This window comes from Galbitalea sp. SE-J8 (assembly GCF_030345695.1).
Lineage (GTDB): Bacteria > Actinomycetota > Actinomycetes > Actinomycetales > Microbacteriaceae > JAUASV01.
Genome location: NZ_JAUASV010000004.1, coordinates 1 through 57,671 on the forward strand (window position 1 = coordinate 1; position 57,671 = coordinate 57,671).

Below are 57,671 nucleotides of genomic sequence, written 5' to 3' on the forward strand. Positions count from 1 at the left end.
ATCCGCCTCGTCGGAGCCGTGCTCGCCGAACAGACCGACGAGTGGGCCGAAGGCCGCCGCTACCTCGGCCTCGAGATGCTCGCGAAGTCCCGGCTGACCCTCGACACCGACACCGACACCGACACCGACGCCAAGGAGGTCTCCACCGACAGCGCCCTCGAACTCACCGCCTGAACCATCAACAGTTCGAAGGAACCCGAGCTACACCACTACCTGGGGCTTGACCCTTTTGCGTGCGGTCGGCGCTGAGCCACTTCGGCGTGCGGTGGGCGCTGCAGGCGATTGCGCGCGCAGTGGGCGCTGCGCGCCGGCGCGCGGATGCGGCCCCCGCGTCGTGCGGGAACCGCATCCGTTCAGCCGGCCGGGTTGTCGACCGGAACGCCGTTCTCGTCGGTGCCGTCGTCGGGGTTGACCTTCTCAGGCGGCGTCGGGCGGGCGGGCGAGGTGCCGTCAGCGGATCGGTCGGGCTCGGCGGGCGCCCCGCCGGAGGCGGTGTCGGCGTTGTCGTTGTCGGTCATGCGGGTGACGGTACGCGGACGCATCCGTCGCCGCGGTTCGCCGTCGTGGGGTCGGCGGTCCCGTCCAGGTTGGCGCGCTCTCGCGTCGACGCGGCCGAACACGACGGGGGCGCGGATCGATGCTGCGGAGATCGTCGCGGTGCGGGCGGGGAGGCCCGGACGGCCGGTGACGCCGCGGAGCCCCTACTCCGCGCCGCCCTCCGCGAGGTGGGCGAGGCGGCGGAGGCTCTCCCGGTTGCGCGGCACGAGCCCGATGTCGAGCAGCGCCCCCGGCACGAACGCCCCCGGACCCTTCGCCGCGTGCTCCTCCAGGCGCGCGACGCATCCGTCGCCGCGGGGCTTCACGTCGAGCTGCACGCGGGCTTCGCCGACCGGCCAGCCCTTCGCCTGGAAGATCGCGCGGCGCGGCGGATGCCACTCGAGCGTCGTCGTCACGTCGTCGATGACGAACGGCCAGGAGCCGAACGAGTGGTGCAGCTCGGAGCCGACGGCGGGCCAGGCGTCGTCGACGTTCCGCATCCGTGACGCGCCGACGACCCAGGTCGTGAACAGCCAGCCGTTCTGGAGCACGCGGAAGATCCGCTCCGGGGGACACGCGATCTCACGCACGACGACGGCCATGCGCCCAGGCTGGTCGGGCCGCGCCGCTCCCCGTGCCCCCACAACGGATTTCACGGAGATTCCGGATGTTCGTCACACGTCGGGCGGGCACCCGGGGCGACCAACGACAGATCTCCGTGAAATCCGTTGTAGGCGGATGCGCGCGGGCGCCCTCGGCCCAGCGACCGCGACGCGAGCGGTGCGAGACTGAGGCGATGCCCGAGCGTTCACCCGCCGCCGCCCCCGCGCCTTCCGCGCTCGCCGCACCCGCCCCCGCCACGCCGGGTTCCGCCGCCCCCGCGCCTTCCGCGCTCGCCGCACCCGCCCTCGCCACACCCGCCGCGCGCACGATCGCCGACGTGCTCGCCGACGCGGCGCGCGGCATCGCGCTCGACACGGATGACGCGGAGCTGCTGCTCGGCGCGCAGGGCGCTGACCTCGAGGCCCTGCTCGACGCGGCATCCGCCCGGCGTGACGCCGCGCTCGCCGCCGGGGGCCGCGCCGGCGTCATCACGTTCTCGAAGAAGGTGTTCATCCCGGTCACGACGCTGTGCCGCGACCGCTGCCACTACTGCATCTTCGTGGACACCCCGGGCAAGCTCGAGCGCAAGCACAAGCCGGTGTACATGTCGCCCGAGCAGATCCTGAGCGTGGCGACGCAGGGCGCGGCGCTCGGCGTCAAGGAGGCGCTGTTCACCCTCGGCGACCGCCCCGAGGAACGCTGGCCCGAGGCTCGAGCCTGGCTCGACGAGCACGGCTACGCCTCGACGATCGACTACCTGCGGGCGATGGGCGAGCTCGTGCTCGAGCGCACCGGGCTGCTGCCGCACATGAACCCGGGCGTCATGTCGCGCGCCGAGCTCGAGACGCTGCGCGAGGTCGCGCCGAGCATGGGCATGATGCTCGAGACCACGTCGCGTCGCCTGTTCGAGGAGCCCGGCCAGGTGCACTACGGCTCCCCGGACAAGGACCCGGACGTGCGGATGCGCGTGATCGACGACGCGGGAGCGGCGCGCATCCCGTTCACCACCGGCATCCTCGTGGGGATCGGCGAGACGCTGCGCGACCGCGCCGAGTCCCTCGTCGCGATCCGCTCCGCGCACGCCCGGCACGGCCAGGTGCAGGAGGTCATCGTGCAGAACTTCCGCGCGAAGGACGCCACCGCGATGCAGGGCGCCGCCGACCTCGGCACTCTCGAGTACGTCGCGGCGATCGCGACCGCGCGCCTCGTCATGCCGCTCGACGTGACGGTGCAGGCTCCGCCGAACCTCGCCGATCCGGCCGAGCTCGGCCTGCTCGTGCGCGCGGGCATCGACGACTGGGGCGGCGTGAGCCCGCTCACCGCCGACCACGTCAACCCCGAGCGTCCCTGGCCGCAGATCGGCGAGCTCGCGCGCCACACCGCGGCGAGCGGCTACGCGCTGCGCGAGCGGCTCACCGCGCATCCGTCGTACGTCGCGGATGCCGACACCTGGATCGACGCCGGCCTGCGCGAGCGCGTGCGCGCCCTCGCCGACACCGAGTCGTCGCTCGCCGACGAACGCGCTGGAGCGGGAAGCGACGCACCGGTGTCGCCGCGACGCCAGCGCCGAGCGACCCTGCGACCGGGGGACTCGGAACTGGGTATCGCGCGGCTGTCGGGCACGGCATCCGTCTCCCGCGCGCTCTCGCTCGCGCGCACGAGCGCGGACGACCTCACCGAGTCGGATGTCGCGGCGCTGCTGACCGCGCGCGGCGACGAGCTCGACGAGCTCGTCGCGCTGGCCTCCGACCAGCGCCGCTACACGGTCGGCGAGGCGGTCAGCGTCGTCGTCAATCGCAACCTGTCGCCCGCGCATCCGGGCCTCACGCTCGGCGACGTCGCCGCGGTCGCCGCGGATGCGCTCGAGCTCGGCGCGACCGAGCTGTGCGTGCAGGGCACGGGCGCGCTCGATCCGCTCGCGATCGCCCTCACGGTGACGGATGCGGCTCCCGGGCTGCACCTGCACGCGTTCCGCCCGTACGACGTCGACGTCGCCGCGGGGCTCGCCGACCTCGAACCGGAGCGGTACTACGCGCTGCTCGCGGAGGCCGGGGTCGGCAGCGTTCCGGGCACGGGCGTGCAGCCGGGGGACCGCTCCATGCGCGCCGGCATCGACGTGCCGGGCGAGCGCTGGGAGGAGCTGCTCACGGCCGCGCACGGCGCCGGGCTCTCGTCGACGACCGTCATGTTCTACGGCGGCGGCGAGACGACGCGGGAGCTCGCCGCGCACGTGCTGCGCGTGCGACGCCTCGCGCTCGCGACGGGCGGCGTGACCGAGCTCGTGCCGATGCCCGCACGCGACGACCTCGACCTCGATGTGCACCGCGCGGCGACCGCGGTCGCGCGCGTCGCCCTGCACGGGGCCGTGCGGCACATCCAGGTCGCGTGGCCGCGGCTCGGCGAGGCGGGCGTGCGCGCGGCGCTGCAGTCGGGGGCCGACGACCTCGGCGGTGTGCTGCTCGCCGGGCGGGTGCTGCCCGAGGCATCGCCGACGGCGGGCCGTTCGCTGCCGCTGGCGGATGCCGCGCGGATCGCCCGGCGCCTGTCCCGCACGCTGCGCGAGCGCTCGACGCTCTACGGCCCGGTCTCGCGCCCGTCACCGGTTGAGGAGCCCGCGCATCCGCTGGTTGAGGAGCCCGCCCCGCCGCCGCTGGTTGAGGAGCCCGCGAGCGCAGCGAGCCGGCGTCTCGAAACCACCACGGATCTAACCCCGACCGAATGGTCTCGAGACGCGGCCTCGCTGCGCTCGGGCGCCCCTCGACCAACGAGAAGCGGCGCCCCTCGACCAACGAGAAGCGGCGCCCCATCCGATGGCGGCACCGGGCAGCCCGCCCCGCCGCTGGTTGAGGAGCCCGCGAGCGCAGCGAGCCAGCGTCTCGAAACCACCACCGATCTAACCCCGACCGAATGGTCTCGAGACGCGGCCTCGCTGCGCTCGGGCGCTCCTCGACCAACGAGAAGCGGCGCCCCTCGACCAACGAGCAGCGGCGCCCCTCGACTGGCGGGTGGCGGCCCCGAGGAGGGCGCCGCGTGAGCCGCGTCGTGCTCGTCGGCGGCCTGGGCGGCGTCGCCGACCTCGGCTTCCTCGCCCTCGCGCTGGGCCGGTTCCACGAGGTCGTGCTCGCCGACCCGCGCGACCGCCTCGCCGAGCTGACGGATGCCGACACCATCCTGGTCGGTTACAGCCTGGGCGCGACGGTCGCCGCCGTGCACGCGGCCGGCCACGACGTCGCCGCCCTGGTGCTCGTGTCGGGCTGGCTCGACCCGACGCCGGGGCTCGTGCACTGGACCGAGCACGCCGCCGATCCCGATTTCGCGGCCCGCACGCTGCTCTCCCCGGCCGGGTGGGCGGCCGCACGCGAGAGCGCGCCCGCCGCACGCCGGAGCGCGCCGCACCACGGGAACGCGGCGAGCGCGGTGCACCGCGGGAACCCGAACCCGGGCCGCCCGCACCACGGGAACGCCCGAGAGCCCGCGCTCGACCCGAAGCTCGTGGCGCTCGCCGCGCGCACCGGCGTGGGCGACGCGGCCCTCGGCATCCGTGCTCCCGCGCTCGTCGTCGGCGCGTCGCTCGACACGGTCGCACCGCTCGAGCAGACCCGGCTGCTCGCGGCGGCGGTCCCCGACGCGCGCTACACCGAGCTGCCGACCGGCCACGCGGCGCTCTCGGAGCGCCCGGCGCAGGTGCACGCCGTCGTCGACGCGTTCCTGCGGGCGCCGCAGCGGCATCCGGCCGGAGCGGAGGTCGCCGCGTGGCGCCCGTGAGCTCGAGGCACGACGAGGTCCTCATCGTCGGCGCCGGATTCGCCGGCCTCGGCGCGGCCGTGCGGCTGAGCGCCGACCACGACGTCGCCGTCATCGAGCGCGCGCACGACGTCGGCGGCACCTGGCGCGACAACACCTACCCGGGCGTCGCGTGCGACATCCCGGCGCCGCTCTACTCGTTCTCGTTCCACCAGAGTCCCGCGTGGACGCGCGTGTTCGCCGCCGGCGCCGAGATCCAGGCCTACCTGCGCTCGCTCGCCGCGCGCGTCGCCCCACTCATCGAGCTCGACACCGCACTGCTCGGCGCCGACTGGGATGCGACCGCCGGTCTCTGGCGCGTCGAGACGAGCCGCGGCGAACGCACGGCCGACGCGCTCGTGCTCGCCTGCGGACGCCTCGCCGAACCGGCCATCCCCCGCGTGCCCGGCCTCGAGACGTTCCCCGGGCCGATCTTCCACTCCGCGCGCTGGGACCACGGAGTCGAGCTCGCGGGCAGCCGCGTCGCCGTCGTCGGGTCGGGCGCGAGTGCCGTGCAGCTCATGCCGTCCGTCGTCGAGGGGGCGGCATCCGTCGTGCAGTTCCAGCGCAGCGCGCCCTACATCATGCCGCGTCCCGACCACGTGTTCTCCGACGCCGAGCGTCGCCTGCACGCCGACCCGGCCGCCCTCGACGAGCTGCGCGACCGGATGTTCTGGGCCGCCGAGGAGGGCTTCGCCGAGCGGATCGGCGACGAGGCCCGCGTCGCCGCCGCCCGCGACCGCGCGCTCGCCCACCTCGCGTCCCAGGTGACGGATGCCGCCCTCCGCGCCCTGCTCACCCCGGACTATGCGATCGGCTGCAAGCGCGTGCTGCTCTCCGACGACTACTACCCGGCGGTCTCCCGGCCGCACGTGACGCTCGAGCCGTCGGCCGTGGCATCCGTCGACGGCGCCGTCGTGACGGGTGCGAACGGGGTCGGGCACGAGGTCGACGTGCTCGTGTTCGCGACCGGGTTCCGCACCGCCGAGCAGCCCTACGCGCCGCTCGTGCGCGCCGGCGGCCGCTCGCTCGCCGAGCACTGGAGCGGCGGGATGCGCGCCTACGCGTCGACGCTCGTCGCGGGCTTCCCGAACCTGTTCGTGCTCGACGGCCCGAACGCCGGGCTGGGCCACAACTCCGCGATCACGATGATCGAGGCGCAGATCGAGCTCACGCGCCGCCTGCTCGCGACCGCGGGCGTCGTCGAGGTCGACGCCTCGCGCGAGGACGCCTGGACCGCCGAGATCGACCACCGCTCGGCGGGTACCGTGTGGACCACGGGCGGATGCGAGAGCTGGTACGTCGATCGCCGCACCGGCCGGCTCACCCTGCTCTGGCCCGGATTCGCCCACGAGTTCGTCGCCGCCCTCGACGACGCCGCCTGCGACCTACTCACGACGGGAGTCACCCCATGACCGTTCCGATCCGCTTCGGATACAAGGCGAGCGCGGAGCAGTTCGACCCCCGCGACCTGCTGCGCTTCAGCGTGCAGGCCGAGCGGGTCGGCTTCGACAGCGTCTTCACGAGCGACCACCTGCAGCCGTGGCAGCACGTCGGCGGGCACGCCCCCGCCGCGATGCCCTGGCTCGGCGCGCTCGGCGCCTCGACCGAGCGGGTGCTCATCGGCACGAGCGTGCTCACGCCGACGCTGCGGTACCACCCGGGTGTCGTCGCGCAGGTGTTCGGCACGCTCGGCTCGCTCTTCCCGGGTCGGGTCGTGCTCGGCGTCGGCACCGGGGAGGCGCTCAACGAGGTGACCCTCGGCATCCCGTGGCCCGAGCAGAAGGAGCGCTTCGCGCGCCTCAAGGAGTCGATCCAGCTCATCGAGGCGCTGTGGGCGGATGAGCGGGTCACCTTCGACGGGCAGTTCTACTCGGTGAAGGACGCCACGATCTACGACCGGCCGGCCGAGCGCGTGCCGATCTACATCGGCGCGTCGGGACCGGCCGCGACCCGCCTCGCCGGACGCATCGCCGACGGATGGATCACCACCTCCGGCAAGTCGCCGTCGCTGTACACCGACACGCTCATCCCGTCGCTCGACGAGGGGCTGTCGAAGCGCGATCCGGGGCTCGGGGCGGATGTCGACCGCATGATTGAGGTCAAGGTCTCGTTCGATCACGATCACGAGCAGGCCCTGCAGGACACCCGGTTCTGGGCGCCGCTCGCGCTCACCCCGGAGCAGAAGACGAGCGTGCACGACCCGATCGAGATGCAGCGGCTCGGCGACGAGCTGCCGATCGAGCAGGCGGCGTCGCGCTTCATCGTGTCGACCGATCCCGACGAGCACGTCGCGCGCATCCGCGAGTACCTCGACCTCGGGTTCACGCATCTCGTGTTCCACGGCCCGGGGCACGACCAGGACCGCTTCCTGCGGCTTTACGGCGAGGAGATCCTGCCCCGCCTGCGCGCCCCCGTCGCCAGCTGACCGGGCCCGTCGAGGAGCGCGCGCCTCCCGCTGGTCGAGGAGCGCGCGACCCAGTCGCCCGCGTCTCGCGACCACCACACCCCCCGCACGCGAGTGGTCTCGAGACGCCGACTCGCTGCGCTCGCGGGCTCCTCGACCAGCGGAAGCGGAAGCGACACCCCACGCTCCTCGACCAGCGAAGCGGCAGCGACACGCGCAGCTTGAGCGACCCGGCCAGCTCCAACCGCTGGTCGAGGAGCGCGCGCCTCCCGCTGGTCGAGGAGCGCGCGCCTCCCGCTGGTCGAGGAGCGCGCGACGCAGTCGCCCGCGTCTCGAGACCACACCCCCCGCACACGAGTGGTCTCGAGACGCCGACTCGCTGCGCTCGCGGGCTCCTCGACCAGCGAAGCGGAAGCGACACCCCCACGCTCCTCGACCAGCGGAGCAGCAGTGCGCTCGCAGGCTCCTCGACCAGCGGAAGCGGAGGGGCGCTACGAGCCCTGGGGCACGATGAAGCCGCCCAGGCCCGGGATGAGATCGGCGAGCCCGGTGGTGTCGTCGCTGTCCGGGGCCGTGATGAGCCAGTTCGCGCCGACGAGGAACACCTGCGTCGAGCCCTCGTCGGCGAGCGCGGCGTTCACGATCGAGTCCCGGTCCGCGGCCGTCGCGTACACCGTGAGGGTCAGGTCGCCGCACGTCACCGCGCTCAGCGCGGGCGCCACGGCCTTCGTGTCGGGAGCGTCGTCGCAGTCGAGCCCGGCCGCGACGGCCGCGGCCTGCAAGTCCGTCGCAGTCGGGTAGCTCGCGCTGTCGGGCGTGGGCGTCACCTCGGGCACCTCGATGTCATCCGTCGGTGTCGTCGAGGGCTCGACGACCGACGTCGATCCCGGCGTCGACGTCGACCGGGCCGGGTCGTCGCCGCCCGTGCATCCGGAGAGCAGGAGCACCGCGGCGAGGGCCGCGGGTGCGAGGAGGGCGGTGCGCATCATGCGGGCACCCTAACCCGGCCACATCGCGCCACGGACGCGACCCGCGGGCGTCCCGGTCGCGGCTCAGCGCGGTTCGATGCCGAACGCGGTCGCGAGGCGGTCGATCTTCCTCGCCCGGCCGAGGCGAGGCAGTGTCGAGCCGTCCTTGATGACGCCGCCGGATGCCTCGAAGTCCGCGAGGAAGGCCCGCGCCCACGCGACATCCGACGAGGTCGGCGAGATCACCTCGTTGATCACCGGCACCTGCTCGACGTCGAGGCAGATCTTCCCCGTCAGTCCGAGCGTGACGGTCATCTCGGAGTTCTCCCGCAGCGCGCGGTGCGCGCTGCCGACCGTGGGACCGTCGATCGGTCCCGGCAGGCCGCCGATGCGGGATGCCACCACGAGTCGCGAGCGCGGGTACGCCATCGCGAGGTCGTCGGCGCTCGTGCCCGTGTCGCGGCGGTAGTCCCCCGAGCCGAACGCGAGCCGGAACGCCCCGCGCGCCCGGGCGATCGACACGGCCTCCTCGATCCCGAGCGCGGACTCGACGAGCGGCAGCACCCGGATCGACCCGCCGAGCCGGTCGAACGTCTCGGTGACGTGCTCGCCCGCCTCGGTCTTCGCGAGCATCACCCCGGCGAGCCCCGGCAGTCCCGTGAGACGGTCGACGTCGTCCGACCAGAACGACGTCGAGTGATCGTTGATGCGCACCCAGGCGCTCCGGCCGTCGTCGTGGGAGAGCCACTCCGCGACGTCGTCGCGAGCCCGGCCCTTGAGCGCCGGGTCGACGGCGTCCTCGATGTCGAGCACGATCTGGTCCGCTCGCGACGCGTGCGCGACATCGAACTCGGCCGGGTGTGTCGCGTTCACGAGCAGCCACGACCGCGCGATCTCCGCATCGACGTTCCTCGGCACCCTCACTCCTTCGCGTTCCCGACCAGCAGCGGCAGCATGTGGTCGACGAGCAGCGGCGCCGCCTCGATCGAGCCGAGATCGTCGGGGTGCACCCAGCGCAGCTCCTCGATCTCCGCGTGCGGGGCGACATCCGCGGGCAGACGCACGGCGTAGCACTCGGCGTCGACGGTGTGGCCGGCCTCGTTCGCGGCGGGCGCGTCGAAGCGTCCGAGGTGCACGAGCTCCGCCTCGTCGACGCGCACGCCGAGCTCCTCCTCGAGCTCGCGCACGAGCGCCGCGCCGGGCGACTCGCCGCGCTCGGGCTTGCCGCCGGGCTGCATGAACGCGGTCGTGCCGCGCTTGCGCACCACGAGCACGCGGCCCGCATCATCGACCGCGAGCGCGGCGACGATGCGGATGACGGGCACGCTCCGACGCTACCGCGGTCGGGCGGCTTCCCGTGACGGTCGCCTACTTCGTGGCGATGGCGATCGCGATCCCGGTGATCTTCTCGATCCCGTCCGGGTGGAACACGCTGTTGCCGTCGCGCGGGTCGGTCACGAAGAAGGGCTCGAACGCGTCGGACGACCAACTGACCCGGATGCGGTAGTTGCCGACGCGGGAGACGTCCTCGAAGAAGGTTCCCGTCGCCAGCAGACTGCCGACCTTCTTCCCCGCGGTGGTGAGCAGGTCGACGCCGACGCCGTCCTTGCCGCGCGCGCTGTGATCATCGATCGTGACGGGACCGCTCAGGCCTGGTTCACGGTGCCCCGGGTGCTCTTCGCCTGCACGGTCGCACCCTTCACCGGCTCTCCACCGTTCGTGAGCACGCGACATGTTCCTTCCACGTTGCCTATCAGGGATACGAACGTCGCTGATCCGAATCCAAACCGCGAAGTGCTTTGGTCAAGACACTGATGCCCTTCGAGATGTCAAAATGCGGGCGCCTGTTCAGGCAACTCGTCCAGCAAGTCGGCGTCTTCGCTCCACCCAAACTCGGCCAGCCAATAGCCGTTACCGAACGCGTAGCCACCGAAATAGCCGAGCGGGTCGGAGTATCTCACGTAAGGATCGCCGGAAACCTGCTTTCCACCCGCCTTCTCGAGCACCTGCTGCTCAACGCGCGTTTGCTCTTCGGTGATCGGACCGTAGGCAAACAAGATTCCACCCACCTCATCCTCCAGGCCCCACGCGCACGCGATTCCCCCGAGCCGCACAAAGCGAGCGAGACTAGGCTCATCGCCTTCCGGCGCGTAGCTTTTTTCAAGCTGCTCCGAGTAATGGGCACTGGTATTGGAGTAGCCCGCTCGCTCCAGGACTGCCTTCTGGTCGTCGGTGAGGAGACTGTCGCAGAGCGACTCGTCGAACGTGAAAGCACTCGGCGAGGCGCCCCGGGCGAGAGTGTTCCCTCAGCGCCGCCTCCCGCTCCTGGTGGTGAGTCGCTTTGTGCACAGCCGGTCAGAGCGAAGGCCAGGAGCGTGCCGGCCGCAATTAGGATGGGCAGTTTGTTCATTTCATTTACCACCCTATGGGAAATACGGATCTTCCGATTCTGTGAAGGGCTTGGTGCAACCCGAGGTGCTCGGATCGGCGGAGGCCGCTGACCTATTAATGCATGCGGATGCTGTACCGGCCGGCGCTGACGCCGCTCTGCATCCTCCTCCCAGGCCCCTACTGCACGCGCCAGCTCGAGGCCTGGTTGTTCATTCCCGTGCCGAGGTTCGAGGAGCTCGTGTAGTAGCCGTACTGCGTGCCGCCGTAGTTCGTGTTCGAGAACACGGCGGTGACGCATCCGTTGTAGCTGCGGAACGACTCGGCCCGGTTGTCCCAGCCGTACGGAGAAAGCGACGTGTACCCGTACGCGGTCGTCGAGCAGTTGCCTCCCGACACGGACATGATGAACGTCGCGCCGCCGTACCCGGTGTCGTCGTAGAGCGCGCTCAACACGACCTCCGCGTTCGTCCCCCGGCCGGCGGTGTCGCCGAAGTCCAGGTCGACGCCGTCCTCCTCGACGGCGCCGACCAGGTCTTCGCCCGCGTCGACGCACAGGCTCTGCCCGGTGTCGACGCTCACCCAGCAGGACTGGAGCGGTTCGTCGGCCGCGGCGGGCGCCGCGACCGCGAAAGGGAGGGCCAGCGCGACGAGGGAAGACACGATCGCGAGCAGACGCCGTGTCCCCATGGTGACCCTCCCCCTTGCCCGTCGGTGGCCCCGACTCCGAGGAAAGCCGCGATCGGTGGCGCCGTCAAACCCGCCGAGCGCGACACGCCGCGCTCGAACGCGGAGTGAGACGCATCCGTGAAACGTGACATCTGGGCCAGCGAGGACGCGAAGTGCGCATCGAGGAGTTCGCCCCGCTCGCCGGTCCCGATCTGCGGACGACGGGATCGGCGTCCGGGCCCGCCACGGAGATCGTCATGGCCGGCGAACGCCGCCGCGCGACGGTATGGACGGAGCTGCTGCGCGCGGTCGACGCCGAGGTCGTCGCCGAGTTCACCGAGGGCCTCGTCGCCGGCTCTCTCGCGATCACGCGCCGGTCGGTGCCGGCGATCGAGGGGTCTGGCGCTGCCTGGTGAGTCGGCGGCGAGGAGGTCACGGTGCCGGCGTTCGACCTCGTGACGCTGCCGCTCGGCTGAGAGCGAGTCAAGGACCCGGAACCGAGAACGTGTCGCACGCGGTCCAACCGCTCGACATGCCCGTGCGGAACCACGTCTGCCGCGAAGCGCTCGCGCCGTAGGTCGTGCGCAGATCGTCGTAGAACCCCGTGTCGATGTACACCTGCTCGTCGGGCGGGCAGTGCAACGGTCCGACCGCGCTCGACGCGGCGCCGCATCCGGCCTGGTTCGTGCCAGGTCAGGGTTTCGTCCTCTCCGCCTCCGCCTCCGCCGGTGCCGCCGCTCCCGGCGATCCCCGACAGATCGACCCCCGTGAACTGCGCGATGAGGAACACGACGATCGCGACGACCGCCGCGCCGCCACCTCCCATCGCCACCCCGCGCCCGGTGCGGCGCCGCACGTGGCTCGAGTCGATCCGGGAGTTGTCGTCGAACGTCATGCCCGAACGATAGCGAGCGGATCCGGCCCGCGGCGCCTGTGCGCCGCAGACGGCACCATCCCGTCAGCTCGCAGAGGCGGCGATCTTTATTCCCGTGATCTTCTCGATTCCGTCCAGATGGAAAACGGAATTCCCGTCCCTCGGATCGGTGACATAGAACGGTGCGAACGCATCAGTTCTGGAACTAACCCGAATTCGATAGTTTCCTGGCTTGGTGACGTCCTCGAAGAATGTCTTGCTCGCGAAAAGGCTGCCGATCGTCTTGCCGGCCTTGGTCTCCAAGGTCACCACGACCCCGTCTTTCGCAGTCGCCGATCGGCCGTTGACGAGCACCGGGCCACTGAGTCGGGCGTAATGGTCGAATAGTTCACGCACGCCTGTGTGCTTGTCCCCAGCCCGGATCGTGATCTTCGTGGATCCTGCGAATGTGGCGGAATCCCCCAGCCACTCCGTCGTGAAGTAGGGACTTAAGCCCTTCTTACAGGGAGTCGTCTCGCACGGATTCAGCCCGACATGATCACTGAACTTGAGACCGTAGGTGCCGGGCTTCAATCCCGTGAGGTAGAACCGCCCTTTGCTATCAGTGTGCGTCGTCGTCACGGCTCCATGGGACCTCCTCGCCTGCACAGTCGCTCCCTTGACCACCGCGCCGCCGTTCGTCAGCACCCTTCCGGTGATTGCTGCGCTCGTCGGTGCAGCCTCAGCGCTGAGCGGCGAGACGACCGTCGCTCCGACCACAGCGACCAGCGCCACCGCCATGAGAATCCTCGCGCGTCCATCACACATTCCGCGACTCCTTTTGTATCAATGTTGATCCCGACACCAGGCGAAGAGTGCCTCTTAGAACGCGGGCGCGTTGCTGACTATCTCGTCCAGCAAAGCACCGCCATCGTCAACCGATCCGATCACTTGCTCTGCCCCCAGTTCCTGAACGTAAGCCCAGTAGCCGTTACCAAACGCGTACCCGCCTGGAAATCCTTCGTTGTCCGTGTAGCGGTCCTCCGAGATTTGCTTTGCGCCCGCGGAAACGAGTGCCGCCTTTTCGGACGGGATTTCGCAGTCACTAATCGGGCCGTAGCCAAATATGAGCGCTAGGTCGCCGATGGCGCCAGGATTCGGGCCCCATGCGCATAGCACTCCGCCGCGGTCGGCAAACCGCGCTTGCGAGAGACCACCGTACTTCACGCTGACCGGTTCGTCAGCGATCGCCTTCTCTTCCCAGCTGGAACCCGACGAGTAGAGGCCCGCGCTCGTCAGTGCGTCCCTCGTCGAAGCGGACAGTAGCGATTCGCACAATTCGTAATTCCCGGCGATTTCGGGCGCCGCGGCGGTCGTCTCGGATGCCGTGCCTTCGTTCCCGGGCCGCGCACTAAGCGGAGCGGGACCTCGACACCCCACGAGTGTTCCGATCAGCGCCGCAATGGCAACGGATGCGGCGATCGGACGGGCATATGCCCGCATATTCATGTGCTTCATGTCTACTCCGTAGGTGCCCAATCAACTCCGTGGTCATCCAGGAAGGTTCGCACGTTGTAAAAGTGTGTATCTGACCATGACCAGCCGCCCCAATGCGCAGAGCCGGACAGATGAAGATGCACGCCGTCCGCGTCACCGGTGTCCCCGGCAGCTGCCAGAACTTGCGTGCGAGTGACAGGATCGCCCATAGCCCAGGCCCTCGAAAGGTGATCCAGATGGGCAAATTCCTCGTAATTCGTGTCTGAGAATTTGATCACCATGTACAGCCCGTATGAGCCACCCGACCCGATCGCCTTCACAACGCCATCATTCGGCGCCAGTACTTGGAACTTCCCGCCTCCCGCCCAATCCCATCCCGTGTGTACATTCACCGATTTGGTCTGGTCGCAGAAGTCCCTCGTCATAACCTTGACGTCCGCGTTGGCCCACGGCTTATGGTAATTTGTGTCGGCCGGGTATGTGCCGCTTCCCACCGTCACTGACGACGGACAGGTCGACGCGTCGGCAGACGTCGCACCAAGCGCCGTAAGGCCTGCTGCGACGACCAGAGTCACGGCCGCCATCGCAACGGGCCTCATGGAACGTCGAGCTCGTTTCCTAGGCGGTTCTTGCCTTCTTAGACGTAGGGCCATTACGCCCGGACGAGCACGTAAATGCTGCCGGTATCGGATCGAGCCGTTGGTTGTCGACATGCACCCTCTCCTTACGCTGGTTGAACTGCGCTCTACTGCACGCGCCAACTCGACGCCTGGTTGTTCATCGCCGTGCCGAGGTTCGACGAACTCGAGTAGTAGCCGTACTGCGTGCCCCCATAGTTGGTGTTCTTGAATACCACGGTGGTGCATCGGTTGGAGCTCTTGAACGATTGGGCGCGGTTGTCCCAGCCGTACGGGGACAGCGATGTGTATCCGTATGCACCGGTCGAGCAGTCGCTACCCGAGGCCGACATGATGAGCTTGGCGCCGCCGAAACCCGTGTCCGAGTACAGCGTGCTGAGCGCGATCTCGCCGTCGGTGGCGCGAGCTGCCGCGTTATCGAAGAGCAGGTCCACGCCGGCGACCTCGACGGCGTCGACCAAGTCTTCGGCGGCGGCGACGCACAGGCTGGCTCCCGAGTCGACGCTCAGCCAGCACGAGCGGAGCGTGTCGGCCGCCGAAGCCGGTTCCGCGACGGTGGATGGGAGAACCAGCGCGACGAGAAAGAGCACGATCGCGAGCAGGCGCCGTGCGCTCATCTGACCCTCCAGGTGCTCTCATCGGCGGTCCTGATCACGAGGAAAGCCCGTCCGCTGCGTCTCGTCAAACGGTTCGAGCCCGACACGCCGCGTTTCGAACGGATCTGAGACGCATTCCTCGCCCGCGACACTGTGAGCAGCGGGTACCTTTCCAGCACGACCTGCGAGCGCGGACAGGGGGTGAGACGAGTAGATGCCGACGCGACACTCCCCGAACGAGAACGACGGACCGGAGGAGGTCGCAATGCTCGCGTCGCTGTCCCTCCCGATCCCCGCGGTCTCCGGGCCCCGCGCAGCCGCTTCGTCCACGGCGGCACGCACCGCCGCGCGCTCCGAGCTCGCCGACAGCGCCGAGCGCGCGCTCTTCGAGCGCCTGCGCGATGGCGACCGTGAGGCGCTCGGCGAGCTGTACCGGCGCCACAGTCGGGCGGTGTACGCGGCCGCGATCGGTGTGCTGCGCGCGCGACAGGAGGCCGAGGAGATCCTGCAGGATACGTTCGTCACGATGTGGCACCGCCGGGGCGCGATCAGCCTGGTCGGCGAGTCGACCCTGCCGTGGCTCGTGACGACGTCCCGCTTTCTCGCGCTCAACCGGGCCCGCTCGATCTCGCGGCGTCGCACAGACAGCGTCAATGACCCCGACGCCATCGAGTCGCGCCGACGCTCACCCGACGACGAGGCCGCGCTCTCCGAGCTGCGCGCACGACTCGAGAGCGCGATCGCCGGCCTGCCCGAGCTCGACCGCTCGATCGTCGCCCTCTGTCTCTCAGAGGACTACACCTACAAGGAGGCGGCGGTGCGACTGGGGGTGAGCCAGGCGACGGTACGCAACCGGCTCGGGCGGCTGCGCGTGCGCTTGCGCGCCGCTCTCGGATCGGCGAGAGAGGGCGAGCGATGAGCGACCTTCTACCCGACGACGCCGACTTCGCCGCCCTCGGCGAACGGATGCTGACCCGAACCCGACGCGACGACCGTCGCCGTCGGCGCGCGATGATCGCGGGCGCCGGTGCCGCGGCCGTGATCGCGGTGGGCGCGGCCACAGGGTGGGCCGTGCTCGCCTCAACCGAGGCCCGGCGCGACCTCACCTACTGCTACGGCGCGGCCGATCTGCAGGCGGAGCGTGTCGAGGTCGGCACACCCGAAGGCGCGCCGCACGACCCGGATGTGGCGGCTCAGGCCATCGCGAAGTGCGAGGCGGCGTGGCGAGTCGGAGCGCTCTCCTCGGACGGCGTCACGCCGCAAGATCCGCCAGCCCTCCAGCCGTGCGTCGCGCCCGACGGCGTGATCGCGGTGTTCCCCCGCGTTGCCGGCGACGCGTGCAAGGAAGTCGGGCTCGACGCCGCCGGGTGAGGTGCGGGGGCGCGGGTGGTCTCGAGACGCGTACTCGTTGCGCTCCTGCGCTCCTCGACCAGCGGACGGAGCGTCAGCGGCGCGGGGCTTTCCCGGCGCTTGTCTTCTCCGGGATCGGGGCCGTGCCCTCGGCGCGCTGCTTCGCGTAGAAGGCGCGCGCCTCATCCTGGCGCTGCTGCTCGGCGCCCGACGCGATCTCGGCGCGCACCAGCTCCGGGCTGAGCTGGAACGCGGCGACCAGGTCGAGGGCGTGCGGGCGCAGGCGGGGCAGCAGACGGTCGTCGATGTAGTCGGTGATCGCCTGCGCGCGGTGCGCCGAGAGACGCCCGTTGATGAGGTACCAGGCGGCGTGCTGCTCGATGAGGCCGAGCCCGAACAGGTCGCGCAGCCAGGTGAGCACCTTCTTGGTTCCCGGATGCTCGATCACCTCGATGGCAGCCGTGAACGCCTCCCACTGCAGCAGCTCGCCGTGCGCCCGGGCGGCCTCGAGCAGCTCGTTCTGGTTGCTGTTGAACAGGTCGTTCGCGGCGGTCGCGTCCATCTTCCCGGCCGCCCGCAGGCGAGAGCCGAGCGCCGCGACCATGGTCTCCACCCGGTCCGTGAGCAGCTGGCGCTGCGCGGCCGCGTCGCGCACGAAGCCCACCGAGCGCGCCGTCGAGCCGAAGTCCGCGACGCGCTGTCCGACCTGGCGCAGGCCGGATCGGTTGACGGCGTTCTCACCCACCTGGTCGGCGACGAAGCGGGCGATGGTCGCGGCATCCGCCCGCTTGAACCGCTTCGCGTAGTCGCTGAGCAGGCGCTTCGCCACGAGCTGCAGCAGCACGTTGTTGTCGCCCTCGAAGGTCACGTAGACGTCGAGGTCGGCGCGCAGCTGGGTGAGGCGGTTCGCCTGCAGGAAGCCCGCGCCTCCGCACGCCTCCCGCGCCTCCTGGAGGATGTCGAGGGCCGCCCACGTCGACAGCGGCTTGAGCGCCGCGGCGATCGTCTCCAGGTCCTGGCGGTCGTCATCCGTGTCGGTCCGACCCGAGAACACGCCGTCGAACGCGGTGAGGAAGGTCTCGTGCGCGAAGCTCATGGCGTAGGTCTGGGCGAGGCGCGGCAGCAGCCGGCGCTGGTGGCGCTGGTAGTCCAGCAGCACGACCTCGTCATCCGTCGCCCCGGAGAACTGGCGTCGCTGCGTCGCGTACGTGATAGCGATGTGCAGGGCGACCTTCGAGGCCAGCACCGCCGACCCGTCGAGCGAGACGCGGCCCTGCACGAGCGTGCCGAGCATCGTGAAGAAGCGGCGGCCCGGGCTCGCGATCGGCGACGAGTAGCTGCCGTCCTCGGCGACGTCGCCGTAACGGTTGAGCAGGTTCTCGCGGGGGATGCGCACGTGATCGAAGTGCAGGCGGCCGTTGTCGATGCCGTTGAGACCGCCCTTGAGGCCGTCGTCCTCGCCGCCCACGCCGGGCAGGAACGCGGCCGAGCCGTCGCGGATCGGCACGTAGAACGCGTGCACGCCGTGGTTAACTCCCCGCGTGATGAGCTGCGCGAACACGACCGCCGCGGTGCCGTGCAGCGCGGCGTTGCCGAGGTAGTCCTTCCAGGCAGCGCGGAACGGCGTGTGGATCACGAACTCGGCCGTCTCGGGATCGTACGTCGCGGTCGTGCCGACGGATGCCACATCCGATCCGTGACCCGTCTCGGTCATCGCGAACGCGCCCGGCACCCTCAGGCTCATGATGTCGGGCAGGAACCGTTCGTGGTGCGTTCGCGTGCCGAGGTGCATGACGGCCGCGCCGAACAGTCCCCACTGCACGCCCGACTTGATCTGCAGGCTGGGGTCGGCGAGCAGCAGCTCCTCGAAGCTCGCGATGTTGCCACCGTGGTTCTCGCCGCCGCCGACGCTCTTCGGGAACGCGCGGTGCACGACGCCCTCGTCGACGAGGATGCCGAGCTGGTGCAGCACGCGCGCCCGATGCTCGTCGAGACCGAGACCGTCGACGCGGTGCAGATCGGGGCGGCTCGCGATGAGCGCGCGCGAGTGGTGGCGCTCGTCGGCCCAGGCGCCGAGCAGGTAGTCGCCGAGCCAGGCCACGTCGATCGACACGGCCTCGGGCGCGGTGGAGGTGGCCACGGCCTGAGCGGTCGCGGTCGGGCGGGGAGCGGTTTGCGTCATGACGTCACCTTCGTCGCATCACGGGATGCCTCCACGCTACGTCGGCGGCGCCGGGAGCGCCGGGCGGTCGTCGGTCTCCACGAACCGTCCGGATGCCGTCGCGCCGACGCTTGTCGGGTGCCGACAGCGCGACCTTCGCCTGCTGGCAGAGAAGGCCCGTCAGCATCGCCTCGAATCCGCGTCGATGCCCGTCCGTTCGGCGCGGGAGCGCTCAGCGCGGGTCAGCTCAGCACGGGTCAGCGCGCGTCCGCTCAGCGCGGGTCAGCGCGCGTCCGCTCAGCGCGGGTCAGCGCGCGTCCGCTCAGCGCCCGTCCGCTCAGCACGGGTCAGCTCAGCACGGGTCGGCGCGCGTCCGCTCAGCGCGGGAGATCCCTACCAGGGGCGCCCGGAGAGCGGGGCGACGATCGCGACGAGGTGCACGCGGAACGCCTCGGGGTTCTCGACGGCGGGAAGGGCATCCGCTTCGATCGCGCGCGCCAGTGCCCACGCGATCCCGGCCCCGTAGCTCGAGCCGCCCGCAACGGATCTCACGGAGATTCGGTGCCTACGCCCCACGGTTGGCCGCTTCCAGCGCGTGACCGACCGGAATCTCCGTGAGATCCGTTGTTCGGGGGACGGGGCGCGGTGTTCTCGAGCCGGGACCGCGCCGAGCGTGACGCACGCGCTCGGCGCGCGCGCCCGGATCGTCAGCCAGGGCGAGAAGTGTCGCTCGACACGAGCAGGTCGAACCCGATCCGCTCGTCCGCGACGGCGGCGTCGTGAGCCCGCGCGGTCCGCTCTGCTCGGTCACGAGGGTGCAGCCGAATCGCGTCATGGTCCGACGCCAGGAAGTACCGGATGCCGCCCCGCCCGGCCGGGTCGACGCCCAGCAGCCACAGAGCGACCCAGCGCACACAGAACGACCCAGCGCGACCCAGCGCACACGGCATCCGTCGCCCTACGCTGGAGGCATGGCCATCGTGAACCTCACGACCGACGACTTCGAGAAGACCGTGCTCGACGGCGGCAACGACATCGTGCTCGTCGACTGGTGGGCCGACTGGTGCGGTCCGTGCAAGGCGTTCGCGCCGATCTACGACGCGGCGAGCCTGAAGAACCCGGACATCACGTTCGGCAAGATCGACACGGAAGCCGAGCGCGAGCTCTCGGGAGCGGCCGGCATCCGCAGCATCCCGACCCTGATGGCGTTCCGCGAGGGCGTTCTGGTGTTCTCGCAGGCTGGCGCGCTGCCCGCACCCGCCCTCGACCAGGTGATCGAAGCCGTGCGCGGGCTGGACATGCGCGAGGTGCACGAGAAGGTCGCGGCGCAGCGCGCAGCGGCCGACACCGCGGAGGGCGTCGAGGCGGACCGGGTCGGCTGAGCTCGCTGCGCGGATCGCGCGAGGGCCGGCTCAGGCCCCTGCGCAGCCGCGCACGGCGGGCAGAATGACGCCGTCGATGATCGACAGCAGGAACGCGCGGTCGACCGGCTCGCGCAGCATGAGCGTGCGGTAGCTCACCATCGAGACCGAGACGAGCGAGAGCAGGTCGACGTCGATGTCGGCGGGGACCTCGCCGCGATCGATGGCGCGCTGGAACAGGATGCGGTTGGCCGCCACGCGCGGCAGCACGACGGCCTGCTGCGCGGCCTCCGCGAGCCCCGGCTCGTCGTTGATGAGCGAGATGAGCCCGCCCATGATCCGTGCCTTGCGTTGCGCGTCGTGCACGGCCGGCGCCTTGATCATGGCGACGAGGTCGCCACGAAGCGTGCCCGTGTCGGGCAGGGCGTTGAGGTCGACGCCCGCCTTCATGCACGCGACCGCGTCGATGACGAGGTCCGCCTTCGACGTCCAGCGCCGGTAGACCGTGGCCTTTCCGGCCTTCGCCCGGGCGGCGACCATGTCGATCGTCATGCCCTCGTAGCCGGTCTCGGCGAGCACCTCGAGGGTCGCATCGAGGATGTCGGTGTCACGGCTGGGGTCGCGCTTGCGGCCGAGGCGCGGCGCTGCCTCGTCGACCTGCGTCATCGTGGCCTCCTCTTGTTCGTGCGCAGTTATGGTAACGCGAAGTTCAGGAACTCGTCTGTTTCGGAACTGTCAAGTTCCGTATATGCTTCCCGTCATGTCAGAGATCACCCCCGCGCCGGCCGCTTCGCGCCGGTGGCTGACGCTCGTCGTCGTCGGCCTGGCCCAGCTCATGGTCGTGCTCGATGCGACCGTCGTGAACATCGCCCTCCCCTCCGCGCAGACCGACCTCGGCTTCAGCGACGGAGACCGCCAGTGGATCGTCACGGCCTACTCCCTCGCGTTCGGCAGCCTGCTGCTGCTCGGCGGACGCGTGTCCGACCTCGTCGGGCGCAAACGCACCTTCCTCATCGGCCTCGTCGGCTTCGCCGGCGCATCCGCTCTCGGCGGCGCCGCGGCCACGTTCGGTCTGCTCGTGGCGGCGCGGGCGCTGCAGGGCGCGTTCGGGGCGCTCCTCGCACCGACCGCGCTCGCCGTGCTCACGACGACGTTCACCATCCCGAAGGAGCGCTCGCGCGCGTTCGGCGTCTTCGGCGCGATCGCCGGCGCCGGTGGCGCGGTCGGCCTGCTGCTCGGCGGCGTGCTGACCGAGAACCTCGACTGGCGCTGGAACCTCTACGTCAACGTGCCGATCGCCGTCGTCGCGTTCATCGGCGCGGCGATCCTCGTGCCCGCCATCACCCGGGAGGGCGCGCGCCCGCGCCTCGACGTGCCCGGCACCGTGCTCGTGTCGGGCGGCCTGTTCGGCATCGTGTTCGGCTTCTCGCACGCCGAGACGGACGGATGGGATGCCCCGCTCACCTGGATCTCGCTCGCCGCGGCGGTCGTGCTCCTCGTCGCGTTCGTGTTCTGGCAGCGGCGCGCGTCGCATCCGTTGCTCCCGCTCGGCATCGTGCTCGACCGCAACCGCGGCGCCGCGTTCCTCACGGTGCTCATCGCGGGAGCCGGCATGTTCGGCATCTTCCTGTTCGTCACCTACTTCCTGCAGGTGCAGCTCGGGTACTCGCCGATCCAGACCGGTCTCGGCTTCCTGCCGATGATCCTCATGCTGGTGCTCGCCGCGCAGCTCGGAAACAACATCTTCCTGCCGCGGTTCGGCCCGAAGGTCATGGTGCCGATCGGCCTGACGCTGCTCACGATCGGCATGGTCTACCTCACGCACCTCTCGCTCGACAGCGTCTACGTCGCCGACATCATGCCGCCGCTCCTGATCCTCGGCTTCGGCATGGGCTCGACGATGCCGGGCGCATTCCAGTCGGCGACGCTCGGCGTCGACCGCTCGTTCGCGGGGGTCGCCTCGGCGATGGTGAACACGTCGCAGCAGGTCGGCGGCTCGATCGGCACCGCGCTGCTCAACACGATCGCGGCGAGCGCCGCGACGGCGTGGGTCGATGCGCACGCGAAGACCGCGACCCTCGCAGCGGATGCCGCCATCCACTCCTACACGACGGTGTTCTGGTGCAGCGCGGGGCTGTTCGCGTTCGGCGCCGTGCTCACGGCGCTGCTGTTCCGCCGCCGCTCACAGGGACTCTCCCTCTCGCACGCGGCACCGCCCACGGGCGAGCTCGCCGTCGCCCACTGAGCCGCTCCCGCTGAGGGGACGCATTCGGCGGGTATGGGCGTACCCATTCCCACCGAATGCGTCCCCTCACGCGCGCGCGTGCGCGCTGAGTGCGCTGAGCGCGCGACAGCGCGCGCGGAGGGTGCGCGCGAGCGCGCGAGCGAGGGCGGGGTCAGCGGCCGCCGCCGCCCCCGCCGCCGAACCCGCCGCCCGAGAAGCCGCCGCCACTGAAGCCGCTGAACGAGCTGCCTCCGCCGGAGCCCGACCACGACGAGCCCGACGAGCCCGACGCCACCGTCGTCGCGAAGGCGGTCGACGCGAATGCCCGCCCGAACGACGCCGCTCCGAGCGTCGAGAACGCCGGCTCGATGTCGGTCGGCGTCGTCGCGTACTGGCGGCCGAGCACCTCGCGCCATCGGTCCTCGATGTCGAACAGGATCGCGTAGGGCAGCAGCTTCTCGTAGAGCACCACGAGCTGCTCGCCCGTCGGCGCCGCCCGAGTCTCGACGCCCTCCGGGCTCTGCAGCACGCGGATGCGGTCCGCCTCCGCGAGCGCGAGGTAGTCCCGGATGCCGAGCAGGTGCTCGTAGGCCGGCACGGCCTTCTCGGTCGGACGCTCCGGCGGCGCGAGCACGATCACCGTCGCGACGCCGAGGACGAGCGCGAGCGCGCACAGCAGGTAGAAGAGTCCCGCGCCCCAGTCGCCGACCAGGAGCACGGCGCCGAGCACGACCGCGAGCCCCGCCACGGCGGCGCCCGCCGCTCGCAACGCCGTGCTCGTCCGGGTGTGCCGCCGGGCGACGAGCCCCTGATCGCGCACCGAGTCCCGCGCGTCGCCGAGCAGCTTCGTCACGCGGTCGCCGATCTTCGTGTCCCCGTGGTCGAGCGTGACCGTCGTGCCCGGCTTGATCGAGCCGAACAGGGTGCGCGCGGCCGCACTGTCCTCGTCGTCGAGCGCCGTGGCATCCGTCAACCGCAGCGTGTAGTCGTCGCCGTCCCGCGCGAGCGTCGCCGCGCGCGCGACCACGAGCTCGGTCACGAGCGCGGGCAGGGCGCGGTCGCGCTCGTCGAGCAGCTCGGCCGCCTCCATGACGCCGATGCCCGGGAACGCTGCGTACTGCGGCACGATGATGCCCGTCCCGCGCGGCGGGCCGAGTCGACGGATGCGCACCACGATCCCGGCGATGAGCACGAGGAGTGCGAGCGCCGCGAGGATCCACACGAGCAGCCGCGGCACCGAGATCGGCACGTCGAACGTGCCGGGCGCGAACCCGACCACCACTGTCACGTTCTCGTGCTCGGCGAGATCGGTGACGTCGACCGAGTAGCTGTCGCCTTCGCGCGTGATGTCGCAGGGGTCGTTCGACCCCTGCTCGCCGACGAAGCACGCGGTCCGCCCGTCGACCGAGCGGGCGAGCGCCGGATCCACGTGCAGCGTCGCGGACACCTCGCCGAACGGCTGGTTCCAGCCGGTGCCGTTGACGTCGAATGTGAACTCCTGGCCGTCCGAGAACACCGGCGCGTGGATGGCGTCGCGCATCCGATAGGCGATGACGTACGTCGTCCGGCCGTGCACGTACTCGTCCGTGCCGACCGCGACGGTCGTGAAGCCGTCGCTGTGGTCGACCTCGTAGGCGACGGGCTGGTCCGCGGCATCCGTCACCGACTCGACGTGCACGTCGAGCGAACGACCGTCGGCGGTCTCGGGGATCGCGCGGACGATGCCCCGGTTCTGGTCGTAGTCCGGGAAGTCGGCGACGAACGTCTCGGTCACGGCGAGCCGTGCGCGACCGGACTCGTCGGCCGTCAGCTCGTAGTCGGTGTGCAGGCTCTCGAACGAGAAGTCGTCGGTGGACGCGTACGAGTAGCCGTCGTCGGACGAACCGCCGCCGTCATCGTCGACGAATCCGATGAGCGCGATCACTCCGATGACGAGGGCGACGAAGAACCAGCCGCCGCCGCTCTTCTTCGAGGTGCTGTGCCTGCTCATGGCCGCGAGCGTATCGGGCGGCGGCGGCGCGGAGGCGCGTCCGTCACCAGCCGCGACTGCACGACCCGGCAACTACCTCGACGAGGTCATTCGAAACGCTCCGGCATTCTAGACCCCCTCACGCTCTGACGAGCTCGAGGAGCTCGGCGCCGTACTGCTCGAGCTTCTTCTCGCCGACGCCGCTGATCGAGGCGAGCTCGCCGAGCGAGGCCGGGCGCGTGATCGCGATGCCGCGCAGGGTCGCGTCGCCGAACACGACGTAGGCGGGTACGCCCTGCTCGCGCGCTCGGGTCGCCCTCCAGGCGCGCAGCGCCTCGAACAGGCCGCCCGCCTCCCTCGGCAGCTCCTGCACGATCTTCGCCTTGCGGCCGCCGCGCGCCGGGCGCTCGGGCTCCTTGCGCAGGCGCACGGGGCGCTGCCCGCTGAGCACCGCGGCGCTCGCCTCGGTGATGACGAGGGTGCCGTAGCCGTCGTCGGCGACGCCGAGCACGCCCTGGGCGAGCAGCTGGCGCACGACACCGCGCCACTCGGCCTCGCTGAGGTCGGCGCCGATGCCGAACGTCGTGAGCTGGTCGTGACGCTGCTGGGTCACGCGGTCGGTCTCGCGCCCCAGCAGGATGTCGATGATGTGCCCGGCGCCGTAGCGCTGCTGGCGCTCGCGCCACAACCGCACGACGGTCGAGAGCAGCTTCTGCGCGGGGATCGTGCCGTCGATCGCCTCGGGCGGCGCGAGGCAGGTGTCGCAGTTGCCGCAGCGGTCGCCGCCCGCGAACTCCTCGCCGAAGTAGCTCAGCAGCTGCACGCGCCGGCAGTCGACCGTCTCGCACAGCGCGAGCATCGCGTCGAGGTTGGCGCCGAGGCGACGGCGGAACTCTGGCGTTCCCTCGGACTGCTGGATCATCCGTCGCTGCTGCACGACATCCTGCAGGCCGTACGCGAGCCAGGCCGTCGAGGGCAGGCCGTCGCGGCCGGCGCGGCCGGTCTCCTGGTAGTAGCCCTCGACGCTCTTCGGCAGGTCGAGGTGGGCGACGAAACGCACATCGGGCTTGTCGATGCCCATGCCGAACGCGATCGTCGCGACCATCACGACCCCGTCGTCGCGCAGGAACCGCGCCTGGTTCGCGGCGCGCAGCCGCGCGTCGAGTCCGGCGTGGTACGGGAGCGCCGGGATGCCGTGCTCGGTCAGGAACGCCGCGGTCTTCTCGACGGATGCCCGCGACAGGCAGTAGACGATGCCCGCGTCGCCGTCGTGCTCGGTGCGGATGAAGCTCAGCAGCTGCTGCAGCGGCTGGTTCTTCGCCTCGATGCGGTACTGGATGTTGGCCCGATCGAAGCTCGAGACGAAGTGCCGGGCGGTGCCGAGGTCGAGCCGCGCGGCGATCTCGCGGTGCGTGACCTCGGTGGCCGTGGCGGTGAGCGCGATACGCGGCACGGTCGGCCAGCGCTCGTGCAGCACGGAGAGCCGCAGGTAGTCGGGGCGGAAGTCGTGGCCCCACTGGCTCACGCAGTGCGCCTCGTCGATCGCGAACAGGGCGATGCGGCCCTCGTCGAGCAGCCGGGTCGTCGACTCGACCGCGAGCCGCTCGGGCGCGAGGTAGAGCAGGTCGAGCTCGCCCTCCCGGTAGGCGCGCTCGACGAGCGCACGCTGGCCGGCATCCTGCGTCGAGTTGAGGAACGCGGCCCGCACGCCGAGCGCGGCGAGGGCGTCGACCTGGTCCTGCATGAGGGCGATGAGCGGTGAGATCACGATGCCGGTGCCCGCGCGCACGAGCGACGGGATCTGGTAACACAGCGACTTGCCGCCGCCCGTGGGCATGAGCACGATCGCGTCGCCGCCCGCGACGACGTGGTCGATGATCTCGTGCTGCTGGCCGCGGAAGCTGTCGTAGCCGAACGTGCGCTCGAGCACCGCCAGCGGCGTCGCCCTCGGCATGCTGGCGTGCGCGGCTGTCATGGTGCGGCCCAGTGTACGGACGACGTGCGACGCTCCCCGGATCCGAGCTTCCATTGCCTCCGAGCGCGGATGTCGATAGCGACCGAATGCCACCGCATGACCGAGTACTCTACGAGCTCGCCGTAGCACGGGTGAGGAACGCCAGTTGTACGTTTTCGGCCGTCGGCGTGCCTGTCATCAACGTCATCGCCTTGCCCGGTCAAGGATTCTCGGTGAGCGCCCTTGAGCACCGAACGGCGTCGGTGCCCGTGGAGATCGCTCACACGCAGAACGCATTCCGTGTGGATGACTATCAAGGCGCCGCCCCGGCTGCCGTTCTTCAGGCGGACGTCTCAGTCGGGGATCGGATGGATGGTCGGGGCGACGGGACTGAGCGCTTCGTCGGCCATCGCATCCGTGCCGTCCGATACGTGGCCGTCGACCTTCACTCTGGACCAAGCCATGCGACGCCCGCCCGCGCCCGGCGTCATCCGTTCGCGTGGTCGTCGCGCCGTCGGTCTGCGTAGGACAGGTCGATGCGGATGGGGCCGCTCTCGATCGGCGGATCGCCCGGCGCCGGGGCCGGCGCGGGGGGCACGGATGCCGCATCCTGCACGACCTTCGCCTCGTACGCCGACGGGTGGTACAGCTCCTCGAACGGTCCGCCGCCGAAGCCGGGCGGCACGTAGGCGGGGTCGCTCTCACGGCGGCGGGCGAGCGCGCGGCGGACGGCGATCGGCGCGGCGACCGCCGCCGCGACGAGCGCGACGACGAGCAGCGTGCCGAGGGCGATGCCGAGCCACGTCATGGCATCGAGGGTAGTGCGGCGAACCGGCACCGGGCCGTTCCCAGCGGAGGCAACCTCCGCTAAGCTTGTGTTTAGGCAACTAAACCACCCGGCCTCGACGGCGAGACCACGTCCCGAAGGGAAACCTGTGGCTCGCTCCACCCGGTCCGGCGTCTTCCACCGCGATCACCCGCGCTACAAGTGGATCGTGCTGAGCAACACGACGCTCGGCGTGCTCATGGCGACGATCAACGGCTCGATCGTGCTCATCTCGCTGCCCGCGATCTTCGCCGGCATCCAACTCAACCCGCTCGAAGCGAGCAACGTGAGCTACCTGCTGTGGATGCTCATGGGCTACATCCTCGTGACGGCGGTGCTCGTCGTCACGTTCGGGCGGCTGGGCGACATGTACGGCCGGGTGCGCATCTACAACCTCGGCTTCGTGATCTTCGCGCTCGCCGCGATCGCGCTGTTCTTCGTGCCGTTCACCGGCGCCGCGGGCGCGGACTGGCTCATCGGCTGGCGGCTCGTGCAGGCCGTCGGCGGCGCCATGCTCATGGCGAACTCGCCCGCGATCCTGACGGATGCGTTCCCCGCGAACCGGCGCGGCATGGCGCTCGGCATCAACCAGATCGCCGCGATCGCCGGAACGTTCCTCGGCCTCGTGGTCGGCGGCGTGCTGGCCGAGATCGACTGGCGCGCGGTGTTCTTCGTGAGCGTGCCGATCGGCATCCTCGGCACCATCTGGTCGTACGTCTCGCTGCACGAGTCGGGGGTGCGGCGCCCGTCGCGCATCGACTGGGCGGGCAACATCCTGTTCGCGATCGGCCTCGTGGCGCTGCTCACGGCGATCACCTACGGCATCCAGCCCTACGGCGACAGCTCGACGGGCTGGCTCAACCCGTGGGTGCTCGCGGGCCTCATCGGCGGCGGCGCGCTGCTCGTCGTGTTCGTGATCGTGGAGTCGCGCCTCGCCGAGCCGATGTTCAACGTGCGCCTGTTCCGCATCCGTGCGTTCGCGACCGGCAACCTCGCGGCCCTGCTCGCGTCGATCGCGCGCGGCGGCCTGCAGTTCATGCTCATCATCTGGCTGCAGGGCATCTGGCTGCCGCTGCACGGCTACTCGTACGAGTCGACGCCGCTGTGGGCGGGCATCTACCTGCTGCCGCTCACGGTCGGCTTCCTCGTCGCCGGCCCGATCTCGGGCACGCTCAGCGACCGGATCGGCGCCCGCGCGCTTGCGACGACCGGCCTGCTCGTCGTCGCGGCGACGTTCGTGCTGCTGCTCGTCATCCCGGTCGACTTCGCGTACGGGGAGTTCGCGCTGCTGACGTTCCTCAACGGCATCGGCTCGGGCATGTTCGCGGCACCGAACCGCACCGCCATCATGAACAGCGTGCCGGCGGACCAGCGCGGGGCGGCATCCGGCATGTCAGGCATGTTCCAGAACGCCGGCAACTCGCTCTCGATCGGCGTGTTCTTCTCGCTCATGATCGCGGGCCTCGCCTCGACGCTGCCGACCGCGCTGCGCGACGGTCTCACCCAGCACGGAGTGGCGGATGCCGCGGCCGCCCAGCTCGCGAACCTGCCCCCGGTGAGCAGCCTGTTCGCCGCGTTCCTCGGCTACAACCCGATCCAGTCGCTGCTCGGCCCGGCCGGGGTGCTCGACCACCTCTCGGCCGCGGACTCCGCCGCGCTCACGGGCAAGACGTTCTTCCCGCAGCTGATCTCGGAACCGTTCCACTCGGGGCTCGTGATCGTGTTCATCGCCGCGGCCGTCATGTCGGTGATCGGCGCCATCGCCTCGGTCTTCTCCGGCGGCAAGTACGTGCACGACGACGTAACGGATGCGGTGGGTGCGCCGGCGGGGATGCCGGCGGTGCCGGGCGCGGGCGTTCCGGTCGCGAATGCGGCGGAGCAGCTCAGCGACGTGTGAGCATCCTGCTGGCCGAGGAGCGCGACCACGTCGCCCGCGTCTCGAGACCACGACGGCCCCGGTCGGCGAACGAGTGGTCTCGAGACGCGTCCTCGCTGCGCTCGGGCGCTCCTCGACCCACGGAGTGGGCGCTCGGGCGCTCCTCGACCAGCGGGTGGGCGCTCGGGCGCTCATCCACCAGCGGAGTGGGCGCTCGGGCGCTCATCCACCAGCGGGGTGGGCCGCGCGATCAGATGATCCAGACCGGCTCGTGGTCGGCGACGTGTGAGCATCCTGCTGGCCGAGGAGCGCGACCACGTCGCCCGCGTCTCGAGACCACGACGGCCCCGGTCGGCGAACGAGTGGTCTCGAGACGCGTCCTCGCTGCGCTCGGGCGCTCCTCGACCAGCGGGGCGGGAACTCGGGCGCTCCTCGACCAGCGGAGTGGGTCCGGCGCTCCTCGACCAGCGGAGTGGGTCGGGCGCTCATCCACCAGCGGGGTGGGTCGCGCGATCAGATGATCCAGACCGGCTCGTGGTCGGCGGAGTCGCGGGGTCGGGCGACGGCCGGCACGCCCGTGACGATCGAGCGCGGCGGCGCGGAGCGCAGCACGACCGCGCCGGCGCCGACGGCGGAGTCCGCGCCGATCGAGATGGGCCCGAGCAGCGTCGCAGCGGCCCCGATGAGCACACGATCGCCGATCGTCGGGTGGCGCTTGACCGCGTCGAGCGCCGTGCCGCCGAGCGTCACCCCGTGGTACATCGTCACGTCATCGCCGATCTCGGCCGTCTCTCCGATCACGACGCCCATGCCGTGGTCGATGAACAGCCGGCGTCCGATCCGGGCGCCCGGATGGATCTCGACGCCCGTGAGGATTCTCGCCATCTGGGCGAGCACGCGGGCGAGCAGGCGCATCCGTCTCCCCCACAGCGCGTGCGCGAGCCGGTGCCACCAGACCGCGTGCAGCCCCGAGTAGAGCAGCCACACCTCGAACGCCGAACGCGCCGCCGGATCCCGGCGGCGCGCTGCGGCGACGTCCTCGCGGACGTTGAACAGTCCCAGTGTCAGACCTCGAGGTCCTCGTAGAGCACGGTCGACAGGTAGCGCTCGCCGTAGCTCGCGACGATGACGACGATCGTCTTGCCCGCGTTCTCGGCGCGGCCGGCCAGCTCGAGGGCCGCAGAGACGGTCGCGCCCGACGAGATGCCGGCGAGGATGCCCTCGTCGGTCGCGAGCTTGCGCGCGACCTCGACCGAGCGGGTGATGTCGACGTCGATGATCTCGTCGTAGATCTCGCGGTCGAGGATCTCGGGGATGAAGTTGGCGCCGATGCCCTGGATCTTGTGCGGACCGGGGGCGCCGCCGTTCAGAATGGGCGACTCGGCCGGCTCGACTCCGACGATCTGCACGCCGGGCTTCTGCTCCTTGAGGTACTGGCCGGTGCCCGAGATGGTGCCGCCCGTGCCGATGCCGGAGACGAAGATGTCGACGGTCCCGTCGGTGTCGTCCCAGACCTCGGGGCCGGTCGTCGCACGGTGGATCGCGACGTTCGCGACGTTCGCGAACTGCTTCGCGAGGATCGCGCCGGGCGTGGCCGCGGCGATCTCCTCCGCCTTCGCGACGGCCCCGCGCATCCCCTCGCTGCCCGGCGTGAGCACGAGCTCCGCGCCGTAGGCCTTGAGCAGCAGCTTGCGCTCCTTCGACATGGTCTCGGGCATCGCGAGGATGACGTGGTATCCGCGGGCGGCGCCGATCGCGGCCAGCGCGATGCCGGTGTTGCCGCTCGTGCCCTCGACGATCGTGCCGCCGGGCTTCAACTCGCCGGACCGCTCGGCCGCGTCGACGATGCCGACTCCGAGGCGGTCCTTGACGGATGCGGACGGGTTGTAGAACTCGAGCTTCGCGAGCACCGTCGCGCCGAGACCCTCGGTCAGGCGGTTGAGCTTCACGAGCGGGGTCTTGCCGAAGACCTCGGTGATGTCGTTGTAGATGCGGGCCACGTGAGGCCGTCCTCTCTGCGCCGGGAACACGGACGGCACGAGCCTATGGCCTCGCGCACGCCGGATGACGTGATGTTGCGGCCACGGCATCCCGTGTTGACTTAGGGTAGCCTTACCTACCCGACCCGAGGAGCTCCCGTGGGATTCGAGAACGCCCGGCGCGCGTCGACGCTGTGCCGCGTCGCGGTGACGCGCGCCGAGCGCATCAGCCCGAACTTCATCCGCGTCACGGTAGCGGGTGACGAGCTCGCCCACCTCGCGGACCACGGGTTCGACCACTGGTTCCGGCTGTTCCTGCCCCAGGAGGGACGCGAGACGAGCTTCGACCTGCCCGACAGCTTCGGCATGGGCGGCTACGTGAAGTACCTGCGGATGTCGGGATCGTCGCGTCCGCACCTGCGCAATTACACGGTGCGCGCTCTCCGTCCCGCCGAACGCGAGCTCGACATCGACTTCGTCGTGCACGGCGACGAGGGTGTCGCGGGGCGCTGGGTGCAGCGCGCCGCGCCCGGCGACCGGGTCGCCCTCATCGACCAGGCGCACGCGTACGGCGACCACTCCGCGGCCACGGAGCACCTCATCGCGGGCGACGAGACGGCGCTGCCCGCGATCGCGAACATCCTGCGCGACCTGCCGCGGGACGCGCGTGGCCTCGCCATCGTCGAACTGCCGGATGCCGCGGACGCCCAGCCGCTCGACCCGCCCCCCGGGATCGAGGTGCGCGAGCTCGTGCGGCGCGCCGGCGATCGGCCGGGGTCCGCGGCCCTCGCCGAGGTGCAGCGGTGGCGCCCGGCGACCGAGCGTCCGGCGGCGTATCTGGTCGGCGAGCAGGCGCTCGCGGCCGGTGGGCGCCGGCACGCCGTTGCGGCCGGCGTGCCCAAGAACGACGTCGTCTTCACCGGGTACTGGAAGCTCGGGCGCGCTCACTGAACCGCACTCGGCGAGGATTGCGGCATCCGCACTGTTGACGGATGCGAACAATCCCGGCGAATCTTGGTTCATGACGGATCCCGCCGGGGCGAACGCGGCCAATCGCCTGGCGCACGTGGTGGCGCGGCTGAGCCGCCGCATCCGTGGCGCGAACACCGGGCTGAGCTACGGGCCGCTGTCGGCGCTGGCGACGATCGAGAAGTTCGCGCCCGTGCGGCTCGCGGATGTCGCGCACCAGGAGTTCATCTCGGCGCCGAGCACGACCCGCCTCGTCGCCGACCTCGAGCGCCGCGGCCTGGTGTCGCGCTCGGTCGATCCCGACGACGGTCGCGCGTTCCTGCTCGACGTGACGGCTGCGGGCGAGACGGAGGTGTCGCGGGCGCGCACCGCGCGGGGCGCTCTCGTCGAGCGGCTGTTCGTGCCGCTCGACGAGTCCGATCTCGCGCTCATCGTCGCCGCGCTGCCCGCGCTCGAGCGACTGCTCGAGCTCGATGAGCGCGCCCAGCGACGCTAGGGCGCAGGGCGCGGGGCTCCCGGGCGCGGGGCTCCCCACCCGTGTGAGGACGATCTGCGCGTGTGAGGACGGTCTGGGCCGTCCTCACACGCGCAGATCGTCCTCACACCGGGGAGGGGTGTTCGCGGGGGAGGGGTGTTCGCGCGGGAGGGGTGTTCGCGCGGGCGGGGCCGGGCGGGTTAGAGCGCGGCGAGCTGCGTGACGAGGTCGTCGCCGGGCGCGACCTGGTCGAAACGCGCCTCGATCTCCGCGCGGCCGAGCAGGTCGTCGAGCTTGCGGCGGCGGTTCTTCGGCACGAGGGTGACGACCGTGCCCGCCTTGCCCGCCCGGCCGGTGCGGCCGGCGCGGTGCAGGTACGTCTTGTACTCGTCGGGCGCGTCGGCCTGGATCACGAGCGAGATGTCGTCGACGTGGATGCCGCGGGCCGCGACATCCGTGGCGACGAGCACGTTCACGCGTCCGCTCGTGAGCCGCTCCAGGTTGCGCGTGCGGCGCGACTGGTTCAGGTCGCCGTGCAGGCTCACCGCGCCGATGCCGGCATCCTCGAGGTACTCGCTGAGCTCCTCGGCGAACGCGCGCGTGCGGGTGAAGACGAGCGTCTTGCCGTCGCCGCCCGCGAGCTCGCGCACCAGCTCGCGCTTGTCGCGCTGCTCGATGAGCAGCACACGGTGGTCGATGGTCGAGCTGGCCTGGTCCTCGCCGGCGACCTCGTACACCTCGGGCTCGACGAGGAACTCGTCGACGAGCGTCGCGACCCCCGAGTCGAGGGTCGCCGAGAACAGCAGCTTCTGACCGTCCGGCGCGGTCTCACGGATGATGCGCTGCACTGGCTCGAGGAAGCCCAGGTCGCACATGTGGTCGGCCTCGTCGAGCACCGTGACCATGACCTCGGAGAGGTCCAGGGCGCCGCGGTTCACGAGGTCCTCGATGCGGCCGGGGGTGCCGATCACGATGTCGACGCCGCGCTCGAGCGCGCCGAGCTGGCGCTGATAGGGCACGCCGCCGTAGACCTGCGTCGTGAACACGCCGACGCTGCGCGCGATCGGCTGCACGGTGCGGTCGATCTGGAGTGCGAGCTCGCGCGTCGGGGCGAGGATGATCGCGCGCGGCGACCGTCCCATCTGACGCTTGCGCCCCATCCCGTTCTCCATGAGGCGCTCGACGAGCGGGGCGCCGAACGCGATCGTCTTGCCGGAGCCGGTGCGGCCGCGGCCGAGCACGTCCTTGCCCGAGAGCACGGCGGGGATCGTCGCGGCCTGGATGGGGAACGGCGCGTCGGCTCCCAGCTCGGCGAGCGTGCGCACGATGTTGCCGCCGAGGCCGAGGTCGGCGAACGTCACGCCCTCGACGTCGGTCGCCTCGACAGCGGATGCCTCGAGCCGCTCGAGCACGACGTCGTCGACGATCGGCTGCGCGGACTTCTCGGGGTAATAGGAGGAGTCGCGGCGGGGGGCGCGCTCGTCCCGGTCGAAGCCGCGGGGAGCGCGGTCGTCGCGGTCGAAACGGCGGGGGGCGCGGTCGTCACGGTCGAAGCCGCGGGGAGCGCGATCGTCGCGGTCGAAACGACGGGCACCGTTCGCAGCGTCGCGGCGGGGCGCGCGGTCATCGCGCGTCGGACGCTCGTCGCGATCGAAACGACGGGGGGCTCGCTCGTCCTCGCGGCGCGGGGTGCGGTCGTCGCGGTCGAAGGCGCGGGGGGCACGGTCATCACGATCGAACCGGCGGGGCGCACGGTCATCGCGCGCCGGACGCTCGTCGCGATCGAAACGACGCGGGGCACGCTCGTCGCGATCGAAGCGACCGGACCCGCTGGCGGCGTCGCGGCGGGGCGCGCGGTCATCACGGTCGCGGCGCGGCGCACGCTCGTCGCGATCGAAACGACGCGGGGCACGCTCGTCGCGATCGAAACGACGCGGGGCACGCTCGTCGCGGGCCGGACGCTCGTCGCGGCCCGCGCGGCCATCGCGAGAGAACCGCTCGTCGCGGCCCGCGCGGTCGCCGCGGGCGGGCCGGGGGTCCTTGCCGCGCGGCTCCCAGTTCGGGCGGCCGTCGGCAGCGAACCGGGTCGAGCCGTCTCGATTCGCCGAGTTTCCGCGCCGAGCGGTCCCGGTCGGGACCGCTCGGGACGGGGAGTACGAGCGGGCGGCGCGGTCGTCGTCGGTCCAGCGGCGCTTCGACGCGGGAGCGGCATCCGTCTCCGGCTTCCAGCCGCGGTGCTTGGGGCTCTTCTGCGCCGACTTGGGCGCGGCGGCGCGCGGCGCCGCCGCGCGCGTCGACGAGGTGCGAACAGACTTGTTCTGGGGCATGACTCTTCCGTGGTTCGTTGTCTCACCGCATGCTCGTGCCGCGCGAGCGCGCGTCACAGCAGGAACCCGGGCATCCATCGGCCGAGGCCATCACATACAGATCGTGATCGTCCGTCTCGCGATCGCGAGCGGAACCGGCCTCTGGGGCTCACACAGGAATACACACGTGCCCCTGGCCGACCGATCGACCCTACACGACGGATGCCGCGCCCACCAGAGCGCGCAGCGCAGCGCGCCCGCGAGCAGACGACGTGGTCGATCGCCGCCGTCTGGGAAGAGCATCCTGACCGCTCCCGCGCGCTACGCCACCACATCCGCGTACAGACGCGAATAGGCGCCGTTCGCAGCCAGCAACTCCTCGTGGCCGCCCTGTTCGACGATGCGGCCGCGCTCCAGAACGACGATGCGATCCGCGTTGCGGACCGTGCTGAGCCGGTGCGCCACGATGAGCACGGTTCGCCCCCGATTCAGACGCCGCATCGCCTCGCGCACGAGCGACTCCGACTCGTTGTCCAGCGCTGAGGTCGCCTCGTCGAGCAGCAGGATGCGCGGGTCGCGCACGATCGCGCGAGCGATGGCCAGCCGCTGCCGCTGCCCGCCGGAGAGCGCCGAGCCACGGTCGCCGACGCGCGTGTTCCACCCGTCGGCCAGCGCTGCGACGAACTCCTCGGCATTCGCCTCGCGCAGCGCATGGGCAACGACGTCGTCGGGCACCTCTCCGAGCCCGTACACGACGTTCTCCCGTACCGACCCGTCGAGGAGCACCGACTCCTGCGGCACGACCGCCACGTGTCGTCGCACCGTACGGAGGTCCAGGGTCTCGATATCCGACCCGTCGAGCAGGATGCGCCCGCCCTGCGGTCGCACGAACCCCAGCGCCAGGTTGAGCATCGTCGATTTTCCGGAGCCGGACGTGCCGACGAAGGCGATGGTCTCCCCGGCGGCCACGTGGAGCGTGAGTCGATCGATCGCGTGCGCCGCGGACCCGGGATACCGGTAGGAGACGTCCTCGAATGCCAGCTCGCCGGTGACCGATGCCACCGCGCGCTTGCCCTCGTTGTGCTCTCGGTCGGGTTCGGCGAAGAGCTCGCCGAGCGACCTGATCGACTCGATCCCCTTGGTGAACAACGGTGCGAGCCCGAGCAGCTGAACGACGGCGCCCGTCAGCATCCCGAAGTAGGTGCTCAGCAGCACGACCTGGCCCGGGGTGATGGGGATCACCCGGTTGAGCGCGGCGATCGCCGCGAGAACGAGACACACCAGTCCGAGTGTCTGGTAGCTGATCCAGGAGGAGACGTTGAAGCGTCCCTGCATGTGGTCGAGTCGTCGACCGCTCGCGCGCAACCGATGGGAGCTGTCCGCGATCCGCTGCTCGGCCACCGCCTCCAGCCCGTGGGCGCGCGTCACCGGCATGAGCGCGGCGACCTCCCCGACCGCTCCCGACAGCTCCTCCACGTCGCGCCGGAACCGTTCGTTGAGCGACCGCGACGCACGCCGCCCCGCACTCACGATCAGTGCCGAGACCGGTATCACGAGCGCGAAGATCGCCACGAACGCCGGGACCTGCACCGCGGTCACCGTCACGGCTCCGATCAGGATGCCGATTCCGCCGGCGAACGCGGGCAGCCCCGTGCTGAGCATGAATTCGACGTTCTCGACGTCGCGCACCAGCTTGCTCTGGATCACCGAGGCACTGGTGCGGGTGTGGAATCCGATGGACAGCGTCTGCAGCTCGCTGACCGTCGCGACGCGCAACTCGGCGGCGATCTGGCGAAATATCCGGCTGCTCAGGCGCACGAACGTCATGCTCGTCGGATAGTTGCTCAACAGAGCGACCAGACCGACCGCGCCGAGCAGCAGCACCCGCGCGGAGGAACCGTGATGCACGAGGTCATCGATGATGGCCGCCGTGATGACCGGCAACAACCAGACCGGCAGATCCTTCAGCGCGAACATGACCAGGGCGACGGCAATGCGCAATCGGTACGGGCGCATGAGCGACAGCATCGTTCGCGCCGGATGTCCGCCGTCGACGGTGTACGGAAGCGGATTGCGACGCCGAGCGGGCACGGGACTTCTCTTCTATGAGGTTCGTGAGTATGCGGGACGAGCGCGGTTGCCCCGGCCGTGTCCTCCGGCTCGCACCGTGCGCTCGATCGGAACGATGCGATGAGATAACGTTATCTGGGACCGCGTTCCGAGTACAGCACGCGGCAGGAACCACTCCGCCGCCCACCAACGGACTGGCCGTCTCCGATGCGACGCGTCAGCAAGGATGCCGATGAAGAGCCAGAACCCGACCATGGTCGACGTCGCCCGTGAGGCCAGGGTCTCGGTGAAGACGGTCTCGCGGTTCGTCAACGGCGAGACGAACATCGACCCCGTGCTCGCGGGCCGCATCGCCTCGGCGATCGAAGGGCTCGGCTACTACCGCAACCTCGCTGCTGCGAGCATCCGTCCGGGCTGGACCAGCCGGATGATCGGCGTCGTGATCAGCGACCTCGCGAATCCGTTCTACTCGACCCTGGCTCGTGCGATCGAAGAGGCGGCCGGCGCGCAGGGCTATCTCCTCATCATCGCGAGCTCCGAGGAGGACGGCCCGACGCACGATCGAGTCGTCGATCGGCTCATGGAGCAGCGCGTGGACGGGCTCATCGTCGTTCCGCCGCGCACCCCCGGTCGCGCGTGGGCGGATGTGCGCCCGTCCAGCCCCGCGCTCGTCATGCTCGACCGCCCGCTCGACGCCGCGGGAGCGGACATCATCCTCGCCGACAACGCCGGCGGCGCTCGATCCGGAACCGAGGAGCTCCTTCGTCACGGCGCACGCCGAATCGCGTTCGTCGGCGCGCAGCACGACGTCTATTCCGTGGCCGAGCGTCACCGCGGCTACTCGCAGGCGCTCACGGCCGCGGGCCTCCGGCCGGACGACATCAGCGTGTCCGAGGTGACGCGCGACGCGGAGCACGCGGCCGCCCTCATCGAACGCCTGGTGGAGACGGACGCTACGGATGCGATTTTCGCTGCTAACAACCGCGCCGCGATCGGTGCGCTGCTGGCATTCCGGCGCCTCGGGCGACGGCTTCCTCTCATCGGATTCGATGACTTCGAGGCCGCTCCGCTGGCCGTTCCCGCGGTCTCGGTGGTGCGCCAGGACGTCAATGAGATGGGCCGACTCGCCGCCGAGCTGGTCATCCGGCGCGCCACCGGGCGCGGCGCGCCGGCGACCACGCACACGCTGCCCACGTCGCTGGTGCTGCGGGGCTCCGAGCTGCCGGGCTGAGCCCCGATCGCGCGCCGCGCCGACCCTGCGGCGGGGACGCGCGACGCGCGAGCTCAGCCCTTCAGCGAGAACCCCTGCATCCCCTTCACGAAGTGACGCTGGAGGAAGAAGAACAGGATGATGGGCGGCAGCATCGCGAGGTTCGCGACGGTGAATGCCATCGGGACGTCCGACAGCACCGACTGATTCGACGTGGCGGCCTTCAGAGTCGCCATGTCGCTCATCAGGTTCTGGCCGCCCAGGCCGATCGTCCACGCCTCCGCGTTGCCGCTCACCGTGATCAGCGGCCACATGTAGTCGTTCCAGATCGCCACGGACTGGAAGATCGCCATGACGATGATCACCGGTCGCAGCAGGGGAAGGTACACGTGCCACAGCACGCGGATCAGGCCCGCACCGTCGAGTCGCGCGGCCTCCTCGAAGTCGGGTGGGATGCTGATGATCGCCTGCCGGACCAGGAAGATGTAGGTCGCGTTGCACAGGCCCGCGATCATGAGCGCGGCGAACGAGTTGATCAGGCCGTGGCCGCCCTGGCCCGTCGCGTCGTTTCCGCCCAGGAACGGGACCCGCGCCATGAGCACGTACGTCGGGATCAGGAACACGATTCCGGGAAACATCATGCCGGAGAGCAGGATGTTGAACGCCAGGATCCGCCCCCGGAAGCGGAGACGCGCGAAGACGTATCCGCAGAGCACGGCGACGATGCCCGGGACCAGGATGTACCACGCGATCCGCAGCACCGTGTTGAAGAACCAGATGGCAACCGTCGGCGGCAGCTGGGCGATCGCCTCCCAGTTCGACAGGGTCGGCGCCGTGATGAGGGGCCAGAACGTCGACTTCGCGAAGCCCTCGACCGTGGTGAACGTCGCCGCGAGCCCGAAGATCAGCGGGTAGGCCATCACGAGGCTGCCGACGATCATCGCGACGTTGACGACGGTTCTGGACGCGGAGACCTTCTTGCGCCGTTGCTTTCTTCGAGGCTGAGTGATCGCGGTCATCGTTGCTCGTCCTTCGTCATCATGCGCAGCATGGTCAGACTGAATGCCAGGAGCAGGAGCGCAAGGATCACCGCCCCGGCAGCGGCGAGACCCAGGTGCGCGTTCACGAACGCATCGTCGTAGATCTGCAACAGCATCACCATCGTGGAGTTCAACGGGCCGCCCTTCGTCATGAGCAGCACTGATTCGAACTGCTGAAATCCTCCGATCGTCGTCGTGATCAGCACGAACACGAGCATCGGCTTCAGCAGCGGGATCGTGATGTAGAACGTGCGTTGGATGGCGACCGCCCCGTCGACCCGAGCGGCCTCGTAGACCTCCGGGTCGATGCTCGACAGTCCGGCGATGAACAGCAGGACCGGTCCGCCGATCCCGTGCCACACGGTGTACAGGATCAGGATGATGCGGGCTGCCGTCGGATCGGTCGTCCAGACGAACGGGCCCTGGCCGAACATCGCCAGCATCCGCGAGACGACCCCGTCGCTCGGCGAGAGGAAGATCAGGGCGACCTGTGTCGTGATCGCCGCCGACGTCAGCGTGGGCACGTACCACGCCGCCCGGTGGATGGCCGCGCCGATGACCCGGGTCTGAATCGCGAGCGCGATGAGAAACGCCACGACCGTCTGCACCACGAGGATGCCGACCGCCATGATGAACGTGTTCAGCATCACCGTGGGGTACGGATCCTGCAGGTAGCGCAGATAGTTGCCCAGTCCCACGAAGCTCGGGGAGGCGCTGATCCCGTTGTAGTTCGTCAGACTGAGTGCCACATTGAGCAGCACCGGAACGAACTCGAAGACGCCGAGGTAGACGAGAACCGGCACCAGGATGATCCATGCCGTCCGGCGCTGCCGCCGCGCGGTGGCGGACCGCTTGACGCGGCCCGCCACGCTGTGCGACGTGTCATGTGCTCGCCCGATCGGTTGTGCGCCGATCTGCTGAGTGGTCGCCACGATGGTGCTCTACCCCTTCAGAGCGGTTTCCGCGGTGGCCTGGGCCTCATCCCAGATGTCGCTGAGCGAGTCGTTCGTCGTCAGGGTCTTCAGGAATGCGTCGTTCCACGCCTGCCAGACCTGCTGCGGGTTCGTCGACCACTGCGGCAGCGGATGCACATCCGCGTTCAGAAGGACGTCGGCGAACGGCTGCTCGGCGGCGCTCATGGTCGGCCGGACCGCCTCGAGGGCGGACTTGGTCGCCGGAATCCGGCCGATCGCCGTGTACCCGAGCTCCTGCGCCTCATCCGTCGTGAGCGACTTCACGAATTCCTTCGCGAGGTCCACGTGCTTGCTCGTCTTGAGCACCGCGTACAGCACGTTGCCCACGACGAGCGACGACTGCGTCCCGCCGGCGGGCAGGGGAACCATGGAGTACTGGCAATCGGTGCAGCCCGATTGCGCGGCCCACGCGACGTGCCAGCTGCCCGCAACCTGATAGGCCGACTTGCCTTCGAAGAGCGCCGAGTAGATCTTCCCCTCATCGGGGTCGAAGTTGAGCCCGGGCTGCGTGGTCTTGTCGATCTCGCGGAGGAACTTGTAGACGTCGAGCGCCTTCGGGTCGTTGAAGTTCGGCTTGCCGTCGGCCGTGGCGAGCGGGGCGCCCGCCTGGTTGAGGAACACGGCGGCGCGGAACACCGCACCGAGGTTGGAGCCCTGCGGCCCCTGGTCGGTGTAGCCGTAGTACTTGCCCGCGCCCTTCGCGGTGATCTCCTTCGCCTGCGTCAGCAGGTCGTCCCACGTCGCCGGGGCGGAACTGCAGTCGAGGCCCGCCTCCTCGATGACGGTGCAGTTGCGTTCGAATCCGAAGACACCGGTCCACGACGGAAGCGCATACGTCTTGCCGTCGTACTGCCCCGCCTCAAGGGTGCCGGGGATCAGGTTGTCCTTGATGTCCTTGATCTCGTCGTCGAGGGGCACGAGCGCGTCGTTCGCGGCATACGACTGGAAGTAGTTCTCACCGACGATGATGTCGGGGCCGGTACCCGCGAGCAGCGCCGTCGTGAGGTTCTGGCGCAGAACATCGTCCCAGCCGTGGTTCTCGATCTTGACGGTGACGCCGGGGTGCGCCTTCTCGAACGTGTCGATGAGGTACTGCCCGTACTTGCCCTGCTTGTCGGGATCGCTCTTGATCGTGTCGGCCGTGGTGCCTTCGGCCCACACGACGAGGGTCTTGTCGTCGCTGGCCTGCGTGCCACCCGGCGATGCCCCGCAGCCGCTCATCGTGATCGCGAGAACGCTGGCCGCCAGGGCTCCCGCGCCGGCGCGCACCGCGCGCGCCCTGTGTCCGGTACTTGTCTTCATTGACGCCACCTCTTAGTTCTTGGCCACGTGCGCTGCGCACGTGAAACAACGTTGTTTGACTCGTGCACTATGACACCTTCCACCGGGGCTGTCAAGCCACGACTGCCCCGGATTTACAGGCAAACAACGTTGTCACGAAGCCTCCGCAGCTCGAGCTTCCTCGGCCAGGAGCTCGAGCTGTCGAAGTTCGCCATCCGCCTCCCACACGAAGACGTAGCGCTCGAAGCCCGCGCTCGCCGGCAGCTCGAACGCGCGCGTCTGCGACGCCCATCGGAACGTCTCTGCGGAACGGCGATCGAGCAGCTCCTCGCGGTCCGCGTTTCGCCCGAACACGCTCCAGGCCCGCGGCGCTCCGGCCGGGTCCGCCCCGCAGGTGACGGTGTAGAGCACCGGCCGCCGGCCGTTGCTCGACCACTCGAACCAGTCACCGCGTCGCGTTGAGACATCCGCGACCCCGGCATCGTCGGACAGCGCGACGAGCGGCTCGCGGGAGCTCCTCACCTTCGCCCGGGGCGCGTCCCATGCCGGCCCGAGGTCGCGAAGCAGCCGATCGTCCCACGGGTCTGGCGCATCGAACGAGCCCCGGCCGAAGGCGCTCGGCTCGGGGCCGAGCGTGATCTCGATGGCGCATCCCGACGCCACGAGTCGGTGGGGCACTCGCAGGCTCGTCCACTCGGCGCCGTCGATCCGGACCGATTGGATGTAGTCGTTCCCGGGCGCGTTGTCTTTCGCCTCGACGACGAGGGTGCCGCCATCCACCTCGATGCTGATGCGATCGTGGAGCGGTGCCGTCAAGACGAACTCGGGCACGCCGACGCGGAGCGGGTAGAGGCCGAGCGACGCGAAGAAGTGCCACATGCTCATCTCGCCGTTGTCCTCGTCACCCGGATACCCCTGGCCGTTGTCGCTGCCGAGGAACAGGCGTCTCGCCGCCTGCCGGGTGATCGACTGGGTCTTGTGCGGCGCATCCGTGAACGCGTACATGAACGGGATGTGGTGCGCGGGTTGGTTGGACAGCCCGAACATGCCCATCCGGATGTCCCGCGCTTCGACCATCTCGTGGATGGTCTCCGGGTACCACCCGGGCCGATCGGCGCGCTCGGGCGTCGCGAAGAAGGCGTCGAGCTTGCGCTCCAGTCCCGCCTTGCCGCCGTACAGCTCGGCGAGGCGCGGGTCGTGCGGCGCGGTGAACGCCATCCCCCACGCGTTCGTCTCCGTGTAGTCGCCGCCCCACTCGGCAGGGTCGAACGCGGCGCCGCCCGTGAACGCGCCCGTCGCGTCCCTCCCCCGGAAGAACCCGGTGCGGGCATCGAAGAGCAGGCGGTAGTTCTGCGCCCGCGACCCGAAGTACCGCGCATTGGCTCGCAGCTCTCCCGCGCGCGGATGCTCGTCGCCCCACAGCGCGAGCAGGTGCTCCGAGAACCGCGCGATGCCGAAGTCGTTGATCGCGCCCTCGAGCGTCCAGGACAGGCCCTCGTCGATGTCGTTGGCGACGAAGCCCCGGAAGCGTCCCGAGTCGATACCCTTGCGGCCGTTCGCCGGGTCCGCTGACGGGGTGGTCGCGTTGCGCAGCATCGTGTCGTAGACGGTGCGGAGGTCCGACACCCCGACGCCCCGGATCACGGAGTCGGCGAAGACGATGTCGGAACTCGTCCCGACCATGGAGTCCGAGGCGCCCGGCGCGGACCATCGCGGAACCCAGCCGGTGCGGTCCGCATGGGCGACGAACCCGTCGAGGAGCTCTTTCGCCCTGCCCGGCGCCAGGAGCGCGTAGGCCGGCCACGCCGTGCGATAGGTGTCCCAGAAGCCGTTGTTCACGGTCAGCCCGCCCGGGACGACGGTTCCGCTGTGGCCGAGGAAGTCCGCGAACCCCGGCGCCCCCGCCGCGTCGAGCTCGTGGGCCTCGTTCGGGTACAGGTAGAGCCGGTACAGATTGGAGTACAGCGTCGCGAGCTGGTCGTCGGAAGCACCCGCAACGGTCACTCGCCCGAGCAACGCCTCCCAGACCTCGCGTGCGCGCGCGGCGAGCTCGTCGACCGTCGCTGCGCCGATCTCGCGGTCGAGCGTCTCGCGGGCGCGCGCCGGCGAGACGAACGAGGTCGCGATGCGCGCCGTGAAGGTCCCGCCCGGGAACGACAAGCCGTCCCCGCCCACCTCGAAGGGCTCGTCGAACCGGATCGCGAAATGCACGGCGGGCGCGTCGCGCCCGAGCGTCTCGCGGACCTCCGACGTGCCGAGGAGCGTGTCGTCGACGATGTGCGTCACGCGCACGGCGCCGGTGGGGTGCCCGACGGACAGTGTGACACCGCTCTCGAACGATCCGGTGACGATCCCCCCGGAGCGCGAGGGCGCGAGACGCACGGCGAACCCGTCTCCGCTCACCCGGTAGTCGTGCGGACGTGCGATCTCGTCGTCATGGTCGAAAGACGGCGACTGGTCGAGGGACGACGACCACGTGAGCTGTATCGCGCCCCAATCGCGCATCCAGGGGCTCGCGATGTGCGACACCGTCACGCCGTCGAGCCGGGGACGGCCATCGGGGCCGTTGTGCCCCTGGTAGGAGTAGGGCTGTTCGGTACGCCGGCGGTCGGTCATCGGCACCAGGAATGCGAAGGCGTTGGGGAGCGCGGTGGCCGGAGCGGTCAGACCCCGGGAGTACTCGCGCGAGCTGTTGGTGCCGCGCGTTGTCACGACGCGATCGCTCACGTGGTCCGACGCGGCCGTGCGGCGCACGATGCGGGGCCCATCGATCCACCCTCGGGCGTCATGCCCGTGAGCGGCGAACACGAGCTCCGCCGCCACGACCGTGCGTCCCGCGACCGCGTCGAGCGGGATCCGCTTCCGCGTCCACTGGTCGACCGAGACGGTCCGCGACGCACCCTGCGCCTCCGCATCGACGTCGACACCGTGCTGATCGCGCAGCTGCTCGGAACCGCTCCCGTCGTCGAACCGCAATCGCACCGCCACCCCGGTCGCCGCGTAGCCGCCGTCGTGCCACGAGTCGCCGAGCGGGGCAGTCGCGTCGAACATGGCGAAGACGTCGTACTCGAGCACATCGCCGGTCGCGACCCGATGCGGCGCCTGGAACGGGATCGGGGCGCGAAGCTCCTCCGTGCCGTCCGGGCGTCCGTCGAACCTGATGCACCGCCCCGACCGGGACCCCATGCCGCCGCGTCCGCTCGGCACGACGTCCGGGCCGGCGTCCTCGACGAGGACGAAACGCGTCGCGCGCTCCGCCCGCGTCCGATGAGTCGTGTTCACAGTGTGTAGCCCCCTCGCTGGCACCGATTCGCCGACGGCCGCGCGCCCCTCGGCGGGGACGGGGGTGAAACAACGTTGTTCACGCGGGTCGAAACAACGTTATTCTACACTCCAGCCGCCGCATCCGGGGCGTGCCAGGCCTCATCCTTCAGCGCGTCCGTCGGGCGAAGCCGCCCAGCAATCGACGGCAGCGCTCCGTCACCCTCATCCCCGAAAGGAGCCCGCAATGAGCTCACAAACCGAGTCTCCTCGACCCCAGCAGCGAGCGGCGCCCGTCGCCCACGACGACCCTTCCGCGCCGGGCAGCACAGCGAACCGGGGGAGCACCCTCGTCTTCGCCGGCGACTCGATCACCGATGCGGGCCGCGACCGCGCCATCCGCCTGTCGCTGGGTGACGGATACGTGAAGCTCATCGCGGACGCGCTCCACGGCCGCGGCCTCACGGTCGTCAATCAGGGCGTCTCAGGCGACCGCGCCGTGGATCTGGAGCGCCGGTGGCGCGACGTGCTCGCGGCGGACCCCGACGTGCTCACCGTGTACATCGGCGTCAACGACATGTGGCGCCGCTTCGACGCCGGCGACGCCACCTCTGCCGCGGAGTTCCAGAACACGACCGCGGGACTGCTCGAGGCGGCCGTCGCGACGGGGGTCGAGCACATCATCCTCATCGAGCCGTTCTTCCTTCCGGTGCGGGAGGAGCAGGTCGCGTGGCTCGACGACCTCGACCCGAAACGGGAGGCGATCGAGAGCCTGGCGGCGCGATTCGGCGCGTCGCACGTCGCGCTGCAGGAGCGCATGACGGCGGCCGCTGCCGAGCACGGGATCGCCGCCATCGCGCCGGATGGGGTGCATCCCGCGCCGCGGGGATCGGCACTCATCGCCGATGCCTGGCTCACGGCCTACAGCGAGATCGAGGAGCCCGCGAGAGGCTGACGGCCGCGCCGCGCCGCCCGCGTTCATCGGGTTCGGGACGAGTCATCCCGAACCCGATGGAACGCGGCCCCCTCTAGGGGGCGACGACCGAGACCGGCTCTCCGGCCCGAGCGCTGAAGGTGACCACGCCGTCCTCGCTCGCCACGACCTCGGCGCCGGCCGCGCGGTACCTCACGAGCGGCCCCATGTCGTGCAGCACGAAGGTCCGCACGCCGGCTCCCGGGACCTGGATCACCATTCCGCCCTCCGCTCGTTCCAGCAGGATGCGGCCGGTGCTGTAGCGGAGCGGCCCGGTGCGCATCGGCCGGACGACCACCGTCTCGAGACCGATGTCGAGGCCGAACAGCCCCTCCCGGATCAGCATGTCGATGGTCGCGGGATACTCGTGGTAGTACGGCGCCCGGACCTGCCGGCCCTCCGCGTCGTAGCGCTCCGTCATCCAGACCGTCCGCAGCAGGTCGGCGCGCACCGCCTCGAACATCGAGACGAACTGCTCGCGCGCACCCATTCGCTGCCGCGCTCGCAGATCCGCCCACCACAGCCTCGCCATCGCGCAGGATGAGTCTCCCGTGTTGCCGAGGTAGCAGTCCTCGGCCCGGTACGGCCGCAGGCTCACCCAGGTGCCCCGGCCGCCCGGATGGGTGAGTGCGTGCGCATCGAGCGCGGCCGTGATCACCGCGCTCCGGGCGTCGTCAGCGATCCCGAAGGCGACGGCGAGCAGGTTGTCGGTGTCATGCCGGTCGAACACGGTGGCGCCGTCCGTGCCGAGCGCCGTGACGTAGTGGTCCTTGCCGTCCCACAGCGCCTCGAGCCCGACGCGGATGCGACCGACGATCGCACGGATGCCCGCGGCACGCGCGTCGTCGCCCCGCAGCACAGCGGCCTGCGCGACGCGCTCGAGCACGTGCACCGCCATGGCGTTGGTGTCGAACGTGTATCCCTCCCGCCGGAAGACATCGATCCACAGCGGGCCGGTCGACCTCAGGAGGTTGCGCTCCCGATCGAATCGAGCGATCAGCCAATCCGTCGCCAGCGACACCGCGCCCCACGCGCTGTCGAGCCAGAGGGCGTCACCGGTGGCCGCGACGTAGTCGAGCGCTGCGAGAGTCCAGAAGAGATTCGGCCCCGGCTGGGGTGCACCGGAGATCGCCACGTATTCGGCGCGCTCGCCCTTGAAGTGGTGGGGCACCAGTCCGTCCGACGTGATGCCCGACATCGCCCGCTCGAGCACCGCCCGCGCCTGGCCCTCGGCGTACGGGTCCCCCGAGTAGCTCAGCGCCTTGACGACGCTCCACGAGTCCGGATCGAAGAACGTGTGCTTGCTCCCGTACGAGCGTTTCGGATGCGCGATCGTGGGGTACGAGCTGCCCGCGACGAGGTACGTTCCGAGCACGCCCAGCGACGAGCCGTAGAGCGCGGTCTGGTGCGCGACATCATCCGCCTCCCGGTCGAACATCCCGCTTCGCGCGTTGCCCGGGAACGGCCGGCTGTTGGCGTGCAGCGTGAAGCTCGCGCTGACCCGTTCGCCCGCTCCGATCCGCCCCGCGTCCTCGACGGTCACGGTGTCGACCCACTGGTCTTCGACATCCAGCTCACCCGACGGGATCAGCCGCAGCCCGACCGCCCCGGAGCTCCCGAAGAGCACGCTCTGACGCACCGGTCCGATGTCGCTCACGGCGAGCGACCCCTGGTGCTGGTCCATCGTGTAGAACGTCTCGAGCGGGCTCATCGAGATGAACTGCGCGTCGACCTCACGGGTGTTCTGCACCACTCCCCGCTCGAATAGACCCGCGAAGAACCACTGGGCCCCCGCAATCTCCACCAGGGGCACGAGCGCTTCCTGCGACCTCGACAGCGCGAAGACCGTCTCGATTCGGATCCCCGTCGCGACGCTCTCGGCCCGCCAGCTGATCTCGGCCTCGAAGCGGCCTCCGCCGGGCACCCAGCGGGCACGCATCTCGAATCGCGTGTCCGTGTGCTCGACGATCTCTCCGCGCACCTCGTCGCGTGCCGCGCTCGTGAGAGTTCCGTCATGATTGACGAGTGCCCAGCGCACTCCGCCTTCGGCGAGCAGCTCCGGCCCGAGCGGGCGGGTCTCATCCGTGCGACCTCGAAACCGCGAGAGCGTCGCGGCGTCGACATCGAAACCTGCCTCGAAGGCGTGGCCGGACACAATCTCAAGCGTCATTCGTTCGGGTCTCCGTGAACATCGTCGGGCACGACCCGGACGGGCCAAGCACTACGGTAGGGGTCTGAAACAACGTTGTCTAGCCAGGAGTCGGACCGCCCGCGAAAGCGGGATCCCGAGAGGATCGCCGCGCTGCTGCGCGCGAGCGGGAGCGTGTTCGCCGAGGACGAGGCGGACCTGCTGCTCGCGGAGTTCGACGACGACGACGACCTCGAGCGCGGCATCGAGCGCCGGCGCGCGGGCGAGCCGCTCGAGCACGTCGTCGGCTGGGCGGAGTTCCACGGGCGGCGCATCCCGGTCGGGCCGGGCGTGTTCGTGCCGCGGCGGCGCAGCGAGTTCCTCGTCGATCGCGCACTGCGCGTGCTGCGCCCCGGCGACACGGCCGTCGAGCTGTGCTGCGGCGCGGCGGCGTTCGCCGTCGTGCTCGCCGACGCCGGTGCGGACGTCTGGGCCGTCGACATCGATCCGCGGGCGACCGCGTGGGCGGCGCGCAGCATCCGTGTCGATCGCGTGCTCACCGGCGACCTGTACGAGCCGCTGCCGTCCCTGCTGCGCGGCGCGGTCGACCTCATCGTCGTCAACGCGCCCTACGTGCCGACGGATGCGATCGCGACGATGCCGTCGGACGCGCGGGACTTCGAGCCGCTCGTCGCGCTCGACGGCGGGGCAGACGGGCTCGATCTGCACCGCCGCATCGCGGCCGGGGCGCCGGGCTGGCTGCGGCCCGGCGGGCGGCTGCTCATCGAGGCGGGCGAGCGGCAGGCGCCGGTATCGGCCCGCGCCCTCACCGCGGCGGGGCTGACCGCGCGGGTCGTGCGCGACGACGAGGCCGACGCCACGGTCGTCGAGGCGCGGATGCCGGCGGTCGCGATCGCGCCCGGACGTCCCGGCGACGAGGGGGTCCGCGCCCTCATCGCCGCGGCGGACGCGCTCGGCCTCGCGCTCTACGGCCCGGCCGGGTACTTCGCGCTGCCGATCGAGCGCATCGCCGACGAGCGCACGATGTTCCTCGTGGCGCGCGATCCGGACGGCCGCGCCGTCGGGACGGCCGCGCTCGTCGACCACGGCGACGGCACCGGCGAGCTGAAGCGGATGTTCGTCGCCGAGAGCGCCCGCGGGCTCGGCGCCGGCTCCGCCCTGCTCGCGGCGGTCGAGCGCGCGGCGAGGGAGTGCGGCATCCGTTCGCTCGTGCTCGAGACCGGACCGGCGCAGCCCGAGGCGATCGCGCTCTACGAGTCCGCGGGGTTCGCGCACGTGCCACTGTTCGGCCCCTACGTCGGCTCGACCGACAGCGTCTGCATGGCGAAGGACCTCTAGCGCGCGGGCCGCGCCGGCCGGCTCTGTAATGCTGTAGGCAGCAACGAATGCTGTAGGCAGCAACGCCGTAGGCAGCACCGGGAAGGACCGACCAGCCATGCTGCACGCCTCGAAGACCGCCGCCCAGAAGCGGGTCGACTTCCGCGCCGCCCTCGCCTCGGGCGAGCTGCTGCGGATGCCCGGCGCGTTCAACCCGCTGAGCGCCATGCTCATCGAGAAGCGCGGCTTCGAAGGCGTCTACGTCTCGGGCGCCGTGCTCTCGGCCGAGCTGGGACTGCCCGACATCGGCCTCACGACGCTCACCGAGGTCGCGCAGCGCGCCGGGCAGATCGCCCGCGTCACGAGCCTGCCCGCGCTCGTCGACGCGGACACCGGCTTCGGCGAGCCCATGAACGTCGCCCGCACGGTGCAGGTGCTCGAGGATGCCGGCGTCGCCGGCCTGCACCTCGAGGACCAGGTCAACCCGAAGCGCTGCGGACACCTCGACGGCAAGGAGGTCGTCGACGAGGCCACCGCGATCAAGCGCATCCGCGCGGCGGTGTCCGCACGGCGCGACGAGAACTTCCTCATCATGGCGCGCACCGACATCCGCGGGGTCGCGGGGCTTCCCGCCGCGATCGACCGCGCGAGGGCGCTCGTCGACGCGGGCGCCGACGCGATCTTCCCCGAGGCGATGGCGACGCTCGAGGAGTTCGCGGCCGTGCGGGCCGCGGTGGACGTGCCGATCCTCGCCAACGTCACCGAGTTCGGCAAGTCCGAGCTGTTCACGCACGCTCAGCTGGCCGATGTCGGCGTGAACCTGGTCATCCACCCCGTGTCCCTGCTGCGGCTCGCGATGGGCGCGGCGGACCGCGCGCTCAGCGCGCTCGCCGCGGCGGGCACCCTCGAGCCGCAGCTGCCCGAGATGCAGACCCGCGCCGAGCTCTACGAACTCGTCGACTACGCCGGCTACGACGCGTTCGACGGCGGCATCTACACGTTCGACCTCGCGAACAACCGCGGGGCCTGAACCGCGGGACCGCCTACTCCGAACCGGCCGCGGCGGCCCTCGCGCGGCGCGCCCGCCGCGCATCCCGACGCTCGCGTCGTCCGAAGACGGCCCAGTACAGCGTCGGCAGCACGATGAGCGTCAGCACCGTCGACGACACCAGGCCGCCGATGACGACGAGCGCGAGCGGCTGCGAGATGAAGCCGCCGTGACCCGTGATGCCGGTCGCCGAGGGCACGAGCGCGAAGATCGTCGCGAGCGCCGTCATCAGGATGGGGCGCAGGCGTCGCGCGGCGCCGTGCACGATCGCGTCGCGCACGCCCGAGCCGCGCGACCGGTACTGGTTCACGAGGTCGATGAGCACGATCGCGTTCGTCACGACGATGCCGACGAGCATGATGACGCCGATGATGCTCGGCACGCCGAGCGGCGTCGACGTGACGACCTGCAGCAGGATCGCGCCCGTCGCCGCGAACGGCACCGACACGAGCAGGAGCAGCGGCTGCAGCAGGCTCTTGAACGTCGCGACCATGATCACGTAGACGATGAGGATCGACGCGAGCAGCGCGAGCCCGAGCTGCAGGAACGCGTCCGACTGGTCGCTCGTGACGCCGCCGATCTCGGCCGAGGCGCTGTCGGGCAGGTCGACCGCGTCGACCGCCTTCGTCACCGCAGCGGATGCCGCCCCCACGTCGTCGCCGTTCGGGGTCACCGTGACGGTGGAGGTGCGCACGCCCTTCTCGGTCGTGATGCTCGCGGGCGTCTGCTCGACGGAGACGTCAGCGATCGTCGACAGCTTCACGGGGCCGTCCGCGGTCGGGACCTCGAACGCCTTCAGGTCTGCCTGCGTTGTCGGCCGCGCCGAATCGTTCAGGTAGATCGAGAGCGTCGTGTCGTCGACCTCCACGCTGCCGACCGAGCTCGGGTTCATCGCGGCGGTCACGATCCGGCCGACCTGCAGCTCGCTGAGCCCCTTCGCGGCGGCCTTCGCGCGGTCGACCGCGACCCGCAGGTACGGCTGCGTGGTCGCGAGGTCGCTCGTCGCCTGCGCCGTCACGTCGAGGCCCTTGACGGCGTCGAGCACGGCGTCCGAGGCGGTCGTCAGGTCGGCGGCGGTCGCCGCGCGCACCGTGATCGCGATGTCCGACGACGTGAAGCCGCCGCCCCCGCCGCTGCCGATCGTCACGTCGCCGACGTCGTCGAGGCCGTCGATCGCGGTGCGCACGCGATCCTGCACGGCCTCCTGGTCGGCATCCGCGTCGGTCGTGATCGAGAACGTGGCTCCGCCGCTCGAGCCGAACGACGCGAACGAGCCGCCGCTCGTCGAGCCGAGCGAGAGCTGCACGATGTCGACGCCCTTCACGTCGAGCAGGGCGTGCTCGACCGTCGTCGCCGCGGCGTCCTGCACGTCGAGGCTCGTGCCCGCGGGCAGCTCCTGCGAGACGGTGAGGGTGTTCTGGCCGCTCGAGCCGAGGAAGTTCGTCTTCAGGCTCGGCACGAGGCCGAGCGTGCCGACGAGCACGAGGATCGCCGCGACGATCACGAGCGCGGGGAATCGCAGCGTCCAGCGGATGACGGGCAGGTAGACCCGCTGGAGCGCGTTCGGGCGGTCCAGCTCGTCGATCGCGGCATCCGCCCCGGTCGCGGTGGCCGGGGCGAGCCGGGCGGCGTGCGCGTGCTCGGCGATCTCGCGCTTCGACGCCCGCGTGCCGAGGAACCAGTACGCGAGCACCGGCACGATCGTCAGCGCGACGAAGAGGGATGCGGCGAGCGCGATCGTCACCGTCAGCGCGAACGGGCGGAACAGCTCGCCGACCTCGGACCCGACGAGCGCGAGCGGCAGGAACACCGCGACCGTGGTCAGGGTGGAGGCGGTCACGGCTCCCGCGACCTCGCGCACGGCGGCGCGGATCGAGACGATCTTCGCCGCCTTCGGGTCCGCGTCGAACGCGCCGGCGAGCCGGTCGGCCGTGATGTGCCGCTTGATGTTCTCGATGACGACGATCGAGTCGTCGACGACGCGGCCGATCGCGATCGTGAGCGCGCCGAGCGTGAGGATGTTGAGCGTGTAGCCCGTCGCCCACATGCCGATGAACGTGATGAGCACGCTCACCGGGATCGACACCGCCGTCACGAGCGTCGAGCGGATCGAGAGCAGGAACACGAGGATGACGATGACCGCGAAGACGAGGCCGAGCACGCCCTCCTGGGCGAGCGACTCGATCGACTGCTCGATGTAGGGCGCCTGGTCGAACACGACCGTGAAGGTCGTGCCGCCGCCGACCGCCTTCTGCAGGTCGGGCAGCGCGTCGGTGACCTCGCGCGAGATGTCGACCGTGTTGCCCGCGGCCGCCTTCGAGACGGAGATCGTCACGCTCGGCTCGCCGTTGACCCGCGAGATGCCCGTCACGGGGTCGTCGACGATCTTCACGGACGCGACGTCCCCGATCGTGTGCACGTCGGCATCCGGCACCTGGGCGGTCGTCGACGTGCCGCCGGGGATGAGCGACGGCACCGACTGCGCGGTCGTCGCGCCGAGCACCGGGAGCTTCTCGATGTCCTGCACCGAGTGCAGCTGCACGCCCGCCTGCACCGTGAGCGTCTGGCCGTGCTCGGTGATCTCGCCCGAGGGCAGCAGCACGCCGTTGGCGGACAGCGCATCCGTGATCGCCTGGTTCGTGAGGCCGAGGCGGGCGAGCTCGTCGGCGTCGGGCGTGATCTGCACGCGCTGACCCGTGGCGCCGATGAGGCTCGCGTCGCTCACGCCGCCGAGGTCGCGCAGGTCGGGCAGCGTGGACGACTCGATGCGGTCGGCGAGCTCGGTCGGGTCGAGATCGCTCGTCACGGCGATCTGCACGGCCGGCAGGTCGGCGAAGCTGAACGTCAGCACCTGCGGGTCGACGTCGTCGGGCAGGCGGTTGGCGATGCGGTTGATCGCCGACTGCACCTTCTGCTCGGCGGTCGCGAGGTTCGTGCCGTACTCGAACGACGCGGTCACGGTCGACGTGTTCGTGCTCGACGTCGCGGTCGTCGACTCGAGCCCGTCGACGTTCTGGATCGCCGACTCGATCGGCGTCGACACGTCGTGCTCGACGACGTCGGGGCTCGCGCCCGGGTAGCTCGTGGCGACGAAGAGCTGCGGCAGCGAGATCGACGGGAACAGCTCCTGCTTGAGCGTCGTGATCGAGATGCCGCCGAACAGGGCGGCGCAGATCGTGATGAGCGCGATGAGCGAGCGGTTACGCAGGCTGAACACGGAGAGCAGGTGCACGGAATCTCCCGGGTGCGTGAGCACGGATGCTGTGGGCAGGGCGGCACGGCATCGTGCGCCGTTCAGTCTTCCGCACCCGGACTACTCCCCGGGGATGAATCCGCCCCCCTCCTCTCGCCCCCGCCACAACGGATTTCACGGAGATTCGTCGCCGGCACTGCGTGGAGCCCGCTGGTCGTGGGGTCAACCACGCGGATCTCCGTGAAATCCGTTGTGCGGCCGGGGGCGTCCCGGGGGCGGGGGGGGCGGCGGGGTCAGACGACCTCGGCGAGGAAGCTCGGGTCGGCGAAGGTGTCGGGCACGAGCGTGACCCAGGCGTCGCGCAGGGCGGCGACCGCGGCATCCGTCTCCTGCGCGCTGTAGCTGATCGGCAGGCGCAGGAAGCGCTCGAACGCGCCGTCGACGCCGAAGCGCGGGCCTGCGGCGAGCAGCAGCCCGCGAGTGCGCGCGGCGAGCACGAGCTGGGAGCTCACGGGCGCGCCGAGGTTGATCCACGCGGTGAGGCCGCCCTGCACGCGCGGCACCCTCCACTCCGGGATCGCGTCGGCGAGCGCCCGCTCGAGGTGATCGCGCCCGGCGCGCAGCTGCTCGCGGCGCACCGCGATGATGTCGTCGTAGCGCTCGAGCAGGTCCGCGACGACGAGCTGCTCGAGGATCGGCGTGCCGAGATCGCTCGTGCTGCGCGCCCGCACGAGCCGCTGGATGACGCTGCGCTCGGCGCGGATCCAGCCGATGCGGATGCCGCCCCACAGCGTCTTGCCGACGCTGCCGATCGTGATCGCGAGCTTCGCGGGGTCGAACGCCGCGAACGGCGCCACGTCGGGTGCGTCGATGGCGAGCTCGGCCATCGTCTCGTCGGCGACGAGCACGGTGCCCTGCCGGGCCGCGAGGGTGAGCGTGCGCTCACGCAGCTCCGGGCTCATCGACCGGCCGGTCGGGTTGTGGAAGTCGGGCATCAGGTAGCCGAGCGTCGGGCTCACTCCGCGCAGCACCTGATCGAGCACGTCCTCATCCCAGCCGGCGTCGGCGCTCACGGGCACGGTGGCGACGCGGGCGCCCGCAGCGCGCAGCGCGTCGATGGCGTGCGGGTAGCTCGGCGCCTCGATGAGCGCGCGGTCCCCGCGGGACAGCAGCGTGCGGGTGACGAGGCCGATCGCGCTCTGGGCGCCGACCGTGACCATGACCTGGTCGGCATCCGTCGGCAGCCCGCGCCGGGTGTAGCGCTCGGCGATCGCGGAGCGCAACTCGGGCAGGCCGACGGGGTCGAACCCGGAATCGCCGAGGTGCGCGGGCAGCCGATCGGCCGCCCGGCGCACCGCGTCGGCGATGTCGGGGATCGCGGGCAGCGCCGCCTTGCTGAAGTCGAGGTAGCCGGGCCGGTGCGCGTCGAGGTTCACGGGCGCGCGGCCGGGCAGGCGGGCGACGCTGCCCGATCCGCGCACGCTGTCGAGATAGCCCGCCTCGCGCAGGTGGGCGTAGGCCGCCGTGATCGTCGTGCGGCTCACCCGTAGCGCCTCGGCGAGCTCGCGCTCGGCGGGCAGGCGGCTCGCGATCGGCACGCGGCCGTCGAGCACGAGCAGGCGGATGCGGTCGGCGAGCGCCGCGTAGGCGGGTCCGGTCGTGCGCCAGTCGTCGAGCAGGAGCCGGAGCGCGCGGGCCGAGATCGCCGTCATGCGAGCCAGAGTAGCGGCATTGGCCTCTTTCGCAAGAGCCAATATCTCTATTGGATATCTGCATGCTCGCGCGCCGCCTCACCCAGCTCCTCGTCGGGCTGTTCGTCTACGGCATCGCGATCGCCATGATGGTGCGCGCCGAGATCGGCGTGGAGCCGTGGGACGTGCTGACCCTCGGCATCGACCGGCACAGCGGGTGGGGCTTCGGTCTGCTCACGAACCTCATCGGGCTCACGGTGCTGCTGCTCTGGATCCCGCTGCGCCAGCGTCCCGGGGTCGGCACGGTGCTCAACATCCTGCTCGTCGGGCCGAGCGCCGAGGTCGGGCTCTGGCTCATCCCGCACCCGCCGCTGTGGTGGCAGCAGTGGCTGCTGTTCGCGGGCGGCATGGTCGTGCTGGCCATCGCATCCGGTCTCTACATCGGCGCCCGGCTGGGCCCGGGCCCGCGCGACGGCCTGATGACCGGCGTCGTGGCGCGCACCGGCTGGCCGATCTGGATCGTGCGCACGGCGATCGAGGCGAGCGTGCTGCTCGGCGGCTGGCTGCTCGGCGGCAACGTCGGCCTCGGCACGATCGCCGTGGTGCTCGGCATCGGACCGCTCGTGGGGTTCACCATCCCGCGGATGCGGATCCCGGAGCGACCGCGCCGCGGACCGGATGACGACGGCGGCACCGCGCCCGTTCCGTCGCCCGCCGCGTGACGCGCCCCGGGGCGGCGGGGTCGGCGCGCTCGACGGGATGGCCCCCGGGGGCGGCACCGGGCGAGCGCGGGGCGCGGGGCAGACCGGGCGGGCGGGGCGGCGCAGGGCCGGGCGGGCGGCGCAGGGCCGGGCGGGCCGCTCAGCCGACGGCGCGCGCGACATACGCGGCGAGGGCGTCGCGCACGAAGGCCGCACCGGCCTCGCCCCCGTAGTTCGCCGCGAAGCGCGGGTCCGCGACGTACAACTCGCCGAGACCGAGCAGGTAGCCGTCGGTCGGGCCGTCCGGGTACCCCGGTGTGCCGGGGATGCCGGCGAGCCACTCGGCGTGACGCGCGGCGAGGGCGAGCGCCTCGTCGCCGGCGGGGTCGACGCCGCGGGTCGCGGCATCCGTCCAATCCGCGGCGAGCGCGGCCTGCGCCGCCCGCCAGTCGCGCTGCCCGGCCTCGCCGAGCCCGCGCCACCAGGTGTCGCCCGAGGCGTACGCGTCGCGGCCCCAGCGCCTCTCGACCTCCTCCCGGTGCTCGGTGTGGTCGAATCCGTCGAACATCTGCTCCGCCATGAGCGGGCTCCCTCCTCTCCGTGAACGGATGGTGGCCTCGACGCTCGAGATCCGCCGGTCGAGCCGACCGCGCTCCGCGCGCAGCACCTCGACGTGCGCAATGAGCGCCGCAGTGTGGTCGCGCCGGCCGGCGAGCACGTCGGCGATCGTCGGCAGTCCGAGGCCCAGGTCGCGCAGCAGCAGGATGCGCTGCAGCGCAGCGAGCGCCTCGGCGTCGTAGTAGCGGTGTCCGTTCGCCGCGACGCGTGTGGGCCTCAGCAGGCCGATCGCGTCGTAGTGCCGGAGCGTGCGCGTGGTCGTGCCGGCGAGGCGCGCGACGTCGGCGATCGAGCGGTCGGCGGCATCCGTTCTGTCCATGGCGACGACGGTAGGCGTTGACGCAGCGTCAACGTCAACGTCAAGCGGGGTCGGGTTTCGAGACGCCGGCCCGCGGCGCTCGCGGCAGCGGGTGCGGGTGTTGCGCGATCGCGAACTCGCGATATATCGTGTCTCTCGCCGAACGCGATATATCGCGTCCAGCCTCGGACAGCAGACCAGCAACGACAGACAAGCAAGGAGTGGCCATGCCCCAGGAGAAGTGGCTCGTCGACGGGCCGCAGACCATCGACATCGACTCGGCGGTGCGCCGCCTCAAGGTGAGCCTCGTCGCGGGACGCGTCGACATCGTCGGACACGACGAGCCGACCACGCGTGTCGAGGTGCACTCGATCGCCGGCAAGGAGATCAAGGTCTCGCTCACCGACGGCGTGCTCGAGATCGACCATCCGCAGCTGAACTGGGACAACTGGCTCGACGTGTTCAAGAGTTTCCGCGGCAGCGCTCGCGTCGACGTGAGCGTGCTCGTGCCGCGCGAGGTCGAGCTCAAGTTCGGCGTGGTGAGCGCGAACGCCCTCGTCGCGGGCCTCAACGGCGACGCGAACGTCTCGACCGTGTCGGGGGACGTCGTGGTCGACGGCATCAACGGCGACCTGCAGATCAACTCCGTCGGCGGCGAGCTCAGCGTGCAGAACCACTACGGCGTCGTGAACGCGCACTCGATCAGCGGCGACATCACCGTCGCGGGCGAGCTGATGCGCTTCACCGGCGACACGGTGAGCGGCGACACCTACCTCGACCTCGACGGCATCCCGGATGAGGTGCGCGTCAACTCCGTGAGCGGCAGCGTCACGGCGCGCCTCGCATCCGGCACCCCGGCGCAGTACCGCATGAACACCGTGAGCGGACGTCTCCAGCTCGACGACGCCACGGTCACGGGCGTGCACGGCTCGTACACGAGCAAGTACGGCGAGCTCTCCGGCCGCTGGGTCGAGGTCAAGGCCAACACCGTCTCGGGCGACATCAGCGTGTTGCACGCGGTGACGGCATGACCCCCGCCGTCTTCGCCCACGGACACCTGCGGCTCTACCTGCTGAGCCTGCTCGCGGTGCGTCCGATGCACGGGTACGACCTGATCCAGGCCCTCGGGGAGCGCTTCGGCGGCACGTACACGCCGAGCGCCGGCACGATCTACCCGCGCCTGGCCAAGCTCGAGGACGAGGGCCTCGTCGTCAAGAGCACCGAGGGACGCCGCAGCATCTACGAGATCACGGATGCCGGACGCGCCGAGCTCGCGGCGCGCGAGGGCGAGCTCGACGACATCGAGACCGACGTCACCGACTCGGTGCGCCGCCTCGCGTCGGAGGTGCGGGAGTCCGTCGAGGATGCCATGCGCACGCTGCGCGCGGAGCTCGCCTCGGCCGCGCGCGAGGCTCGTGACGACGCCCGGGTCTCGGGTCGTGCGACCCGCGCCGACCC

The 57,671-nt window shown here is 70.8% G+C and carries 49 protein-coding genes and 2 pseudogenes (1 of these 51 running past the window's edge); 20 read left to right on the forward strand and 31 right to left on the reverse strand.

What is annotated here, in order from left to right; translation table 11 throughout:
• Positions 1-174 (forward strand): annotated as a pseudogene (locus QT381_RS04005) (IS256 family transposase); the annotation flags it as partial.
• Positions 175-353: 179 nt separating this feature from the next.
• Here QT381_RS04005 and QT381_RS04010 read toward each other — a convergent pair.
• On the reverse strand, positions 354-518 hold the full coding sequence (locus QT381_RS04010; protein WP_289247444.1) for a hypothetical protein: 165 nt from the start codon (positions 516-518) through the stop codon (positions 354-356).
• 183 nt (positions 519-701) lie between these two features.
• Positions 702-1,139, reverse strand: a complete 438-nt coding sequence (locus QT381_RS04015) for an SRPBCC family protein (protein ID WP_289247445.1) — start codon at positions 1,137-1,139, stop codon at positions 702-704.
• A gap of 194 nt (positions 1,140-1,333) precedes the next feature.
• Here QT381_RS04015 and cofG point away from each other — a divergent pair, with 194 nt between their 5' ends.
• Genes cofG through fgd form a run of 4 tightly spaced genes read left to right on the forward strand, consistent with a single transcriptional unit; the run spans position 1,334 to position 7,351 of the window.
• The gene (gene cofG / locus QT381_RS04020; protein WP_289247446.1) at positions 1,334-4,174 is read left to right on the forward strand and encodes a 7,8-didemethyl-8-hydroxy-5-deazariboflavin synthase CofG; all 2,841 of its coding nucleotides are present in this window, start codon (positions 1,334-1,336) and stop codon (positions 4,172-4,174) included.
• The gene (locus QT381_RS04025; protein WP_289247447.1) at positions 4,171-4,905 is read left to right on the forward strand and encodes an alpha/beta fold hydrolase; all 735 of its coding nucleotides are present in this window, start codon (positions 4,171-4,173) and stop codon (positions 4,903-4,905) included. The genes cofG and QT381_RS04025 overlap by 4 nt, the downstream gene beginning before the upstream one ends.
• A complete protein-coding gene (locus QT381_RS04030) occupies positions 4,902-6,338 on the forward strand; it encodes a flavin-containing monooxygenase (RefSeq protein ID WP_289247448.1) in 1,437 nt (478 codons plus the stop codon). Before QT381_RS04025 ends, QT381_RS04030 begins: the two co-directional genes overlap by 4 nt.
• The gene (gene fgd, locus QT381_RS04035) at positions 6,335-7,351 is read left to right on the forward strand and encodes a glucose-6-phosphate dehydrogenase (coenzyme-F420) (RefSeq protein WP_289247449.1); all 1,017 of its coding nucleotides are present in this window, start codon (positions 6,335-6,337) and stop codon (positions 7,349-7,351) included. The genes QT381_RS04030 and fgd overlap by 4 nt, the downstream gene beginning before the upstream one ends.
• Before the next feature lie 470 nt (positions 7,352-7,821).
• Here fgd and QT381_RS04040 read toward each other — a convergent pair whose 3' ends face one another.
• From QT381_RS04040 to QT381_RS04065, 6 genes are all read right to left on the reverse strand, one after another.
• Positions 7,822-8,319 (reverse strand): hypothetical protein, encoded by a 498-nt coding sequence (locus tag QT381_RS04040; protein ID WP_289247450.1) that lies wholly within the window; start codon positions 8,317-8,319, stop codon positions 7,822-7,824.
• Positions 8,320-8,382: 63 nt separating this feature from the next.
• Entirely contained in the window at positions 8,383-9,216 is an 834-nt protein-coding gene (locus QT381_RS04045) for an HpcH/HpaI aldolase/citrate lyase family protein (protein WP_353889752.1), read from the reverse strand.
• Positions 9,217-9,218: 2 nt separating this feature from the next.
• Entirely contained in the window at positions 9,219-9,623 is a 405-nt protein-coding gene (locus QT381_RS04050; RefSeq protein WP_289247452.1) for an NUDIX hydrolase, read from the reverse strand.
• 43 nt (positions 9,624-9,666) lie between these two features.
• Positions 9,667-10,032: a hypothetical protein gene (locus QT381_RS04055; protein ID WP_289247453.1), complete on the reverse strand. Its 366-nt coding sequence runs from the start codon at positions 10,030-10,032 to the stop codon at positions 9,667-9,669.
• A gap of 95 nt (positions 10,033-10,127) precedes the next feature.
• On the reverse strand, positions 10,128-10,367 hold the full coding sequence (locus QT381_RS04060; protein ID WP_289247454.1) for a hypothetical protein: 240 nt from the start codon (positions 10,365-10,367) through the stop codon (positions 10,128-10,130).
• Between the two features lie 499 nt (positions 10,368-10,866).
• Positions 10,867-11,376 carry a hypothetical protein gene (locus tag QT381_RS04065; RefSeq protein WP_289247455.1) on the reverse strand — a complete coding sequence of 170 codons (510 nt, stop codon included), beginning with the start codon at positions 11,374-11,376 and terminating at the stop codon, positions 10,867-10,869.
• A 152-nt stretch (positions 11,377-11,528) separates the two neighbouring features.
• On the opposite strand from QT381_RS04065, the gene QT381_RS04070 reads away from it, so the two are divergent.
• On the forward strand, positions 11,529-11,771 hold the full coding sequence (locus QT381_RS04070) for a hypothetical protein (protein ID WP_289247456.1): 243 nt from the start codon (positions 11,529-11,531) through the stop codon (positions 11,769-11,771).
• A 67-nt stretch (positions 11,772-11,838) separates the two neighbouring features.
• Here QT381_RS04070 and QT381_RS04075 read toward each other — a convergent pair.
• From QT381_RS04075 to QT381_RS04095, 5 genes and pseudogenes are all read right to left on the reverse strand, one after another.
• Positions 11,839-12,024 (reverse strand): annotated as a pseudogene (locus tag QT381_RS04075) (neutral zinc metallopeptidase); the annotation flags it as partial.
• A gap of 289 nt (positions 12,025-12,313) precedes the next feature.
• Positions 12,314-13,009, reverse strand: a complete 696-nt coding sequence (locus tag QT381_RS04080) for a carboxypeptidase-like regulatory domain-containing protein (RefSeq protein ID WP_289247457.1) — start codon at positions 13,007-13,009, stop codon at positions 12,314-12,316.
• Between the two features lie 81 nt (positions 13,010-13,090).
• Entirely contained in the window at positions 13,091-13,726 is a 636-nt protein-coding gene (locus tag QT381_RS04085) for a hypothetical protein (RefSeq protein WP_289247458.1), read from the reverse strand.
• Positions 13,727-13,728: 2 nt separating this feature from the next.
• Positions 13,729-14,280, reverse strand: a complete 552-nt coding sequence (locus tag QT381_RS04090) for a M23 family metallopeptidase (RefSeq protein ID WP_289247459.1) — start codon at positions 14,278-14,280, stop codon at positions 13,729-13,731.
• Positions 14,281-14,450: 170 nt separating this feature from the next.
• Positions 14,451-14,960, reverse strand: a complete 510-nt coding sequence (locus QT381_RS04095) for a hypothetical protein (RefSeq protein ID WP_289247460.1) — start codon at positions 14,958-14,960, stop codon at positions 14,451-14,453.
• Between the two features lie 244 nt (positions 14,961-15,204).
• Here QT381_RS04095 and QT381_RS04100 point away from each other — a divergent pair, with 244 nt between their 5' ends.
• Together QT381_RS04100 and QT381_RS04105 are read left to right on the forward strand one after the other, a co-directional pair.
• Positions 15,205-15,858: an RNA polymerase sigma factor gene (locus tag QT381_RS04100; RefSeq protein ID WP_289247461.1), complete on the forward strand. Its 654-nt coding sequence runs from the start codon at positions 15,205-15,207 to the stop codon at positions 15,856-15,858.
• Complete coding sequence (locus tag QT381_RS04105) at positions 15,855-16,310, forward strand: hypothetical protein (protein WP_289247462.1); 456 nt, start codon at positions 15,855-15,857, stop codon at positions 16,308-16,310. Before QT381_RS04100 ends, QT381_RS04105 begins: the two co-directional genes overlap by 4 nt.
• A 73-nt stretch (positions 16,311-16,383) precedes the next feature.
• On the opposite strand, the gene QT381_RS04110 is transcribed toward QT381_RS04105, so the two are convergent.
• The gene (locus tag QT381_RS04110) at positions 16,384-18,471 is read right to left on the reverse strand and encodes an acyl-CoA dehydrogenase family protein (protein ID WP_289247463.1); all 2,088 of its coding nucleotides are present in this window, start codon (positions 18,469-18,471) and stop codon (positions 16,384-16,386) included.
• Between the two features lie 372 nt (positions 18,472-18,843).
• Positions 18,844-19,002 (reverse strand): hypothetical protein, encoded by a 159-nt coding sequence (locus QT381_RS04115; RefSeq protein WP_289247464.1) that lies wholly within the window; start codon positions 19,000-19,002, stop codon positions 18,844-18,846.
• Positions 19,003-19,421: 419 nt separating this feature from the next.
• On the opposite strand from QT381_RS04115, the gene QT381_RS04120 reads away from it, so the two are divergent.
• Positions 19,422-19,832 carry a thioredoxin family protein gene (locus QT381_RS04120; protein WP_289247465.1) on the forward strand — a complete coding sequence of 137 codons (411 nt, stop codon included), beginning with the start codon at positions 19,422-19,424 and terminating at the stop codon, positions 19,830-19,832.
• Between the two features lie 30 nt (positions 19,833-19,862).
• Here the strand turns inward: QT381_RS04120 and QT381_RS04125 are convergent, their stop codons facing one another.
• Entirely contained in the window at positions 19,863-20,477 is a 615-nt protein-coding gene (locus QT381_RS04125; protein WP_289247466.1) for a TetR/AcrR family transcriptional regulator, read from the reverse strand.
• Between the two features lie 94 nt (positions 20,478-20,571).
• Between QT381_RS04125 and QT381_RS04130 the strand changes: the two genes are divergently transcribed.
• Positions 20,572-22,056: an MFS transporter gene (locus QT381_RS04130; protein WP_289247467.1), complete on the forward strand. Its 1,485-nt coding sequence runs from the start codon at positions 20,572-20,574 to the stop codon at positions 22,054-22,056.
• A 151-nt stretch (positions 22,057-22,207) separates the two neighbouring features.
• On the opposite strand, the gene QT381_RS04135 is transcribed toward QT381_RS04130, so the two are convergent.
• The 3 genes from QT381_RS04135 to QT381_RS04145 all read right to left on the reverse strand — a co-directional run bounded on the left by QT381_RS04135 (position 22,208) and on the right by QT381_RS04145 (position 26,766).
• On the reverse strand, positions 22,208-24,025 hold the full coding sequence (locus tag QT381_RS04135) for a DUF2207 family protein (protein WP_289247468.1): 1,818 nt from the start codon (positions 24,023-24,025) through the stop codon (positions 22,208-22,210).
• 118 nt (positions 24,026-24,143) lie between these two features.
• Positions 24,144-25,979 (reverse strand): DNA helicase RecQ, encoded by a 1,836-nt coding sequence (gene recQ / locus QT381_RS04140; RefSeq protein WP_289247469.1) that lies wholly within the window; start codon positions 25,977-25,979, stop codon positions 24,144-24,146.
• A 466-nt stretch (positions 25,980-26,445) separates the two neighbouring features.
• Positions 26,446-26,766, reverse strand: coding sequence for a hypothetical protein (locus QT381_RS04145; protein ID WP_289247470.1), 321 nt, complete (start codon positions 26,764-26,766; stop codon positions 26,446-26,448).
• A 127-nt stretch (positions 26,767-26,893) separates the two neighbouring features.
• On the opposite strand from QT381_RS04145, the gene QT381_RS04150 reads away from it, so the two are divergent.
• Complete coding sequence (locus QT381_RS04150; RefSeq protein ID WP_289247471.1) at positions 26,894-28,681, forward strand: MFS transporter; 1,788 nt, start codon at positions 26,894-26,896, stop codon at positions 28,679-28,681.
• A 492-nt stretch (positions 28,682-29,173) separates the two neighbouring features.
• Here QT381_RS04150 and epsC read toward each other — a convergent pair whose 3' ends face one another.
• Together epsC and cysK are read right to left on the reverse strand one after the other, a co-directional pair.
• Positions 29,174-29,722, reverse strand: coding sequence for a serine O-acetyltransferase EpsC (gene epsC / locus QT381_RS04155; RefSeq protein WP_289247631.1), 549 nt, complete (start codon positions 29,720-29,722; stop codon positions 29,174-29,176).
• A 2-nt stretch (positions 29,723-29,724) separates the two neighbouring features.
• Positions 29,725-30,660, reverse strand: a complete 936-nt coding sequence (gene cysK, locus QT381_RS04160) for a cysteine synthase A (RefSeq protein WP_289247472.1) — start codon at positions 30,658-30,660, stop codon at positions 29,725-29,727.
• A 138-nt stretch (positions 30,661-30,798) separates the two neighbouring features.
• Here cysK and QT381_RS04165 point away from each other — a divergent pair, with 138 nt between their 5' ends.
• Both QT381_RS04165 and QT381_RS04170 read left to right on the forward strand, forming a co-directional pair.
• Positions 30,799-31,590 (forward strand): siderophore-interacting protein, encoded by a 792-nt coding sequence (locus QT381_RS04165; protein ID WP_289247473.1) that lies wholly within the window; start codon positions 30,799-30,801, stop codon positions 31,588-31,590.
• 70 nt (positions 31,591-31,660) lie between these two features.
• Positions 31,661-32,104, forward strand: coding sequence for a MarR family winged helix-turn-helix transcriptional regulator (locus QT381_RS04170; RefSeq protein WP_289247474.1), 444 nt, complete (start codon positions 31,661-31,663; stop codon positions 32,102-32,104).
• Between the two features lie 179 nt (positions 32,105-32,283).
• Here QT381_RS04170 and QT381_RS04175 read toward each other — a convergent pair whose 3' ends face one another.
• Together QT381_RS04175 and QT381_RS04180 are read right to left on the reverse strand one after the other, a co-directional pair.
• Positions 32,284-34,410 (reverse strand): DEAD/DEAH box helicase, encoded by a 2,127-nt coding sequence (locus QT381_RS04175; RefSeq protein ID WP_289247475.1) that lies wholly within the window; start codon positions 34,408-34,410, stop codon positions 32,284-32,286.
• 300 nt (positions 34,411-34,710) lie between these two features.
• Positions 34,711-36,417, reverse strand: coding sequence for an ABC transporter ATP-binding protein (locus tag QT381_RS04180; protein ID WP_289247476.1), 1,707 nt, complete (start codon positions 36,415-36,417; stop codon positions 34,711-34,713).
• A 274-nt stretch (positions 36,418-36,691) separates the two neighbouring features.
• Between QT381_RS04180 and QT381_RS04185 the strand changes: the two genes are divergently transcribed.
• Positions 36,692-37,690, forward strand: coding sequence for a LacI family DNA-binding transcriptional regulator (locus QT381_RS04185; protein WP_289247477.1), 999 nt, complete (start codon positions 36,692-36,694; stop codon positions 37,688-37,690).
• Positions 37,691-37,743: 53 nt separating this feature from the next.
• Here QT381_RS04185 and QT381_RS04190 read toward each other — a convergent pair whose 3' ends face one another.
• The 4 genes from QT381_RS04190 to QT381_RS04205 form a co-directional block, all read right to left on the reverse strand.
• Positions 37,744-38,688: a carbohydrate ABC transporter permease gene (locus QT381_RS04190; RefSeq protein ID WP_289247478.1), complete on the reverse strand. Its 945-nt coding sequence runs from the start codon at positions 38,686-38,688 to the stop codon at positions 37,744-37,746.
• The gene (locus QT381_RS04195; RefSeq protein ID WP_289247479.1) at positions 38,685-39,641 is read right to left on the reverse strand and encodes a carbohydrate ABC transporter permease; all 957 of its coding nucleotides are present in this window, start codon (positions 39,639-39,641) and stop codon (positions 38,685-38,687) included. Before QT381_RS04195 ends, QT381_RS04190 begins: the two co-directional genes overlap by 4 nt.
• Positions 39,642-39,650: 9 nt before the next feature.
• Positions 39,651-40,985 carry an ABC transporter substrate-binding protein gene (locus tag QT381_RS04200; protein ID WP_289247480.1) on the reverse strand — a complete coding sequence of 445 codons (1,335 nt, stop codon included), beginning with the start codon at positions 40,983-40,985 and terminating at the stop codon, positions 39,651-39,653.
• A 132-nt stretch (positions 40,986-41,117) separates the two neighbouring features.
• Positions 41,118-44,246 (reverse strand): GH92 family glycosyl hydrolase, encoded by a 3,129-nt coding sequence (locus QT381_RS04205; protein ID WP_289247481.1) that lies wholly within the window; start codon positions 44,244-44,246, stop codon positions 41,118-41,120.
• Between the two features lie 226 nt (positions 44,247-44,472).
• Between QT381_RS04205 and QT381_RS04210 the strand changes: the two genes are divergently transcribed.
• A complete protein-coding gene (locus QT381_RS04210; RefSeq protein WP_289247482.1) occupies positions 44,473-45,180 on the forward strand; it encodes a GDSL-type esterase/lipase family protein in 708 nt (235 codons plus the stop codon).
• Between the two features lie 73 nt (positions 45,181-45,253).
• On the opposite strand, the gene QT381_RS04215 is transcribed toward QT381_RS04210, so the two are convergent.
• Positions 45,254-47,368, reverse strand: coding sequence for a glucosidase family protein (locus QT381_RS04215; RefSeq protein WP_289247483.1), 2,115 nt, complete (start codon positions 47,366-47,368; stop codon positions 45,254-45,256).
• A gap of 75 nt (positions 47,369-47,443) precedes the next feature.
• Between QT381_RS04215 and QT381_RS15740 the strand changes: the two genes are divergently transcribed.
• Both QT381_RS15740 and prpB read left to right on the forward strand, forming a co-directional pair.
• Positions 47,444-48,685: a putative protein N(5)-glutamine methyltransferase gene (locus tag QT381_RS15740; protein ID WP_353889753.1), complete on the forward strand. Its 1,242-nt coding sequence runs from the start codon at positions 47,444-47,446 to the stop codon at positions 48,683-48,685.
• A 97-nt stretch (positions 48,686-48,782) separates the two neighbouring features.
• On the forward strand, positions 48,783-49,694 hold the full coding sequence (prpB, locus tag QT381_RS04230; protein WP_289247484.1) for a methylisocitrate lyase: 912 nt from the start codon (positions 48,783-48,785) through the stop codon (positions 49,692-49,694).
• 13 nt (positions 49,695-49,707) lie between these two features.
• Here prpB and QT381_RS04235 read toward each other — a convergent pair whose 3' ends face one another.
• Together QT381_RS04235 and yczR are read right to left on the reverse strand one after the other, a co-directional pair.
• Positions 49,708-52,944 carry an efflux RND transporter permease subunit gene (locus QT381_RS04235; RefSeq protein WP_289247485.1) on the reverse strand — a complete coding sequence of 1,079 codons (3,237 nt, stop codon included), beginning with the start codon at positions 52,942-52,944 and terminating at the stop codon, positions 49,708-49,710.
• 254 nt (positions 52,945-53,198) lie between these two features.
• Positions 53,199-54,617, reverse strand: a complete 1,419-nt coding sequence (gene yczR, locus QT381_RS04240; RefSeq protein ID WP_289247486.1) for a MocR-like transcription factor YczR — start codon at positions 54,615-54,617, stop codon at positions 53,199-53,201.
• A 62-nt stretch (positions 54,618-54,679) separates the two neighbouring features.
• Here yczR and yczE point away from each other — a divergent pair, with 62 nt between their 5' ends.
• The gene (yczE, locus tag QT381_RS04245; protein WP_289247487.1) at positions 54,680-55,318 is read left to right on the forward strand and encodes a membrane protein YczE; all 639 of its coding nucleotides are present in this window, start codon (positions 54,680-54,682) and stop codon (positions 55,316-55,318) included.
• 139 nt (positions 55,319-55,457) lie between these two features.
• On the opposite strand, the gene QT381_RS04250 is transcribed toward yczE, so the two are convergent.
• A complete protein-coding gene (locus tag QT381_RS04250) occupies positions 55,458-56,234 on the reverse strand; it encodes a MerR family transcriptional regulator (RefSeq protein WP_289247488.1) in 777 nt (258 codons plus the stop codon).
• A gap of 206 nt (positions 56,235-56,440) precedes the next feature.
• Between QT381_RS04250 and QT381_RS04255 the strand changes: the two genes are divergently transcribed.
• Positions 56,441-57,244: a DUF4097 family beta strand repeat-containing protein gene (locus tag QT381_RS04255; protein WP_289247489.1), complete on the forward strand. Its 804-nt coding sequence runs from the start codon at positions 56,441-56,443 to the stop codon at positions 57,242-57,244.
• A protein-coding gene (locus tag QT381_RS04260) for a PadR family transcriptional regulator (protein WP_289247490.1) crosses the window boundary here: on the forward strand, positions 57,241-57,671 show its 5' portion. Its footprint extends 190 nt past the window's final position; only the first 431 of its 621 coding nucleotides appear in the window; it begins with the start codon at positions 57,241-57,243; the stop codon falls past the right edge of the window. Before QT381_RS04255 ends, QT381_RS04260 begins: the two co-directional genes overlap by 4 nt.

Bases quoted from the DNA above. Each gene is read 5' to 3' on its own strand.
- QT381_RS04145 (WP_289247470.1), bottom strand. From the start codon at position 26,766: ATGACGTGGCTCGGCATCGCCCTCGGCACGCTGCTCGTCGTCGCGCTC.
- QT381_RS04180 (WP_289247476.1), bottom strand. From the start codon at position 36,417: ATGCTGTCGCTCATGCGCCCGTACCGATTGCGCATTGCCGTCGCCCTG.
- QT381_RS04215 (WP_289247483.1), bottom strand. From the start codon at position 47,368: ATGACGCTTGAGATTGTGTCCGGCCACGCCTTCGAGGCAGGTTTCGAT.
- yczR (WP_289247486.1), bottom strand. From the start codon at position 54,617: ATGACGGCGATCTCGGCCCGCGCGCTCCGGCTCCTGCTCGACGACTGG.
- fgd (WP_289247449.1), top strand. From the start codon at position 6,335: ATGACCGTTCCGATCCGCTTCGGATACAAGGCGAGCGCGGAGCAGTTC.
- recQ (WP_289247469.1), bottom strand. From the start codon at position 25,979: ATGACAGCCGCGCACGCCAGCATGCCGAGGGCGACGCCGCTGGCGGTG.
- QT381_RS04170 (WP_289247474.1), top strand. From the start codon at position 31,661: ATGACGGATCCCGCCGGGGCGAACGCGGCCAATCGCCTGGCGCACGTG.
- QT381_RS04040 (WP_289247450.1), bottom strand. From the start codon at position 8,319: ATGATGCGCACCGCCCTCCTCGCACCCGCGGCCCTCGCCGCGGTGCTC.
- QT381_RS04185 (WP_289247477.1), top strand. From the start codon at position 36,692: ATGAAGAGCCAGAACCCGACCATGGTCGACGTCGCCCGTGAGGCCAGG.
- QT381_RS04175 (WP_289247475.1), bottom strand. From the start codon at position 34,410: ATGCCCCAGAACAAGTCTGTTCGCACCTCGTCGACGCGCGCGGCGGCG.
- QT381_RS04055 (WP_289247453.1), bottom strand. From the start codon at position 10,032: ATGTCGCGTGCTCACGAACGGTGGAGAGCCGGTGAAGGGTGCGACCGT.
- yczE (WP_289247487.1), top strand. From the start codon at position 54,680: ATGCTCGCGCGCCGCCTCACCCAGCTCCTCGTCGGGCTGTTCGTCTAC.
- QT381_RS04085 (WP_289247458.1), bottom strand. From the start codon at position 13,726: ATGAAGCACATGAATATGCGGGCATATGCCCGTCCGATCGCCGCATCC.
- QT381_RS04200 (WP_289247480.1), bottom strand. From the start codon at position 40,985: ATGAAGACAAGTACCGGACACAGGGCGCGCGCGGTGCGCGCCGGCGCG.
- QT381_RS04065 (WP_289247455.1), bottom strand. From the start codon at position 11,376: ATGGGGACACGGCGTCTGCTCGCGATCGTGTCTTCCCTCGTCGCGCTG.
- QT381_RS04105 (WP_289247462.1), top strand. From the start codon at position 15,855: ATGAGCGACCTTCTACCCGACGACGCCGACTTCGCCGCCCTCGGCGAA.
- QT381_RS04015 (WP_289247445.1), bottom strand. From the start codon at position 1,139: ATGGCCGTCGTCGTGCGTGAGATCGCGTGTCCCCCGGAGCGGATCTTC.
- QT381_RS04190 (WP_289247478.1), bottom strand. From the start codon at position 38,688: ATGACCGCGATCACTCAGCCTCGAAGAAAGCAACGGCGCAAGAAGGTC.
- QT381_RS04010 (WP_289247444.1), bottom strand. From the start codon at position 518: ATGACCGACAACGACAACGCCGACACCGCCTCCGGCGGGGCGCCCGCC.
- QT381_RS04210 (WP_289247482.1), top strand. From the start codon at position 44,473: ATGAGCTCACAAACCGAGTCTCCTCGACCCCAGCAGCGAGCGGCGCCC.
- QT381_RS04250 (WP_289247488.1), bottom strand. From the start codon at position 56,234: ATGGACAGAACGGATGCCGCCGACCGCTCGATCGCCGACGTCGCGCGC.
- cofG (WP_289247446.1), top strand. From the start codon at position 1,334: ATGCCCGAGCGTTCACCCGCCGCCGCCCCCGCGCCTTCCGCGCTCGCC.
- QT381_RS04255 (WP_289247489.1), top strand. From the start codon at position 56,441: ATGCCCCAGGAGAAGTGGCTCGTCGACGGGCCGCAGACCATCGACATC.
- QT381_RS04100 (WP_289247461.1), top strand. From the start codon at position 15,205: ATGCTCGCGTCGCTGTCCCTCCCGATCCCCGCGGTCTCCGGGCCCCGC.
- QT381_RS04130 (WP_289247467.1), top strand. From the start codon at position 20,572: ATGTCAGAGATCACCCCCGCGCCGGCCGCTTCGCGCCGGTGGCTGACG.
- QT381_RS04095 (WP_289247460.1), bottom strand. From the start codon at position 14,960: ATGAGCGCACGGCGCCTGCTCGCGATCGTGCTCTTTCTCGTCGCGCTG.
- QT381_RS04110 (WP_289247463.1), bottom strand. From the start codon at position 18,471: ATGACGCAAACCGCTCCCCGCCCGACCGCGACCGCTCAGGCCGTGGCC.
- QT381_RS04135 (WP_289247468.1), bottom strand. From the start codon at position 24,025: ATGAGCAGGCACAGCACCTCGAAGAAGAGCGGCGGCGGCTGGTTCTTC.
- QT381_RS04120 (WP_289247465.1), top strand. From the start codon at position 19,422: ATGGCCATCGTGAACCTCACGACCGACGACTTCGAGAAGACCGTGCTC.
- QT381_RS04080 (WP_289247457.1), bottom strand. From the start codon at position 13,009: ATGGCGGTGGCGCTGGTCGCTGTGGTCGGAGCGACGGTCGTCTCGCCG.
- prpB (WP_289247484.1), top strand. From the start codon at position 48,783: ATGCTGCACGCCTCGAAGACCGCCGCCCAGAAGCGGGTCGACTTCCGC.
- QT381_RS04125 (WP_289247466.1), bottom strand. From the start codon at position 20,477: ATGACGCAGGTCGACGAGGCAGCGCCGCGCCTCGGCCGCAAGCGCGAC.